General features: G+C 53.8%; 50 protein-coding genes and 1 pseudogene (1 of these 51 running past the window's edge). 13 read left to right on the forward strand and 38 right to left on the reverse strand.

Going from position 1 to position 55,626, the window contains the following annotated elements; genetic code table 11:
• Nucleotides 1-1,067, forward strand: the 3' end of a protein-coding gene (locus EVJ26_RS06510; protein ID WP_131470111.1) for an EAL domain-containing protein. Its footprint begins 1,639 nt before the window's first position; only the last 1,067 of its 2,706 coding nucleotides appear in the window; its start codon lies off the left edge, out of view; its stop codon occupies nucleotides 1,065-1,067.
• Nucleotides 1,068-1,095: 28 nt separating this feature from the next.
• Here EVJ26_RS06510 and EVJ26_RS06515 read toward each other — a convergent pair whose 3' ends face one another.
• Together EVJ26_RS06515 and EVJ26_RS06520 are read right to left on the reverse strand one after the other, a co-directional pair.
• On the reverse strand, nucleotides 1,096-1,356 hold the full coding sequence (locus tag EVJ26_RS06515) for a hypothetical protein (protein ID WP_131470112.1): 261 nt from the start codon (nucleotides 1,354-1,356) through the stop codon (nucleotides 1,096-1,098).
• Nucleotides 1,353-2,081 carry a DUF3784 domain-containing protein gene (locus EVJ26_RS06520; RefSeq protein WP_131470113.1) on the reverse strand — a complete coding sequence of 243 codons (729 nt, stop codon included), beginning with the start codon at nucleotides 2,079-2,081 and terminating at the stop codon, nucleotides 1,353-1,355. The genes EVJ26_RS06515 and EVJ26_RS06520 overlap by 4 nt, the downstream gene beginning before the upstream one ends.
• A 130-nt stretch (nucleotides 2,082-2,211) precedes the next feature.
• On the opposite strand from EVJ26_RS06520, the gene EVJ26_RS06525 reads away from it, so the two are divergent.
• Entirely contained in the window at nucleotides 2,212-2,685 is a 474-nt protein-coding gene (locus tag EVJ26_RS06525; protein ID WP_131464283.1) for a DinB family protein, read from the forward strand.
• Nucleotides 2,686-2,760: 75 nt separating this feature from the next.
• Here the strand turns inward: EVJ26_RS06525 and EVJ26_RS06530 are convergent, their stop codons facing one another.
• Nucleotides 2,761-4,002, reverse strand: coding sequence for a UDP-glucose dehydrogenase family protein (locus EVJ26_RS06530; protein WP_131456397.1), 1,242 nt, complete (start codon nucleotides 4,000-4,002; stop codon nucleotides 2,761-2,763).
• 126 nt (nucleotides 4,003-4,128) lie between these two features.
• Between EVJ26_RS06530 and EVJ26_RS06535 the strand changes: the two genes are divergently transcribed.
• Nucleotides 4,129-4,368 carry a hypothetical protein gene (locus EVJ26_RS06535; protein ID WP_070328462.1) on the forward strand — a complete coding sequence of 80 codons (240 nt, stop codon included), beginning with the start codon at nucleotides 4,129-4,131 and terminating at the stop codon, nucleotides 4,366-4,368.
• Between the two features lie 215 nt (nucleotides 4,369-4,583).
• Nucleotides 4,584-5,237 (forward strand): excalibur calcium-binding domain-containing protein, encoded by a 654-nt coding sequence (locus EVJ26_RS06540; protein WP_131470114.1) that lies wholly within the window; start codon nucleotides 4,584-4,586, stop codon nucleotides 5,235-5,237.
• Nucleotides 5,238-5,256: 19 nt separating this feature from the next.
• On the opposite strand, the gene EVJ26_RS06545 is transcribed toward EVJ26_RS06540, so the two are convergent.
• The 22 genes from EVJ26_RS06545 to EVJ26_RS06650 form a co-directional block, all read right to left on the reverse strand.
• Nucleotides 5,257-5,904: a thioredoxin domain-containing protein gene (locus tag EVJ26_RS06545; protein ID WP_161567609.1), complete on the reverse strand. Its 648-nt coding sequence runs from the start codon at nucleotides 5,902-5,904 to the stop codon at nucleotides 5,257-5,259.
• A gap of 130 nt (nucleotides 5,905-6,034) precedes the next feature.
• A complete protein-coding gene (locus EVJ26_RS06550) occupies nucleotides 6,035-6,454 on the reverse strand; it encodes a GNAT family N-acetyltransferase (RefSeq protein ID WP_131470116.1) in 420 nt (139 codons plus the stop codon).
• Complete coding sequence (locus EVJ26_RS06555; RefSeq protein ID WP_131470117.1) at nucleotides 6,451-7,392, reverse strand: glycoside hydrolase family protein; 942 nt, start codon at nucleotides 7,390-7,392, stop codon at nucleotides 6,451-6,453. The genes EVJ26_RS06550 and EVJ26_RS06555 overlap by 4 nt, the downstream gene beginning before the upstream one ends.
• Entirely contained in the window at nucleotides 7,389-8,375 is a 987-nt protein-coding gene (locus EVJ26_RS06560) for a glycoside hydrolase family protein (protein ID WP_131470118.1), read from the reverse strand. Before EVJ26_RS06560 ends, EVJ26_RS06555 begins: the two co-directional genes overlap by 4 nt.
• Nucleotides 8,376-8,381: 6 nt before the next feature.
• Nucleotides 8,382-9,431: a dTDP-glucose 4,6-dehydratase gene (gene rfbB / locus EVJ26_RS06565; RefSeq protein WP_131468736.1), complete on the reverse strand. Its 1,050-nt coding sequence runs from the start codon at nucleotides 9,429-9,431 to the stop codon at nucleotides 8,382-8,384.
• Nucleotides 9,334-10,308, reverse strand: a complete 975-nt coding sequence (gene rfbA, locus EVJ26_RS06570; protein ID WP_131470119.1) for a glucose-1-phosphate thymidylyltransferase RfbA — start codon at nucleotides 10,306-10,308, stop codon at nucleotides 9,334-9,336. Before rfbA ends, rfbB begins: the two co-directional genes overlap by 98 nt.
• Nucleotides 10,305-11,426, reverse strand: coding sequence for a DegT/DnrJ/EryC1/StrS family aminotransferase (locus EVJ26_RS06575; RefSeq protein ID WP_131456383.1), 1,122 nt, complete (start codon nucleotides 11,424-11,426; stop codon nucleotides 10,305-10,307). The genes rfbA and EVJ26_RS06575 overlap by 4 nt, the downstream gene beginning before the upstream one ends.
• 23 nt (nucleotides 11,427-11,449) lie before the next feature.
• The gene (locus EVJ26_RS06580) at nucleotides 11,450-12,148 is read right to left on the reverse strand and encodes a WbqC family protein (RefSeq protein WP_236635520.1); all 699 of its coding nucleotides are present in this window, start codon (nucleotides 12,146-12,148) and stop codon (nucleotides 11,450-11,452) included.
• A 13-nt stretch (nucleotides 12,149-12,161) separates the two neighbouring features.
• Nucleotides 12,162-13,142, reverse strand: coding sequence for a glycosyltransferase family 2 protein (locus EVJ26_RS06585; protein ID WP_131470120.1), 981 nt, complete (start codon nucleotides 13,140-13,142; stop codon nucleotides 12,162-12,164).
• 12 nt (nucleotides 13,143-13,154) lie between these two features.
• Nucleotides 13,155-14,270, reverse strand: a complete 1,116-nt coding sequence (locus EVJ26_RS06590) for a polysaccharide biosynthesis C-terminal domain-containing protein (protein WP_131470121.1) — start codon at nucleotides 14,268-14,270, stop codon at nucleotides 13,155-13,157.
• On the reverse strand, nucleotides 14,234-15,493 hold the full coding sequence (locus EVJ26_RS06595) for an ATP-grasp domain-containing protein (protein WP_131470122.1): 1,260 nt from the start codon (nucleotides 15,491-15,493) through the stop codon (nucleotides 14,234-14,236). The genes EVJ26_RS06590 and EVJ26_RS06595 overlap by 37 nt, the downstream gene beginning before the upstream one ends.
• A 20-nt stretch (nucleotides 15,494-15,513) precedes the next feature.
• A complete protein-coding gene (locus tag EVJ26_RS06600) occupies nucleotides 15,514-16,647 on the reverse strand; it encodes a glycosyltransferase family 4 protein (RefSeq protein WP_236635521.1) in 1,134 nt (377 codons plus the stop codon).
• Nucleotides 16,648-16,654: 7 nt separating this feature from the next.
• On the reverse strand, nucleotides 16,655-17,698 hold the full coding sequence (locus tag EVJ26_RS06605) for a polysaccharide biosynthesis protein (RefSeq protein WP_131438962.1): 1,044 nt from the start codon (nucleotides 17,696-17,698) through the stop codon (nucleotides 16,655-16,657).
• Between the two features lie 108 nt (nucleotides 17,699-17,806).
• The gene (locus tag EVJ26_RS06610) at nucleotides 17,807-18,448 is read right to left on the reverse strand and encodes a sugar transferase (RefSeq protein ID WP_131470123.1); all 642 of its coding nucleotides are present in this window, start codon (nucleotides 18,446-18,448) and stop codon (nucleotides 17,807-17,809) included.
• 3 nt (nucleotides 18,449-18,451) lie between these two features.
• Complete coding sequence (wecB, locus tag EVJ26_RS06615; RefSeq protein ID WP_131468721.1) at nucleotides 18,452-19,603, reverse strand: non-hydrolyzing UDP-N-acetylglucosamine 2-epimerase; 1,152 nt, start codon at nucleotides 19,601-19,603, stop codon at nucleotides 18,452-18,454.
• Nucleotides 19,604-19,614: 11 nt separating this feature from the next.
• Nucleotides 19,615-21,177: an oligosaccharide flippase family protein gene (locus tag EVJ26_RS06620; RefSeq protein WP_131470124.1), complete on the reverse strand. Its 1,563-nt coding sequence runs from the start codon at nucleotides 21,175-21,177 to the stop codon at nucleotides 19,615-19,617.
• Nucleotides 21,178-21,196: 19 nt separating this feature from the next.
• Nucleotides 21,197-22,246 carry an EpsG family protein gene (locus tag EVJ26_RS06625; protein ID WP_131470125.1) on the reverse strand — a complete coding sequence of 350 codons (1,050 nt, stop codon included), beginning with the start codon at nucleotides 22,244-22,246 and terminating at the stop codon, nucleotides 21,197-21,199.
• A 15-nt stretch (nucleotides 22,247-22,261) separates the two neighbouring features.
• Nucleotides 22,262-23,188, reverse strand: a complete 927-nt coding sequence (locus tag EVJ26_RS06630) for a glycosyltransferase family 2 protein (RefSeq protein WP_131470126.1) — start codon at nucleotides 23,186-23,188, stop codon at nucleotides 22,262-22,264.
• Nucleotides 23,185-24,402 (reverse strand): glycosyltransferase, encoded by a 1,218-nt coding sequence (locus EVJ26_RS06635; RefSeq protein ID WP_201738338.1) that lies wholly within the window; start codon nucleotides 24,400-24,402, stop codon nucleotides 23,185-23,187. The genes EVJ26_RS06630 and EVJ26_RS06635 overlap by 4 nt, the downstream gene beginning before the upstream one ends.
• 10 nt (nucleotides 24,403-24,412) lie before the next feature.
• Nucleotides 24,413-25,108: a CpsD/CapB family tyrosine-protein kinase gene (locus tag EVJ26_RS06640; protein WP_131470128.1), complete on the reverse strand. Its 696-nt coding sequence runs from the start codon at nucleotides 25,106-25,108 to the stop codon at nucleotides 24,413-24,415.
• Nucleotides 25,074-25,832 carry a YveK family protein gene (locus EVJ26_RS06645; RefSeq protein WP_131470129.1) on the reverse strand — a complete coding sequence of 253 codons (759 nt, stop codon included), beginning with the start codon at nucleotides 25,830-25,832 and terminating at the stop codon, nucleotides 25,074-25,076. The genes EVJ26_RS06640 and EVJ26_RS06645 overlap by 35 nt, the downstream gene beginning before the upstream one ends.
• Before the next feature lie 210 nt (nucleotides 25,833-26,042).
• Nucleotides 26,043-26,489, reverse strand: coding sequence for a hypothetical protein (locus tag EVJ26_RS06650; protein WP_131470130.1), 447 nt, complete (start codon nucleotides 26,487-26,489; stop codon nucleotides 26,043-26,045).
• A gap of 222 nt (nucleotides 26,490-26,711) precedes the next feature.
• Between EVJ26_RS06650 and EVJ26_RS06655 the strand changes: the two genes are divergently transcribed.
• From EVJ26_RS06655 to EVJ26_RS06695, 8 genes and pseudogenes are all read left to right on the forward strand, one after another.
• Nucleotides 26,712-28,850: an NAD-dependent epimerase/dehydratase family protein gene (locus EVJ26_RS06655; protein ID WP_131470131.1), complete on the forward strand. Its 2,139-nt coding sequence runs from the start codon at nucleotides 26,712-26,714 to the stop codon at nucleotides 28,848-28,850.
• Nucleotides 28,840-29,709, forward strand: a complete 870-nt coding sequence (locus EVJ26_RS06660; protein WP_161567610.1) for a bacterial transcriptional activator domain-containing protein — start codon at nucleotides 28,840-28,842, stop codon at nucleotides 29,707-29,709. Before EVJ26_RS06655 ends, EVJ26_RS06660 begins: the two co-directional genes overlap by 11 nt.
• A 9-nt stretch (nucleotides 29,710-29,718) precedes the next feature.
• Nucleotides 29,719-31,380: a DUF2194 domain-containing protein gene (locus tag EVJ26_RS06665; protein WP_131470133.1), complete on the forward strand. Its 1,662-nt coding sequence runs from the start codon at nucleotides 29,719-29,721 to the stop codon at nucleotides 31,378-31,380.
• The gene (gene pelF / locus EVJ26_RS06670; RefSeq protein ID WP_131470134.1) at nucleotides 31,377-32,816 is read left to right on the forward strand and encodes a GT4 family glycosyltransferase PelF; all 1,440 of its coding nucleotides are present in this window, start codon (nucleotides 31,377-31,379) and stop codon (nucleotides 32,814-32,816) included. The genes EVJ26_RS06665 and pelF overlap by 4 nt, the downstream gene beginning before the upstream one ends.
• Nucleotides 32,779-34,215 (forward strand): annotated as a pseudogene (pelG, locus tag EVJ26_RS06675) (exopolysaccharide Pel transporter PelG). The gene pelF and the pseudogene pelG overlap by 38 nt, the downstream one beginning before the upstream one ends.
• 187 nt (nucleotides 34,216-34,402) lie before the next feature.
• Nucleotides 34,403-35,956 (forward strand): CotH kinase family protein, encoded by a 1,554-nt coding sequence (locus EVJ26_RS06685; protein WP_161567611.1) that lies wholly within the window; start codon nucleotides 34,403-34,405, stop codon nucleotides 35,954-35,956.
• The gene (locus EVJ26_RS06690) at nucleotides 35,953-36,651 is read left to right on the forward strand and encodes a polyphosphate polymerase domain-containing protein (protein WP_131470138.1); all 699 of its coding nucleotides are present in this window, start codon (nucleotides 35,953-35,955) and stop codon (nucleotides 36,649-36,651) included. The genes EVJ26_RS06685 and EVJ26_RS06690 overlap by 4 nt, the downstream gene beginning before the upstream one ends.
• Nucleotides 36,652-36,664: 13 nt before the next feature.
• The gene (locus tag EVJ26_RS06695) at nucleotides 36,665-37,345 is read left to right on the forward strand and encodes a DUF4956 domain-containing protein (protein ID WP_021066325.1); all 681 of its coding nucleotides are present in this window, start codon (nucleotides 36,665-36,667) and stop codon (nucleotides 37,343-37,345) included.
• A 570-nt stretch (nucleotides 37,346-37,915) separates the two neighbouring features.
• Here the strand turns inward: EVJ26_RS06695 and EVJ26_RS06700 are convergent.
• Nucleotides 37,916-38,941: a GTPase gene (locus EVJ26_RS06700; RefSeq protein ID WP_131470139.1), complete on the reverse strand. Its 1,026-nt coding sequence runs from the start codon at nucleotides 38,939-38,941 to the stop codon at nucleotides 37,916-37,918.
• Between the two features lie 358 nt (nucleotides 38,942-39,299).
• Here EVJ26_RS06700 and EVJ26_RS06705 point away from each other — a divergent pair, with 358 nt between their 5' ends.
• Nucleotides 39,300-40,625, forward strand: coding sequence for a PDDEXK-like family protein (locus tag EVJ26_RS06705; RefSeq protein WP_131470140.1), 1,326 nt, complete (start codon nucleotides 39,300-39,302; stop codon nucleotides 40,623-40,625).
• 49 nt (nucleotides 40,626-40,674) lie between these two features.
• Here EVJ26_RS06705 and EVJ26_RS06710 read toward each other — a convergent pair whose 3' ends face one another.
• The 12 genes from EVJ26_RS06710 to EVJ26_RS06765 form a co-directional block, all read right to left on the reverse strand.
• A complete protein-coding gene (locus EVJ26_RS06710; protein ID WP_131470141.1) occupies nucleotides 40,675-41,637 on the reverse strand; it encodes an aldose epimerase family protein in 963 nt (320 codons plus the stop codon).
• Between the two features lie 22 nt (nucleotides 41,638-41,659).
• Nucleotides 41,660-43,174 (reverse strand): UDP-glucose--hexose-1-phosphate uridylyltransferase, encoded by a 1,515-nt coding sequence (locus tag EVJ26_RS06715; protein ID WP_131470142.1) that lies wholly within the window; start codon nucleotides 43,172-43,174, stop codon nucleotides 41,660-41,662.
• Entirely contained in the window at nucleotides 43,171-44,178 is a 1,008-nt protein-coding gene (gene galE, locus EVJ26_RS06720; protein WP_131470143.1) for a UDP-glucose 4-epimerase GalE, read from the reverse strand. Before galE ends, EVJ26_RS06715 begins: the two co-directional genes overlap by 4 nt.
• A complete protein-coding gene (locus tag EVJ26_RS06725; RefSeq protein WP_131470144.1) occupies nucleotides 44,175-45,359 on the reverse strand; it encodes a galactokinase in 1,185 nt (394 codons plus the stop codon). Before EVJ26_RS06725 ends, galE begins: the two co-directional genes overlap by 4 nt.
• Nucleotides 45,360-45,381: 22 nt before the next feature.
• Entirely contained in the window at nucleotides 45,382-47,448 is a 2,067-nt protein-coding gene (locus EVJ26_RS06730) for an alpha-galactosidase (RefSeq protein WP_131470145.1), read from the reverse strand.
• A complete protein-coding gene (locus EVJ26_RS06735; protein WP_131470146.1) occupies nucleotides 47,445-49,433 on the reverse strand; it encodes a beta-galactosidase in 1,989 nt (662 codons plus the stop codon). Before EVJ26_RS06735 ends, EVJ26_RS06730 begins: the two co-directional genes overlap by 4 nt.
• An 18-nt stretch (nucleotides 49,434-49,451) precedes the next feature.
• Nucleotides 49,452-50,237, reverse strand: a complete 786-nt coding sequence (locus EVJ26_RS06740; protein WP_016507830.1) for a carbohydrate ABC transporter permease — start codon at nucleotides 50,235-50,237, stop codon at nucleotides 49,452-49,454.
• 12 nt (nucleotides 50,238-50,249) lie between these two features.
• Complete coding sequence (locus tag EVJ26_RS06745; RefSeq protein ID WP_131470147.1) at nucleotides 50,250-51,203, reverse strand: carbohydrate ABC transporter permease; 954 nt, start codon at nucleotides 51,201-51,203, stop codon at nucleotides 50,250-50,252.
• 67 nt (nucleotides 51,204-51,270) lie between these two features.
• The gene (locus EVJ26_RS06750; protein ID WP_201738339.1) at nucleotides 51,271-52,572 is read right to left on the reverse strand and encodes an ABC transporter substrate-binding protein; all 1,302 of its coding nucleotides are present in this window, start codon (nucleotides 52,570-52,572) and stop codon (nucleotides 51,271-51,273) included.
• 20 nt (nucleotides 52,573-52,592) lie between these two features.
• Nucleotides 52,593-53,042: a hypothetical protein gene (locus EVJ26_RS06755; RefSeq protein WP_070328426.1), complete on the reverse strand. Its 450-nt coding sequence runs from the start codon at nucleotides 53,040-53,042 to the stop codon at nucleotides 52,593-52,595.
• A gap of 167 nt (nucleotides 53,043-53,209) precedes the next feature.
• Nucleotides 53,210-54,358, reverse strand: a complete 1,149-nt coding sequence (locus EVJ26_RS06760; protein ID WP_131470149.1) for an ROK family transcriptional regulator — start codon at nucleotides 54,356-54,358, stop codon at nucleotides 53,210-53,212.
• Between the two features lie 85 nt (nucleotides 54,359-54,443).
• On the reverse strand, nucleotides 54,444-55,304 hold the full coding sequence (locus EVJ26_RS06765) for an NAD-dependent epimerase/dehydratase family protein (RefSeq protein WP_131470150.1): 861 nt from the start codon (nucleotides 55,302-55,304) through the stop codon (nucleotides 54,444-54,446).
• Nucleotides 55,305-55,626 lie beyond the last annotated feature (322 nt).

Genomic DNA, 55,626 nt, shown 5'->3' on the forward strand with positions numbered 1-55,626 from the left:
AGGACCGGCTCGAGAAGTATGCGCATCACTTGTTCGGCCGCTATCGGGACGACACGCTCATGCTGTACGTCAGAGGGTTCAACACGCTCGACGAACATGAACTGATGGAGCTGTTCCCGACCGAACTGTTGATCAATCAAAAACGACAGACCGTCCACGTTCAAATCGGGGCGGCACACACGACGCCGAACTATACGGATTGTTTGTTCGAGGCGACGCGAGCACTCCAACACGCCAAAGAGACGCGGACGCCGTTCGTCTGGTATGACGCGAGCATCCTCGCCCAGCTGCAGTGGGCCGCCTTGATCGAACAGGCGCTCCCCGAGGCGATCGAGCAAGGACACATCACCGTCGCCTACCAGCCACAAGTCGAATTGACAACTGGACGCGTCGTCGGGGCCGAGGCGCTCGCCCGTTGGCAGCATCCGGATATCGGTCACGTCCCGCCGAACGAGTTCATCCGGATTGCCGAACGGTCAGACCAGATTTTATGGTTATCTCACTCGATCCTCGACCAAGTCATCAACCAGCTCGTCGCTTGGCGCGATACGTCATTCTCCGGCGTCTCGTTGTCGTACAACTTGTCTGCCCACTCGGTCGACCCGTCGATTGTCACGAAGCTGCGTGATTTGATCGAGACGTATCCGTGGCTGCCGGACCGCTTGAAAATCGAATTGACCGAGTCGGCCGACATCATGTCACATGCGAACGAGCTCGATCGGCTCGAGGACATCGCCGACCTCGGCTACTGCTTGTCGATCGATGACTTCGGCACCGGCTACGCCTCGTTCGAAGCGATTTGGCACTTACCGATTCAAGAAGTGAAGATTGACCGGATGTATGTCAGCGGGAAAGCGAAAGACAGCACATCATTCCTCCGTGCCGTCTCACGCTTCGCGAGCGAGCAGGCGCTCACATCCCTCGCCGAAGGCATCGAGACGAAGGAAGACCTCGAACGGATGATTGCCGAAGGGGTCGAGCTCGGACAAGGCTACTACTACGCCCCGGCGCTCAAACCTGACGCGTTCGAGGCTTGGGTGAACGAAAAAAAAGGACGCCCTGAGTGAGCGTCCCGATCGGCTGACGTCTAGCGCGTCAGCCTTTTTTTCGTCTGATCACGTTCAGCACGAGCTTTAAGGCAATCAAGCCGAAAATGATCGGCAAGATGACCGGAAGCGTGCCGCGCGGCAATAGACCGAACACGATGAACACCGTCATCCCGACCGCGAAAAACAGTTTGACGCCCCGGTCCGTCGTGAATTTGTCCCACTGCCAGACGAGCAAGAGCAGCGCGAGCGGTGGAAAAAAGAACGTCAGGAAAAAGAACGGCATGTTGCGCGCGTACCATGGACTCATCGAGTGATCACCTCCTCATATAACTGTTTCGTTGTTTCGTTCGTTTCAAGATTTAGATAGATCGGTTTTCCGCTCCAGTCGATGCGAATGGCTGCTGTGACGTCACGGTTGATGAAGAGAAGCACGTCTTCCTTATAAGTCGTTCGAAAGTGTCCTGTCAGTTGTGAGCTTGTAGCGGCCCCGTTCATTCGACGCTCGACGTCCGGGACGTTGGTCAATATGACATCAACAATCTCGTCATACGGCACGGTTTGCCCGTAACTGCCTTCGATGACGAGTGCCGTATCGGTGAGTGTCACCTCGGTCGGTTGGGAGAACCAAATCAAGATTCCCGGCACGACCGTGAGCAAGAGCACAGAGACGAGGACGATCGGGATGAGTTTCTTCTTCCCGCCCGGACGAAGCCGTCCCGTGTCGTCAAAAATATTCCCGTCATACTTTTGGGCGCGCCAAAGGATGACGACGATGAACAGGATGAGCACGATAAAGAGCGGCTCGATTGGGACGACGAGCCCGAACCAATCAATGAGGCCGACGATGAGAAAGATGAAGCCGATGCCGTAACACATGATACCGATCAACCGCGCGACCGGTTTGATGTCGACGCGTGCCTTGTCTGCTTCGTTCATCGTGTTATAGCCCGAGATGAGAAAATGCCACCCTAACTTGTGGACAGCAAAACCGAGGACAAACATGAGTAGTGCTGCAAATACAAGAATCCACATGGACGAGTCCCTCCTATCTCCTTCATTCTACGGGAAAACCGACCGAAATGTTTCACCGGATCATCAGACGTGCGTGAACGAAAGGTGCATGCGTATACTAGCGGTAGAATACGCAGGAGGAGGTTAGTTTATGTACCGTACCGCTAACGACTTCAAACAGGATTGGACAAAATCATCGACCGGCACGCTCGACGTGCTCCGCGCCATGACCGATGACACGCTCGGCCAAAAAATCGTCCCCGACCATAACTCACTCGGTTGGATCGGTTGGCACGTCACGACCGCCCTCGGCTACTTCACGAACTTGCTCGGTTTCCGTCTCTCAGCTTTGAAGAGCCTGACTCAGCCCGATCAAGCGAGCGTGATCGCCGACCAGTACGAACGATACGCGCAAGAAATCTCAAGCGCCGCTGACGGTTTTACAGATGACTATTTGCTAGAAGAAGTCGACGTCCACGGGAAGATGACGCCGCGTGGTGCCGTCCTCCGCATGATGATCGACCATCAGACGCATCACCGTGGTCAGATGACGGTACTTTTACGCCAAGCGGGACAACACGTTCCCGGTGTCATGGGCCCGACAAAAGAACAGACGAATCGCTAACCGCCGTCGCACTCAGCACTTATGTTATGGACCGCAACCAAAAAGACGAGACCTGTTGAAAGGTCTCGTCTTTGCTCATTTCGATGACGGTGTGTTCGTCTTGCCCTGCATGCGGCCGACGCCTTCGTACTCGACGTCTTCTGGGTCGCGCGCATACTTCCATGCGTTGCGTGCGTCAATCAACCGTTTCGTCCGCATCCCGGCGAACGCTTCCGGTTTCAAGTTGACGAGTTCGTCCCATTCCGTGACAAGAATCGCCACGTCGGCTCCTTTGAGCGCCTCTTCCGGTGTCAACGCTTGACGGTACTCCCACTTCGCGAGCGGATCGTAGCCGACGACTTCGACTTCACGTAACCGTAAGTGATTGGCGAGTGTGATCGACGGTGCGTCACGCATATCGTCCGTCCCTGGTTTAAAGGCGAGACCGAGGAAAGCGACGCGCAGGTTCGGGCGGTGTTCGATCTTCGATGCGACATAGGCGATCTGTTCATCGTTCGCTTGAATCGCCGCACGGATGACCGGCAAGTCGAGTTCGTTCTCGGCCGCGACGTTCAAGAGCGCGTTCATATCTTTCGGGAAACACGAGCCGCCGTAACCGAGACCAGCGTTTAAGTAAGAACGTCCGATGCGCGGGTCAAGCCCCATCCCGTCGGCAATCGTCGCGATGTCGGCGCCAGCTTTATCCGCGAGGCGTGACAAGTCGTTCATGAAACTGATTTTTGTGGCGAGAAACGCATTCGAGGCGTATTTGATCAGTTCGGCGTTGATCGGTGTCGTGCAAACAATCGGCACACCGAGACGGCCATAAATGCCGGCGAGTTCTTCGCTGATTTCAAGACTTCCGCTGCCGATGACGACGCGGTGCGGTTTAAGGACGTCGGCGAGCGCACGCCCTTCTTGTAAGAATTCTGGCATGACTGCGAACGTGTGGAATGGATACATGATGCTAAGTAAGTCGGTCGTTCCCGGTGGCACGGTGCTGCGGATGACGATTTTTTGCTTCGTGTTGATCTCAGACAAAGCGGCATCGACGAACGTCATGTCGCAGCTGCCATCTTCCTTGCTCGGCGTACCGACAGCCAAGAACAAGTAATCGACATCATTTGTGTCGGCGGTGTTATCCGTAAGTGTGATCGAGTCTGCATAGTCTTGGAGCACTTCTGCCATACCCGGCTCGTGAAACGGTGCGTGGCCGCTCATGAGGCGGCGCAGTCTCGGTTGGTCTTTCTCGACACCGATGACTTCATGTCCCGCTTTTGCAAGGCCACACAGGGTGGCTAATCCGACATACCCTAAGCCGATGATTCCAAATTTCACGCTAGTTCCTCCTTAAATAATCTATCTTCAACTGTAGCGAAAAGTCGTCTTAAAGGGAAGCCTCTAACACTCTCGCAATGTTGTCTGCTATAATTGGTCAAAATGATGCTAGAAAGGACTAACCGCATGGGCTTGCTCGCTTTCTTTTTGATCACGTTATTCATCTATTACTGGTTTCCGGTCCGGGGGGGACTGCGAACCTTGTTGCTCATCCTCGTCATGATCAGCGGATGGTTGTCCATCTTTGAAATTGTCGCGATTCTCGAAGCCCGTCCTTGGGTGGCCGCTCCGATTTTCCTCGTCCTCGGTCTTGTGATTTGGAAATGGCGGAAAAATCAACAGCTTGAAGACAAGAAGAGCGTTTGACGACAGTCGAACGCTTTTTTCTTTTTGCACTTATTCCACGAATCTGCCGAAACTCCTGCTTTTTCGATATGTATGACGCGTGAACATTCGCTGTGATAAATGTGGTTCAATATCTAGCTGTCGATTCGATTTCTTGAAAGTATGCTCGCGTTGTCGCTTCGTTTTCGAGTCGAAACAGGAATAGTCAAAGAGAGTCTAGGAAAAGAGGGGTGTCTATGACGATCATGACGTTCATCACGGCCGCATGCGTGGCGAGCACGCTCAGCCTCGTGTCCATCTGGTTCGCCGAACATCCGGTCGAGCCGATCAAACTACAAGTCTTCGCGACCGTCTTATATTTACTGTTCGTCGGCTCGAGCGTCTACTACTACAACTTGGAACAAGACAAGCTACACGTCAGCGCCGACTTAGCTGAGGTCGAGGCGAACTACGACGAATCCCTGCTCGCCCTCGAGGAACAACATGCCGACGCCCTCGCCTGGCAAGCGATTCAAATCGAGCGGGACGTGACCGAGAAACTCGAGGCACGCCTTGCCGTCCGCGAAGACACGATGAAAGACAACTTGTTTCAAAAAGTGTTCGATCTAGAAGAAGTCATCAAGACACAACGGACCGAGATTTACGCGCTCGAAGACGAATTGCGGGAAGCGCACGCCTTGAACGAACAACTCGAAAGTGAACTAGCCGCCCTCCAAGACGACGCAGTCGCCACGGCCGACGAGACGGATGCGTTCTTCGAGGTGTACGGCTCCTGCACCGATTTGAACGCGGTCTATCCGGACGGTGTCCCACTCGAACACGACGCCTATTTACTGTCGTTCGACACCGATCTTGACGGCATCGCCTGCGGACAGAGCGACACCCAGTAGACGTGAGGGTGTCGCTTGTTCATTCTTTCGGCATCTCGACTTGTTCCCCCGCCTCAATCTCACCAGACATGACCCGCTCCATCTCCTCTAAGCTGAACGCGTCGAGCAACTTGATCCCGTTCACATACACGGTCGGCACGTATTCGACGCCGAGGTCACGCGTATAGAGCCGTGCGTTTTGAATCCCCGCGTCGACTTGCGGCGCGAGCAGAGCTTCCGCGTCCACATCGAACGTTTCCGCGAGCCGTTGGACGTACGCCTCCGTACCAAAGTCCGAGACCGTCTCGGCGTCGAGCCCGATGTGGCGTTGCAACGCATAGTACCGTTCCGGCATCACTTGTTCCGCATTCGCATCGACACTAGCGAGCAGTTGCGACTGCTCATTCAACAAGACGAGCGGCTGTCCTTTGAACGTCGCCTCTCCCGTCTCGATCCACCGCGACTCGATCTCCGGCAAGACGCTCTCCATCCATTTTTTGCACCATGGGCAACTGTAGTCAAAGACGAAGACGATCTCGTGATCTCCGGTCTCGCCGAGCGCGACCTTATCTTCGAGCGGGAGCTCGTACCTCGTATATGTAAACTGCTCTCCCCGTTCATCCGACTCGCTTGTCCCGCAAGCCGCCAACATCGTCACACCTAATAGAATCAATAGTAAACGTTTCATGCTCACCCTCCGTATGTTCATTTATTCACATATGTCTGTTATACCACGCCTCCTATGAAAATTCGAGTGACGTTCTGTTGACACTCCCCGGGCCAAACAAAAAGAAGCGCTTCGATTCTATTCAGAACCTTCACGCTTCGCGCTCCATAATCACATCGTTCCCCGCTTGTCCCATCCCGACGAAGCCATGCTTTCTGTAAAATGAAATGGCGTGCTCATTCGTCTTCTCGACGTGTAGCCGGATCAACTGCTTACCTTGCTGCGCCGCTTCATCGAACAGTCTGACCAACAAATCATGCCCGCTCCCTTTCGGCGCCTCCGGCAAGACACATATATGGCTGATAAAGGTGACGTCGGTATCGAAGTAGGCCGCAAGGAGGCCGATCAACCGGTCATCGTCCCACAGTTCGAACGATGTCGCCCGGTCATGCAGCTTGCGCGCATATTCGTGCAAGTCGATCCTCTCCGACAGTGCCGTCGGGAACAAGGCATCACACGCCTCGAGGTGGGCCTCGTAGTCGGCGACCGACCCGCGGCCGAGCGTGATCATACTTCCTCCAAGACGGCGACACCGAAGCCGTCGCGTCCGAAGGCGTTGCCGTTATACAACAAATACTGCCGCCCGTTCATCTCGAACACGTGCGGGTAACATTCCATTGCTGAATCCCACCCCGAGTCGCTCCGCTCGAAACCGAGCGAGGCGTCGTCGCGCGTCCACTGCATGAGGTCGTCGGAATAAGCGTAACCGAGCCGGTAGCCGCGCGTCGGGTCGTCTCGGAAGCCGAACGTGTCACGGAAACAGAACACCATGTGATAGCGGCCACCCGCCTCGAACACGGTCGGGAGCGCCTGGCTCTCGTCTGGAATCACATCAGCGACGATGCGGCCGTGCCGGGTGAACGTGCGCCCGTCCTCGGACGTCGCGAGCGCGATCTTGTACGTCCGTTCGGCGACGCCGTCCGGGCCCGTCTTCCACGTCGTACCGTAAATGTAGTACATATACAGCTTATCTTTCGTGAAGACGAACGGGTCCCCGACGAGGAACGGCTCATCGACACTCGCCGATAGCACCGGCCCGTCACCGAGCCGCTCGAACGTATGCCCGTCGTCATGACTGACCGACAGGCCGATCCCCGTCTCGACCGACACTGACTCGCGTCGGCTCCAGCCGCTCGTATATCCGTACAGGCCCGTGTCCGTCCGCGTGACGTGGAACGGGAAGATGCCGTGCTCATCGAACGTGCCCAGTTTTCCGAGCGGGATGACCGGGTCGTGCGATACGGCGATCACTTCGAACGACGGTGTCATATCGACGTAACGGATATGGCTCTTGAACGTCCCGTCCGTATCCGGCTCCCGGGTCGAGAAGTAGATGCGGACGAAGTCGTCGAAGACGAGTGCTTGCGGTGATTGAGCGAACGCTGAATAGTCTCCGAAAAAGCCGTGCGGCTTGGGATCGAAAATATGCCCGAGTTTCCGCCACTTCATGTCGTTTCCTCCTTCCGCTCGGCGATGCCGAAACCGGCCCGTCCGACCTCGTTGCCGAGATAGAGCAGATAACGCTTCCCGCCGACGACGAACGTGTGTGGATAGGCGACCATCTCGTCGTCAAACCCGACGTCTGAGCGGGTGAAGCGCATGACGTCATCGTCGCGCGTCCAGTTCAACAAGTCCTGAGACGACGCATAGCCGAGCCGATACGTCCGTTCGGGATTCTTCCGGTAATCGGTCGCGTCGCGATAACAGAAGAACATATGGTACGACCCGTTCTCATAAAACACGTCTGGGCTCGCCTGTGCCTCGTCCGGGATGATGCTCTCGATCAAGTCGCGCTCTTGTTTCACCCAGTTCACGCCGTCGGCTGACGTGGCGAGACGGATCTTGTACACCGGTTCCGGTTTACCTTCGTGCATGAGCCACTCCCGGCCCGCGATGTAAAACAAGTACCACGTGTCTCCAAAGCGCCGGATTTTCGGCCCGCTCAAGACGAACGGTTCATCGAGCGTATACGACAAAACCGGTCCCGGCCCGATCCGCTCGAACGTCTTGCCACCGTCCCGACTCACTGCTTTGCCGATAGTGACGTTGAACGGGACCGACGTACAACGTGTCCAGCCGCCGTAGTAGGCGTGTACCTCGTCCCCGACGTCGATCGCCGAGAACGGATAGATGCCGAACTCGTCGAACGTGCCCCGCTCCCCGAGCGCAAGCGCTGGCTGTTCGCTCACGCGCAAAATCGAGAAGTCTCGTTTATCGACGTCGACGTAAGCGCTATAGCTGACGTAGCGGCCATCAATCGGTTTCGGCCGGCAACTGAAATAGATGCGCAAATACGTATCGCGCTCGAGCACGGACGGCGCCTGTGCGAATGCATCCATCCAATCGATGTCGGTATCTCGTTCCGGACTGAACAGCAAGCGCCGGTTCGTCCATTCGTACGTCGTGTTCGTCGTCTTCGTCGTCTCAGCCATTCCCCGTCACCCTTTCGCGTACATCTTGTCGTAGTAGTGTGCATAATCCCCGGAAACGATGTGGTCGACCCAGTCAGGATGCGTGACGTACCAGTCGACCGTCTCCCGCAAGCCTTGGTCGAACGTGTAGGCCGGACGCCATCCGAGCTCGGTCGTGATCTTCGTGTTGTCGATCGCGTAGCGGCGGTCATGCCCGGGACGATCGGCGACGAATGTGATCTGGGAGTCATCTTTACCGAGCAGTTCTAAAATTAAGCGGACGATCGTCACGTTCGCCTGTTCATTGTTGCCGCCGATGTTATACACGTCGCCGTCGCGTCCGCGCTCAGCGACCGTCCAAATCGCCACGCAATGGTCTTTGACGTGGAGCCAGTCACGGATCTGTTGACCGTCACCGTACACCGGGAGCGTCTCCCCGCGCTCGGCGCGTTGGATCATGAGCGGGATCAGCTTCTCAGGGAATTGGTATGGCCCGTAATTGTTGCTGCAACGCGTAATATTGACCGGGAGGCCGTACGTCTCGTGATAGGCCCGGACGATGAAGTCGGAGCTCGCTTTCGAGGCCGAGTACGGACTGTTCGGGGCGAGCGGGGTCGTCTCGGTGAAGAACCCGTCTGGCCCGAGCGTCCCGTACACCTCGTCGGTCGAGACGTGGACGAATTTGACGCCTTCCGAATAGTCACGTGAGTGTTTATCGTCAGGACGTAAATTCCAGTGCCGCTTCGCCGCGTCTAACAGTACTTGTGTCCCGAGTACGTTCGTCGTCAAGAACACGTCCGGTTCGACGATGCTCCGGTCGACGTGCGACTCGGCCGCGAAGTGGATGACGCGCGTCACGTCATACGTCGCAAACACGCGTTCGACCGTCTCGCGGTCCCGGATGTCACCTTTGACGAACACGTAACGCGGGTCGTCGATGTCTTGTAGCGTCTCGAGGTTACCGGCGTACGTGAGCGCGTCAAGGTTGACGATACGCCACTGCTCGTTTTCCAGAAGCATCTTTATGAAGTTTGATCCGATGAACCCGGCTCCGCCAGTTACGAGTAAAGTCTTCATGCTCGACACGCTCCTCTTCAAGAAGTGATAGGATATACTGCCCGTAATCCGTCATCTTTAACGTTTGGCCGATATCGCGGAGCTCGGTCGACGTGATGAACCCGCGGCGCCAGGCGATCTCCTCGAGACAGGCGATATAGTAACCTTGCCGCTCCTGCACCGTCTGGACGAACACCGACGCCTTGATCATCCCTTCCGGCGTCCCCGTATCGAGCCACGCCATCCCGCGTCGGAACAAGACGACGTTCAAATCACCGGCCTCGAGGTACATCTGGTTGATCGATGTGATCTCGAGCTCGCCGCGCGGGGACGGCTGGACTTGTTTGGCGTACTCGACGACACGGTTGTCATAGAAGTAGAGACCAGGCACGGCATAGTTCGACTTCGGCTGCGCCGGTTTCTCTTCGATCGAGATGACGCGGCGATTATCATCGAACTCGACGACACCGAACGCGCGTGGGTCCTTGACCGGATATCCGAACACGGTCGCCCCCGTCTCGCGTTGTTTCGCGTCACGTAAGAATTGCGTCAAATCCTGTCCATAAAAGACGTTATCACCGAGGATGAGGCAGACCGAGTCGTCGCCGATGAAGTCCGCACCGAGGATGAAGGCGTCGGCGAGACCGACTGGTTTGTCTTGCACTTTATACGTGATCGACAACCCGAGCTGATGTCCATCCCCGAACAACCGCTCATAGCCATCGATGTCTTTCGGTGTCGAGATGAGCAGAATGTCTTGGATCCCAGCGAGCATCAAGACCGACATCGGATAGTAGATGAGCGGCTTGTCGTAAATCGGGAGCAACTGTTTCGAGACGGCTTTCGTCATCGGATAGAGCCGTGTCCCATTACCGCCTGCTAAAATGATTCCTTTCATGTCCGGTTCCCTCCTTCAATAATCAAGTCGCAAATCCGGTCGACCATCTCGAGCGTCATGTCCGGATAGAGCGGCAGCGTCAAGATGCGGTCGGATACATATTTCGCGTTCGGCATGTGGGCGTCGAACGCGTAACAACTAAAATCGGTGACGAGCGGATAAAAGTACTTCCGGGCGAAGATGCCGTGCTCGGCGAGCCAAGCCATCATCTCGTCGCGGTGGCGCCGGTCACCTTTGAACAGCACCGGGTAGTAGGCGTAGTTCGAGACGGTGTCGTCGCCTCGGCGGTTCAAGCGAATCGTCGGGATTCCCCTGAGCCGTTCATCATAGCGTTCGACGATGGCGCGCCGTTTCATGACGTCGTGCTCGAACCGCGGCAAGTTACAGCGCCCCATCGCCGCCTGGAACTCGTTCATCTTGGCGTTGCCCCCGACCGATTCGACCGCTTCGGGTCCGGTGATGCCAAAGTTGACGGCCTGTTCGATGGCGGCGTGAAAACTCGCCTCATTGTAGGCGAGCGCACCGCCCTCGATCGTATGGAATACTTTCGTCGCATGGAAACTGAACATGCTCATGTCTCCATATGTGGCGATGCTCCGTCCTTGATACGTGACCCCGAACGCATGGGCCGCATCGTACAGCACTTTCAACCCGTGCCGTTTGGCGATGCGGTCAATCTCGTCGACGTGGCAAACGTTGCCGTACACGTGCACCGGAAGGATGGCCGACGTCTTGTCGGTGATGAGCGACTCGAGCTGCGAGACGTCTAGCGTATAGTCGAGCGGATTGATGTCACAAAAGACCGGTGTCAGTCCTTTTCGGACGAGCGCATGCGTCGTCGAGGCGAACGTGAACGGTGTCGTGATGACCTCGCCCGAGAGGCCGAGGACGTCGATCGCCGTCTCGAGCGCCAAATGTCCGTTCGTCAGGAGCGAGACGTGCTCTGTACCGAGCACTTCCGTCAATTCTTCTTCGAGTGCGCGGACGTGTTCGCCGCGATTGCTGAGCCAGCGGCTGTCCCAGAGCGGCCGGATCATCTCGACGTACGCCTCGAACTCAGGCATCGCCGGACGTGTCACGGGGATCGGCGGCGACAGATCGTGTTTCGGTAAGTTCATCTAGTCCCTCTCCTTCTATTAAGTCAAGTTAGCGTGTAGGCGTTCAGCAGCTCGCGGACTTTCGGTTTCGAGTTGAACATGAGCACATCGATGATCGACAAGTTCGGTGTGAACGGTTCATTGAATTGCCGGTATGTGACCGGGTCCATCTTAATGAAGTCGAGCTCGACCCCGGCTTCGGCGAACATCGCTTTATCGTATAAGGCCGTGCCCCCGATCGCGTTGATGTAATGGTCCGCATCTAAATGTTCACAGATGGATAAAACGAGATGCTCACATTTCGCATTTTTGTTGTTCGTGAGCTCCGACGAATAGAGGATTGATGTGTCGAGTCCGACATAGTCACGCACCTCACTCAAGAGACGCCCTAAGTACGCGGCGACGTTCCGCTCCTCGTCTTTCATGATCCGCTCGACCATCGGCATGACGTCCGCAAAGTGTGGCGCGTGCTGATAGGCGTGACGGATGAGACGTAACTGGGAGTGCCGCTGCTTCGAATCAAGCACACGGTCATGCTCATTGATCAAACGCAATTGGGACATGTGCTCGACCGGCATTAAAATCGGCTTCGTTTTACCCTCGAGCAGGATCGTGTTGCGATGGATCCAGCCCCCTTTAATGAACTGGACATCGTCAAGGATGACGAACGTGTCGACCGCGGCCATGAGTTGGAAGTAGCCGAGGTATGGAAAATAGTAAGGTTGCATGATTGCCAGTTTCAAGTTTACGACCCCCTTATATCAGTTGCCGCGACCGAAGCCGAATCAACAGTTCGGTGACGATCGGATGCCGCACCATCAAGTAAGGACGAATCCGCTCTTTCCCGACGAAACGGTCAAGGTAGCGATCGTATCGTGGTGACTTTAAAGCGGCATAGTCTCGTCTCAGCCGGTGCAGCCCGACCTCGAACGAGATGCGGGAAAGTTCCATCTCCTGATGATACTGTCCGTTTGAATACGCATCGAACGTATCGATGAAGCGGATGAACGCCTCGTGACGCGCGATATCCCGCTCGAGGTCCCCTTCGTTCCAGATCGTCGTCGCCGATCCTGCGACGCCATATCGGTAGACGCTCATCACCTCGGGCATATAGTAAGCGTAGCCATGACTCGCGACGTACAGTTTCATCGCCCCGTCTTTTGCCGGCGCATCGCTCAACCAGTCCGGCCCGCCCATGATCAGCCTGTTTCGGTACAACATCGACATCGTCGGGATGAACCCGAGCAGTTGCAGCTCACCGGCGTTGTACGTCCGTGCTTCAAACGACGCATACTTCCGGTTCTCAGGCATCCATGGAATGACGCGCCAATCCGTATGCAACGTGTCGTCCGTCTCAACGTAGGCGTCGTGGAAGCAAAGCGTGCAGTCGGGATTTGCTTCCATGTAGTCGACTTGCTTTTGCAGCTTGTGCGGGTCGATCCAGTAGTCGTCACCGTCACAGAGGGCGACGTATTTGCCGCGGGCCCGCTCTTCGTTCAACAAGTTGACGAACACGCCTTTTGAGTACTGATTCTCCGTCTGATAAATGACCCGGATCTTGTCGGGGTGAAGACGTTCGTAACTTCGGACGATCTCGGCCGTCCGGTCCGTCGACGCATCCTCATGGATCAGGATCTCGAAGTCGAAATCCGTCTCCTGCATGAGGAATCCTTCGATCGTCTGACCGATATACGCCTCATGGTTATAGGTGATGCAGTTGATACTGACCATGATCATCGCGTTTCCTCCTCACAGCACTTCGGTTTCAGCTCGGGCGACGGTATCGGCGTACGTGTCGGGCTGGCCCGGGTCGAACGGTTCGTTCACCCACATGATGGTGACGAGGTCGGTCGTGCCGACGTTCTCGATATTGTGGACGTATCCAGGCGGGATCTCGACGACTTCGAGCGTTTCCCCGCTCACATGGAACGTCATGACTTCCGTGTCGTCGACCAACCGGAGCCGGATGACACCTTCTCCGCTGACGACGAGGAATTGCTCATGCTTCGTATCGTGCCAATGTTCCCCTTTTTTGATGCCGGGCTTGGCGACGTTGACGGACACTTGCCCCCGGTCCGGCGTCTTCAAGAACTCGGTGAACGAGCCGCGCGCGTCGCGGTGCATCAGGAGCGGAGTCACCATCCGCTCTCTCGGCAAGTAACTCGTGTACGTGCTATACAGCTGTTTCGTGAACGCGTCCGACAAGTCCGGTACGCTGTGCGCCGCCCGCATCGTCTCGAACGCCTCGAGCGTCCGGACGACGTCGAGCAGGGAGATCTCATGCGACGGAACCGTCGGATAGAGCGCGACGTCCGTCGTCAACGTGTCAAGAAACGAGGCGACGACATCATCGACGTGGGCGAGCGTGAGCAACCGCTCAGGGTCGTTCACCGTGACCGTCTCGCCGCGCGAGATCTGATGACAGAACGTCGTGACGGCGCTGTTATAAAACGGGCGCCCCCACTTCCCGAACACGTTCGGCAAGCGGAACAAGTGGACCCGTGTCCCAGAGCGTTCGCTGTAGACGACGAGCACGTTTTCCGCGTCACGCTTGCTGCGGCCGTAGTCGTTGTCTTGCGTCGCCTGGATCGACGAGGCGAACACAATCGGGACCGGGTTGTATGACAACAGCTCCGTCGCGATGACCTCGGTCAAATCGACGTTACCGGTGATGAATTCGTGCGGGTCTTCCGGCCGGTTGACGCCGGCGAGATGGAAGACGAAGTCGGCCGCTCGGAGCATCCGGCTGCGTTCAGCGAAGTGTGTCTCCTGCGTGACCTTAAGGACGTTGTGCCCTTCCTGTTCAAGTGCGTGCGTGAGGTGTTTTCCTAAAAAGCCGCTTGCTCCGGTGACGACGATATCCATGACAATCCCTCCTTTCGTTGAGTAGACGGCGTGACGTGAAGCGTCACCCATTTGTCCGGATGATCGAGCAGCCGGAGCATCGTCGGCACGTCTTCAAACCGAAGGATGAGACTGCCGAGTGCTTTGTTCGCCCCTTCGAAGCGCGGGATATCCGCACCGATCGCGTAGGCCAAATTCGATTTGACGATCGTGTACCCTTTGGATGCGAACGTGAGTCCGATAAAACGGCCTGATACTTGGCTGCCGAGCATGAAGTAACTCGACGGCGTCGTGACACGTTTCATTTCCAGTTCGACCGGTCGTCCGAGCGCGAGGTCGATCGTCGCGCTCACCATGTCGACGCCGGTCGCCTGTTCGATGATCTGCGGGATATAGTTGCCGCCGTTACGGGGGCCGATGTCCATCAAGTAGACGTCACCTTTACTGACGAAAATGTCGAAGTTGAGCGGACCGTTCTTCAGCCCGACTTTCGTGATCATGCATTGAAGCGTGGCGTGGACTTTCGCTTGGACGCGGTCCGGTTGGACGCTCGGGAAGCTCGCAGCGATGGGCGCGAACGGGTTGACGCCTTTCACGTTGAAATGGCTGTTACCGAAACAACGAAAGACGAGTTTCCCGTCGACGACGAACCCGTCTCCGGCGACTTGATAGCCGTCACGTTTGACGAACTGTTCGACGACGATTTCCCCGCCCGGTGACACCTCGAAGGCGGCGGCTAGCTTTTCGCGAATCCTCCTGGGCGTATCCGACGAGGTGATGCGGCTAATCCCTTTGCTCCCCGACGAGTCGGCTGGTTTGACGACGTACGTCCCACGCAGCGTCGACAGTGCCAAAACGGCCGTTTCGAATTCGGTGAAGGCGTATGCCTCAGGTGTCGGGAAGCCGTTCGCTTTCAAGAAGGCGCGGAACTTGACTTTATTCGTCAACGTCTCGACCGTCTGGAACGGGTTCGTGACGAGTCCGAGCGCTTCGCCGACGTAAGCCGCCGTGCGAGCGGCCGGGTCTGACGCGTAAGCGATGATCCCGTCAATCTGTTCCTCGCGTGCCACTTCGAGCACGCGTTCGCGGTCGAGTGTACTGACGCAGTAATAACGGTCAGCGACGTTTCGCCCCGGATTGTCCGGCAAGAAATCGCACAGGATCGTGAAGATCCCTTTCTCTTTCGCCTTTAAAATGACGGGCGTTTGATGCATCGCTCCTCCTAACAGCATGAGCTTCACCATGTCGTTGGTCTCCTTTGGCGTCAAATGATGTTTGCTTGCGTGAACAGTTGGCGATACGTCGCCGCGGTCGCACGGTTGCGACGATTCTCGACGCTTTGTTTTGACAGGGCGCCATGCGTCGCGAGCCGTTCCGGTGCTTCCAGGTAGTTCCGGAGTGACGCCTCGAGCGACGTAGCGGTCGGCTCACATTTGAAACAGTTCTCCCCTTCCGTCAAATGCCCCGAGACGTTGTCGACTTGACGGCTGACGATGACGCCCATCCCGGACGCGCACGCCTCGATGATCGTCAAGTTGCCGTTCGAATAGGTCGCCGGCAAGACTAAGATGTCCGAGTCACGATAGACGAGATGCATATTGTCCCAGGCGTCGATTTCATCCAAGAACGTCACACCTTCGAGGTCATGCTCCTTGATGTAGTCACGACACGCCTCGTACAAGTGTCCGTCCCGGTTCAGCGCGAGCGACAGGTTCGGATAGTCTCGTTTCAAGGCCCGGTACGCTTCTAGGGCGACAAGCGGTTGGTAGCGGTCGATGAGCCGGTTCGCGAACAAGATCCGGACCGGGTCACCTCGGCGCTTCACGCGGAGCGGATGGTCGAAATAGGCGTCGATATCGATCGGGTACGGGGCGTTGACGACTTGTTCTTCCATGAATCCGAACTCGCGGACGAATTGGTCGCGGGCGACTTGTCCCATTCCGAAGATCAGGTCGGCGTCACGGAACATCGTGTGGATGATCCGCGTCTTCCACTTCGCGTTCGCTTGTTCGAGCAGCTTGTCCGAGGCGTTATCCTCACCCGACACGTCGCGGATCGGCTCGCTCAAGACGACGACTTTGCTGCCTTTCCGTTTCGCGAGCTTCAAGATGAGCGAGTGCAGCGGTGTGAAGCCGGCGACGAGAATGATGTCCGGTTTGAAGCGGGCAAGTTCTTGGAACACTTGGAGTGACACATAGTTCAATGGTCCGGCGAAGTAGTTGCTTTTGAGCACTTTACAGCGGTCGCCGAGCGGGACTTTCCACCAGTCGGGACGTCGGGCGGTCAATTGGTCATAAAACCAAAACTCGGTATCGAAATGTTCTTGGAGCGCGTAGCAGAACTTGACTTGATACGGGGCGGCGATGTTCGTGATGAAGACGAGTCGTTGTTTCATCATATTCACCTCACCCGATCCGCTTCGTCGAGCTCGGCACGTGCCAAGCTGCGAGTTCTGCTTGAATGTAGGGCAGCGTCAACAGCAGCCGTTTCACGTCTTCGACGCCGAGCTGTTCGGTGTTGTTCGAGTTGTACTCGCCTTGGACCGTCAGCTCCCTGCTGCCTTCACTGAAATATTTATCGTAGTTGAGGTCACGGTTGTCAGCCGGGACGCGGAAGAAACCACCCATATCTTCGGCGAGGACGTGTTCTTCACGTGTCATGAGCGTCTCGAACGTCTTCTCGCCATGCCGGGTACCGATGACTTTGACCGGATTGTCGACTTGGAACAATTGTTTGAGCGCCTCGGCGAGGTCACCAATCGTCGAAGCCGGTGACTTTTGGACCATGATGTCGCCCGCGTGCGCATAATTGAAGGCGAACACGACGAGCTCGACCGCGTCACTGAGACTCATCAAGAACCGGGTCATGAGCGGGTCGGTCACGGTGAGCGGTTCCCCGTTTTTGATTTGTTCGACGAAGAGCGGGATGACCGAGCCGCGTGACGCCATGACGTTACCGTAACGGGTGCCGCAGATGAGCGTCTTGTCCGGACCGACGGCGCGTGCCTTGGCGACGAACACTTTTTCCATCATCGCTTTCGAGATGCCCATCGCGTTGATCGGATAGGCCGCCTTGTCGGTCGACAGGCAGATCACTTTCGCGACACCGGCATCGACGGCAGCGTTCAAGACGTTCTCGGTGCCGAGGATGTTCGTCTTGACGGCTTCGATCGGGAAAAATTCGCACGATGGGACTTGTTTGAGCGCCGCGGCGTGGAACACGTAATCGACGCCGTACATCGCGTTCTTGACGCTATTCGAATCGCGCACGTCACCGATGTAAAATTTCAGTTTGTCATCGTTGTAGCGTTTGCGGATGTCTTCTTGTTTTTTCTCGTCACGTGAGAAGATACGGATCTCTTTAATGTCCGTATGGAGAAACCGTTCCATGACGGCGTTGCCGAACGAGCCGGTCCCGCCGGTGATGAGCAAAGTCTTATTCGAAAACATGATCGAGTCTCCTTTCTGAGGTGCATTGTCTGAGAGGTCAGGAGGTTGTGTATGAAGTCTTTTACCCGCCAAATTTGAAATGAATTGGTAATAGAAGGGAAACTCCTATCATTTTTTCGCAACATGTGTCATCTCTTTTTCTTTCAACGGGACGGTCGGCGGTGCGACCTGCCCTTCGATGATGCCTTTACGCAGGAGGACGTTTCGGACCGTCAACAAGATACAGACGAGGTCGAGACGGTGACCCATGTGCCGGACGTAATCCCCGTCAAACTTCGCCTTCACCTCGATCGGGAGCTCATCGCGTCCTTTCACTTGCGCCCAACCGGTCAGGCCTGGTTTGACCGGGGCGACGCCTTCCGCGCGTCTCGCCTCGATCAAGTCGGTCTGATTCCACAGCGCCGGCCGCGGACCGACGAGCGCCATGTCGCCTTTTAAAATGTTGACGAGTTGCGGAAGTTCGTCGAGGCTCGTCTTCCTGAGGACGCTACCGATCGGCGTGATGTGTTTCGTCGGGTCGGCGAACATGTGGGTCGGCACGTCTTTCGGCGTGTCGTCCCGCATCGTCCGGAACTTATAGATCCAAAACAACGTCTCGTCCTGACCGACGCGCTGCTGTTTGAACAGGACCGGTCCTTTCGAGTCGAGTTTGATCAAAATCGCGAGCAACACGAGCAACGGTGCGAGCAAAAATAGTGCGAGCGAACTCAAGACGATGTCGAGTTTCCGCTTTTGATTCAAATAGCGCATCCCTCACACCTCCCTCTTGAGCGGACTCCCCGGCGTCTGTTTCCACACTTCACGCATCACATAATCCGTGTACGACAACAAGATGCGGAGCACTTTATCGGACACGTTCGGCATCGCATAGTCGGAAACGAGTCGCATCGGTGTATCCGTCTCCTCTAACACGCGGAGCGCCTGGAGGACGCGGTCGCGTTTCAAGCCGACCATCATCGCCGCCCCTTCTTCCATCGCCTCGGGCCGCTCGTGTGCTTGGCGGATGTTTAAGCCTTTCAGCCCGAGAATCGAGCTCTCCTCGCTGATCGTCCCGCTGTCACTGAGCACCGCTTTCGCATGAAGTTGCAAGTGGACGTAATCGCTGAACCCGAGCGGCTTGAGCGTGCGGATATTCGGGTGCAGCGTCACCCCGGTCTCGCGAATCCGGTTGGCGGTGCGCGGGTGCGTGCTGATGATGAGCGGGAGGTCGTACGTCTCGGCGATCGCATTCAACGTGTCGACGAGATCGAAGAAGTTCTCATCCGCACTAATGTTCTCGTCCCGATGCGCGGAGACGACGAAGTAGCCGCCTGCCGTCAGACCGAGCCGGTCGAGCACGTCCGAGCGGTCGATTTTGTCTCGCTGGCGCGTGAGCACCTCGAACATCGGACTGCCCGTCTTGATGACGCGGTCGGACGGGAGCCCTTCTTTTAGAAGATACTCGCGGGCGATGTCGCTGTACGTCAAATTGACATCGGCGATATGGTCGACGATGCGGCGGTTCGTCTCTTCCGGCACCCGTTCGTCAAAACAGCGGTTCCCTGCCTCCATGTGGAAGATTGGGATTTTATGGCGTTTGACGGCGATGGCGGCGAGGCAGCTGTTCGTATCGCCGAGAATGAGCACGGCGTCCGGTCGTTCAGCCTTGAGCACCGGATCGACCGCGATCAAGATGTTGCCGATCGTCGCCATCGGCCCGTCAGCGGAGGCGTCGAGAATGTAGTCGGGCGTGCGCAGACCGAAGTCTTCGAAAAAGATCTCGTTCAACTCGTAGTCGTAGTTTTGTCCGGTGTGGACGAGGATGTGTTCGATCGCCTCCGACGCCTCGAGCTTGGCGATGACGGCCGAGAGACGGATGATTTCCGGGCGCGTGCCGACGATGGTCATCACTTTGAGTCGATTCATAACGTTCCCTCCTAAGAAGTATGGTGGATGGATAGGATGCGGATCTTCACTTGGGCGAACACTTGATGGACGAGTGCTTTCTCGCTGTCATCAAACGCGAGGAACCACATGATGATGCCATAGAGGACGACGAGCACGCCCCCTTTCAAGGCGAAGGCGAACAGGTTCGACGCCGGGAACAGCTGTTGGATGCCCCAGCCGATGACCGTATAGAGCGCGAGCGCCGGAAGAATCCTCACGTGGCATGACCGGAAAAATAGCCCGATGTCGAGTTTGAGGATGCGGCTGTAGACGAAGTTCATATAGAAGACGAGCCCGACGATATTGCCGATACAGATGGCGACAGCCGCCCCGATCGGCCCGTAAATCGGGATGAGGAGCGGAGATAACGTGATGCTGATACAGGCGACGATGAGTGCGCCATACGCCCGATACTTCACTTTGTTCTCGGCGATGAGCGTCGTGTTGCCGATGTCTTGTGTCAATGTGATGAGGCTCGGGGCGATGAGGAGGAGCGCGACGTAATACGAATCGTGAAACGCCTCGCCGACCCAGAGCCGCATGAACTCTTGCCCGAGGACGAAGAATGACAGGACGATCAATCCGACGATATAGAGCTGGATGCGGCCGATCCGGACGAACAAGACGGCGATTCCTCCCCTGTCGTCACGCGTGAGCATCCGGCTCACTTTCGGCAAGAACAAGAAACCGAGCGCCGACGCGATCGTCCAGACGTACCCTTCGATGACCATCCCGACTGAGAACAAGGCGATCGAGGCACTGCCGGCGAGCATCCCGAGCAGGCTCGGCGTGATGTTGAGGATGAAGCGCTGGGCGACGAGCGTGACCGTGCTCCATGTCATGAAGCCGAAGATGTCTTTATAAATTCCTTTGTCGCGTTCACGGAAGTTCGCGCGGACCGTCGTCTTCCGGTGGATAAAGATGTATTCGATGATGAGCACGAGCGTGCCGACGAACGCGGTGACGAGGACGAGCGCATACAGCCCGTAGCCGAGGATGAGCGCCGTCACCATGAGGACGACGGTCGCGATCTTTTCTGTTAACTGGAGCGCGCTCGAGAACAAGAAGTACTCATGTGAGACAAGGATGCCCGTGAACGGTTTCGCCGGGAATGACATGACGATGAACAGACCGGCGACGACGTACAGGACTTTCAACTTGTCGAGCTCGGCCGCGGTCAGCCCCGCGTATACCGAGTCGAGAAAGAAATAGACGACCGCGAGGATGACGAACAAGACGAAGCCGATGACGGTGAACAGTTTATAGGCGACGCCGAGGAAGCGTGCCGCCTTATCCTCGTCCCCTTCGGCCATGTATTTGCTCATGAACCGGGATACGGCCGCGTCGAGCCCGAAGTCCATCGCGAACATGCTGATCAGCGAGATGGTGAGCATGTAGAGCCCGTAGTTCGCTTGACCGATCTCCTGGATCATCCACGGCGTATAGATCAATCCGGACAAGATGCCGAAAAAGATTTGCGTATACGACATCGCTGCCCCGTATTTGATTTTGCGTGTACTCGCGGCCTCATCGGGCTCGACGCGTGTCGACATGTGTTTCCACCTCTCTTCCTTACTGCCAGAAGAACGTATACACCGGTGCGTCCTGCAGGAACAACAAGACTAAAAGCGTCACCGCCGCGTAATAGACGAGCAATCGTTCGCGCCGCTCGAACGTCTTGAGGATCTCCGGGATCATCAGAATCAAGAACAGCGTGAAGTACTGGACAAGCCGCATCATCGACGGGTTGATGAACGTGAGCGGCAAGAAGCATGCCGCGAGGAACAACGCGTTAAAGTAATGCGTCGCCGACGGGTTGTTCGCCAAGATCTCATCGCGCCGCCATAAGGCGACGAGCAGGACGAACAGGAGCATGGCGCTGAAGTTGATCGCACCCGCCCCATTCATGTAGTCATACGTGTCGTAGCCAGATAACGTCACCAACATCTCAAAGAACGGGCCCCGAAACGCGAACAAGGCGGCGATGAAGCCGAGCATGCCGAGAATGTACGCTTTCGTCAGTTGCCGGTTGGCCAAGAAATAAAACGGCAAGAACACGAGCGCCGACTTATGGATCGTCATGGCGACGAGCACGAGGATGAGAAACATCAGGAGCTTGCGGGCCCGGACGAAGTGATAACCGATGAGGACGACGAGCGCCGTCGCCATCGTCTGGCGTAACCCCGTCACGGCGAAAAATTCATAAAACAAGACCGAGAAGATCAAAAAGCTGATGAGCGGCTCGCTCGAATATTTATAGATGAAGTAACCGAGCGGCACCATGAAGATGACGGCGATCAAGACGAGATACAGTTGATAGTCCGAGATGACGAACTGGGTGAGCCGTTGGAACAAATAATAGCCCGGGTCCTCGCTCTCGGTGAAGACGAGGGTAAAGAAGTCCCGCGTCAGCGCTTCGAGCGGCAACGGCTTCGTCGCAAGGAAAAGCGCTCCGTATTGCGCCGTGTCGTCCCCGACCGAGATGTGACGAAATCCCGACAAGACGATCCACTGGACGGTTGCGAACGTCACGAACCAACCGCGCCTGTAAGTCGTGTCAGAACGCATGAGCAGCATCGCCCAGAGGACGAGCAGTGCGATGTTGACGAGATAGATGGTCATGAGGTCGCCTCTTTTCTAACGATAGATGAGGTTCGTGACGCCGCGATAGAGCGACAGCAAGTTCGAGATCAACAGTCCGTTGAACCGCAGACGCCCATGTTCGAACGGACTGAAATAGTCACGCACGTCCCGGGTCGCGAGATACGCTTCACGCACCGCCGCCGCATCTTCTTTGAACGTATGGCGCAAGATAATCGGGATGAGCGTACCCGCGTCCGGACGGCGCTCGACGTCAAGGAGTAACTGGCTGAGGTAGCGGTCCGATTCGATTTCGGCACGGTGGACAATCTTTTTCGTCTGTTGGGCCCCGTGAATCCGAGACAGAACGAGCGGCTCATCCGTCAAATAGTAGTCAAACCCGTCAAGCGCGAACCCGATCCAACACATCCAATCTTGGATGAACCGGTCCTCCTGCGAGAAGCGCCGCGTTGCGAACGCCGCGCGTGGGATAAGGAGCGCACAACCGTTCAGGCTCGACGTCAGCATCAAGTGACGGAACATATCACCCGCTCGATATAGCCCGGTGAACTTGCGCTGGTAACGTCGGATCGGGGCCCCGTGTTCGTCGATGAAGCGGGTGCCGGTGACGAGGATCGTCCGTGACGGGTCGAGTCTTTCCCGCTCGAGCGTCTCGAGCTGCGCCTCGATTTTTCGCGGGGCGTACAAGTCGTCGTGGCTGAGCCAAGAGAAGAAGTCACCGCGCATCTCGTCGATCCCACGGTTGAGCGCGCTCGAGACGCCGCCGTTCACTTGCTCGATGTAACGGATCCGGTCACCGTAGGTTTTGGCGACGGCGGCCGTCTTCCCTCCGTCGGTCGAGCCGTCGTTGACGACGATGATTTCGATGTGCGTATACGTCTGGGCCAAGGCGCTGTCGATACATTCGGCCAAATAGTTGCTCCCGTTATACACCGGGATGATGATCGAGACGAGTGGTTTCATAGAATATTCCTCACTTTCTCGTGTCGGAGCGCCGCATAGACGTCCAAGTAGTCGATGGCGCGGTCACGGAGCGCAAAATTCGTCCGGGCATGGGTGACGCACGCGTCTTTGTACGACCGTTTGCCACGGGCAAAGATGCGCTCGATCCCGTAATTCAAATCGGTGAGTCCCCGTGTCGCGACGACGACACCCGTATCGTCGGTGACGAGTTCCGGGCTCGCGGTCGCGTCCAAGACGAGCACCGGCGTCCCGCACGCCATCGCCTCGACCGTGACGTTGCCGAACGACTCCTGTTCCGATAAGTTGAGGAACACGTCGGCGAGCGCGTAGTAGCGGGCGAGCTCACGGGCGTCGTTCGTCTCGTTGACGTGGATGACGTTGTCCGGGAGCTCTGTGTCGTCAAGCCGGCCGATCAAGAGAAAGGCGTCGTTCGGACGTGCCGCCGCGAGGTCGAGGAAGGCACCGAGCCCTTTCGCCTCACTCCACGTGCTCGCGACACCGAGCAGCACCATCTTGTCGGCCAACTGAAGCCGCACCCGGAGCTCGGTCGCGTCGACCGGACGAAACACGTCGAGGTCGACCCAGTTATGAATCCGGCGCAATACGGCAGCGTGTCGGAGGAACGAAAAGCGCGCCTCGGTCGTGATCCAGTCGGATACCCCGACGACGGCGAGGCGTGGAATCGCCGTCAACCAGCGACGTTTGTCGTCGAGCATCTCACTCGTCCGGTCGAACAGCCAGCTCGGGATATCGTCCCGAAGTTGCGGGCAATCGCCGCAACCGTGTTGCCACTTGTTGCACCCGGCCGTCGTGTAATGCGTGCATTTGCCGGTGAAGAACCAGCAGTCATGGAGCGTCAACACGGTCGGGATGTCGCGTGCGGCCAAGTATTCGAACAACGTCCTGAGATGAACGTAGTTGGCATGCAAGTTATGGAGATGGACGACGTCCGGAGCGTAGCGCTCGATGTCACGGACCAAATTCTCCGTCGCAAATCGTGAGGCGTAGCCTTGCCGTCCGGTGATGCGAGCGTGCAGCGCGTGCAGCTTCACGTCTACGGGATCGCCGATGACGTAACTCGCCTCGGTGACCGGTCCCGTCGAGTGGGCGACACGCGTCTCGTGTCCGCAGTCGTGATGGACAGATGCGAGTTCTTTACAGATTCGTCCAGTGCTCTTCACGTCGTTGATCGCGTTAATATGGAGAATCTTCATCGTCGCCACCTCACTCGTACGCGTAATACTTATGCCGTCCGCTCTTCCGCTTGTTCAAGACGAGGCCGAGCATATGCGTCCCGGTCCGCTCGAGCTGTTCTTTCGCTTTCACGACGAGTTGGCGCTCCGAATTTTCGCAGCCGATGACAAGGATTGTGCCGTCGGCGATTTTTGCGAGCAGACGGGCGTCCGCCACTTGCATCATCGGCGGCGCGTCGAGGATGACGATATCGTATTGCCGGCGCACCTCGTCGAGCAGTTCGACCATCTGGTCAGAAGCGATGAGCTCGGTCGGATTCGGCGGAATCGGTCCTGCGGTTAGGAGCGACAATCGCTCGACGCCCGTCTTTTGAATGGCCCGCTCGAGCAAGATCCGTCCGACGAGAATCGTCGATAGCCCGGCTTGGGACGAGAGGTTGAACGTGAACTGCGCCGTCGGTTTACGAAGGTCACAGTCGATGAGGAGGACGCGCTTTCCGAGCTGCGCATAGACGACGGCGAGGTTCGCCGCGGTCGTCGACTTCCCTTCCCCGGTCGAGGCCGATGTGACGTTGATCATCTGTAGCTTCTGACCGATCGACGTGAACTCGAGGTTCGTCCGGATCGTCCGATACTGCTCCGAGATCGGCGACTTCGGGTTGGCGAGCGTGATCAAATCACGCTGCCCGTAATCAGGAAGATTGTCGTTCTTTTTTCTCAGAAACATGAGGGACCTCTCCTTTCCCTTTAGGGGTGTTCGTTTTTATTTTTTTCGGTTTCATGTCACGCCGTTCGATGACCGGCACCGACCCGATGACGGGAAGGTCTAACAGCCGTTCCGCCTCTTGTTCGTTTTGGATCCGTTTGTCGAACACGTAGCGTAAGAGACCGATCAGCCCGCCGAAGAACAAGCCGACGAACATACCGATTATTGTATTGACGAGGATGTTCGGTGAGATCGGGGTGAGCGGCACTTCAGCCGGCGACAAGATGCGGACGTTGTCGATGTTCATCAAGTCCGGGATCTCGTCCGCGAACACTTCGCTGATGACGTTCGCCGTCTCGGCCGCCACCGCCGCGTCCGTATGGGTGATGACGACGCTGATGACTTGCGACTCTTCCTCACTCTCGACCGTGAGCACGTCACTGATCGGGTCTGGCGCGTTCGGGACGCGCTCTGTCACTTCGTTCAAGATGGCCGGGCTCTTCATAATGACCCTGTACGTATTGACGAGCGAGAGCGACGAGAGCACTTCCGAGCTGTCGACGCGGTCGCCTTCTTGTTCGGTCACTAAGAGCACTTGCGTCGAGGCCTCGTACGTCGGTTGGATGAACGCCGTGCTCACATAATAAGCAGCGAGCCCGCCGAGCAGGATGAACGGTACGAGTAGCCACTTGCTTTTCTTAAGTACCTCGACGAGATCACCGACGATCGTCGTTTGCTGATTCATAAATGTTTCCCTCCCTACAGACAGAATGGACGACAGAAATAAGGCATGAGCCTACCGTAATACGTTCTTTCCCTGTTCATCTTGACAATCGGAGGGAATCATTTATCATTTTTTCGCAACATCATGTCATGTTGCCGTTCCGTTTCGTTCTTTGTCTTTTTAGGAACTTGGACCTAAAAAAAAAAGACCGCCTCGCGAGGAGACGGTCGGTCAGTTCAGTTCGCGATGCAGTTCGCGGTCGGTGATATAGTCGGGTTCGAGTTTTAAGATGACGCGGTCGAAGGCGCGTTGAAGGCCGAACATGCCAAGCAACAGGACACCGAGCGCTAGAAAGAACGACGTCCCCGGCGAGCCGGTTTCAAACCACCCAAGCAACGCGTACAAGACAAGGAGGCCAAACAGCGTCAGCCAGCGGATGAGCCGTTGATACGTCGCGTCATCGTTGAACGTACTCCGGATTGTCCCGAGTTTCCATTCACGCACGAGCAGCGGGACGACGCCGAGAAACCCGAGTCCAATGAGGAGCGGTTGTGAGAGGTCGACCGTTCGCAGGAACGTGCTCGTCAGGAAGATGGAACCGGCTCCGATCATAATCGCTTTTGCTTTGCCTTGCCGTGCGTAGTCGACGAGGCGGCGGATATGTTGTTCGCGTTTCATAAGTCAGCGCTCCTTTGATTAATTGATACATAACATACGAGCAGAATATAGAATACGTTTCAATCTAAAGTTGAAGAATCTGAAAATGCAATTTAAATTCTACATTTCCCGACTTTTTCGGAGAACACATTGTCCTTTCTTTGATTTTAGGTAAATGCAACATCCGTCAATTATAATATTGTTTACGTATTTCTTATTTTCAAATTATGAAGGGGCTAGAAGATGAACATATTAATTACAGGCGGTTATGGATTTATCGGCAGTACCCTAGCTGAACGTTTTTTCAAAGAAGGTCATCACATACATATTCTTGATAATCTATCTACTGGAACGAAAGCAAACATCGACTTCAAACATCGATACTTGATTGCAAATACGTCCGATTCGAAGTGCGAAACATTTTTTAAAACGTACTCCTTCGATGTCGTGATTCATTGTGCTACGTCAAATCAACATTCACATCCAATTCACCCTGTTCAATCGAACGTGAATGGTCTCCTTAATATATTGACACTTTCAAAAAAGTATCAGGTGAAACAATTCATTTACTGTTCGACCTCAGAGGTATATGGAAATCAGAGTGAGATACCCGTCATAGAGGCTGCAATCCCGGCTCCAAACTCACCATTCGCACTCGACCAACTTCACGGTGAAGCTTACTGTCAACAGTGGTCCGAATTATATGGTCTTTCGACACTTGTGTTTCGAATTGCCTGCGTTTACGGACCAAAACAACATACTAGTCAAGACAGCACACTCATCACCAGTTTAACCACTTCCATTTCAAACGGTACAAATGTCAACGTAAACGGGAGTCCTGAATGGGCCCATGACTTCATTTTTTCAGGTGATGTGGCCGATGCTATGTATCGAGGTGTCATGAGTCAACTAACCGGTATTTACAACTTATCATCTAATACTCAAACCTCCCTGTACCATTTATGTGAACTTGTCGGTCTGAGTGAAGTGACATACAGCCATCCCCCCAAGGCTCACACGCTTCAGCTTGAAAATCGTAAACTCAAAACAGATTTGGATTGGGTTCCAAAGTACACTATTGAAGAAGGCATAAATACAACCCTTTCCTACTATGAAAAACATGATGTAATACCCCCTGTCACAATTGATAAAAAATCGACAGTATTCGGTACCCTCTTCTCGCACCCATTCATTCAAATTGCCGAAAACCTGACCCTGTTTTTAATCTTTTTTATGTTTTCTTTCATTATGACACCTGTGGTAGACACCCCAGATTACTGGTTTATTTATATTTTATTGGCAGCCTTACTGTTTGGAAAAACACAGTCTCTCGTCGCTTCTATTTTAGCGGTAGGTGTCCAATTTTATGACCATGCTGCGACTGGCCGAAATATTCTTTCTTTGTTCGTCGACAACTCGATTCTCGCGGTATTTACGATTTACCTATTAGTTGGACTGATTGTGAGTTATGTCATGGAACGTCGAAAAATTGAAATCCAGTTCTTAAAAGACGAGTTAGCCGCAACGAGTGAACGGCACCACTTCTTAAATGAGATTTATGAAGAGACACTCGATATCAAAAATCAATTGCACCAACAAATCATTCATTCAGAAGATAGTATCGGAAGTGTTTACGAAGCGACACGCGCACTTGACAGCTTAGAACCCGAAGGATTGTTTGTCGGATCGATCTCGGTACTTGAAAAAACATTGAAGGCTGAACATTTCGCCATCTATTTAGTGAATCAATCTGCTTTTGCGCGATTAGCCGCCAAATCGGCCGATCCTGCATTTTCACCTAAAAACTCACTGGACCTTGAAGAACATTCTCTAGTGAACGAAGTCATGCAATCAAAAGAGATTGTCTTTAATAAAGCTCTCTCGCCAGAAGACGCTATGTTCGGTGCACCGTTGCTCCGTCAAGGTGAAATCTTCGCAGTGGTTTTATGCTATCAGGTCCCGTTCCAAAACTTGACGTTGTCGTATCGAAACTTGATTGATGTTATGACACGCTTGATCAATTCATCGCTTGATCGTTCATTTGGCTATATTGATGCCGTCCAGCTTGATCGGTATGTCAGAAATACGAACGCATTGAAGCAAGATTATTTCGAACGGATCGTCATTCAAAAAGAGCAGGGCAAAATCGAGTTAAATATCCCATACACGTTACTTCACATTCGCAACTCTATAACTGATAATGTCATTCATTCAGTAGACTCAACCTTACGAACGACCGACTATTTAGGGTATCGTGATGACAATGAGCTGTATGCCCTATTATCAAATGCTACAGCGGATGAATCACAAATCGTAATCGAACGTCTGGCTCAGAAATCAATTCATGCAGATGTCGTAGAGGACGTGTCGTATGTTGAGTAACGCATTAATCTTCCACTACGTTTTTACAGTAATCGTCCTTATCATCGTCTTCCTCAAACAGCGAAAAGACTTTATTCCAATGGCGTTCACTCTTATCGCCTTACCCTTTGTCAGCTGGGGAATCCTCTACTACTTGCAACGTTCGAAACACGAGGCGGCAGAACTTCCGGATTGGCTTTTACGCAAAGAAGCTTACGAAGATGTAAGTTTAAGTCTCCCGGATAAATCAAGTGAGACAAATATGATTTCACTACAAGATGCTTTGATTTTAAATACGAATCAAATCAAGCGAAAAACATTGATGAATATCTTGAAAAATGATTTCCTCCAACAAGCACCGATGCTTGCAGCTGCTTTGAAGAGCGAAGACAATGAGACGTCACATTACGCCGCAACCGCGCTTCAACAAGCTAAGACACATCTCTCCAAGCAACTACGTCATTTAGAACGTGAACTCGAAGAGCGACACGAGGACCCACAAGTCATCAAATCATATTTACAAATTTTAAAACAAATTATGGACATGGAATTTTTGGACAGGCGCACCCAAACAAAGTACGCTTACACCTATCTCCATGCACTATCCAATTTGATTGACGTAGATGACCGTACTGAAATTATTTATCATGTGGAACGCATCCAAATGGCTCTTTCGCTTGGTGAATATGCCCATGCGCTTCAAGCGAGTGATTTATTTTTACATCAACATCCTACGAACGAAATTGCCTATTTTGAAGCAATGGCCGTTCACTATGCAATGAAAAATGTAAGTCGAGTCCACGAAATGATTCATCGGCTCCGCTCCTCTGAGATACGTTTATCACCAGATGGACTCAATCAACTACGATTTTGGATATAGGTGAAACCAGTGAAACATGTGTTCAAACTTGAAAAAGGATTATATATTATTGGCAGCTTTATCGCCGTGTTAGGCATTCTATTCGTCTTGATTCGATCAGACTATGTGTTGAAGCTACCCTTGTTTACCGAGTCGTCTGTTAGTGCGATTCGCACCCACTCGATTGACCCTACTAAAGACGGGGCAATCGATTCGTTTTTGATTATCGATAGTAAAAAAGAAACGCGTCTCAGCGCCTCTCTTCAAACACGACTTGAAGGCATCGGCAAACGTGTGACCGTGTCCTCGATTGAAAAGCTGACCAGTCTAACAGAAGCCACGGCCGTCATCATTGCGACAGAGCGGCTCGACTTGTTACGTGACCGAGACATCATCTTGAATTACGTAGCCCAAGGGGGGACTGTCTTTTTTGCGACGAGACCTTCTCCAAGTCCCCGCTTCATGGAGATGTACCGCCATGTCGGTTTGATTGAGGTCGGTAATTTCGTCGAGACAACTGGGATTGAATTAATGAATCCGTTTTTCGGCGCCTCGGACTATCAAACGTTCGATGCCGAAGAGCTCATTAATTCTTCCTTATCCGTTCGCCTTGATCCAAGCGCAACACTGCTTGCACGTTCGAGCCAAGACGTTCCACTGCTGTGGCAAACTGATTATGAAGCAGGTCGTTTTGTCTTCTTCAATGGGACAATGATGGAAGACCCTTCGGAGCACGCTTTGTTCTTCGTCGGTCTGACTGAAACAGACCCGATGCTACGCCCCGTCTTGAATTCGAAGATTACGACATTACACGGCTTCCCGTTCCATAGTTCGGACGAAAAAAACATCTCGTCATCCATGACAGATCGCGACTATTATCGGAATATCTTTTGGGCAGAATTACAACGGATTGAAGCCAAATATGATTTGAACTATGTGATGGCTACAGCGAGCCCTTCTTTGAATCCACAACTTGAGACGTCCGCTTATTCCGAGGATTTGGCACTCTATGGACGTGAGACGTTACGTTCTGGTGGTGAGGTCGCCATCATCTCGGTTCCAGAAAAACAACAAAAAAACTGGTACAAGGCAAACCGTCAACAACTGCAGTATGCGCTTCCAGGCCTCACTGTCAAAACCGTTCTCGTTTCTTCACCGCTCGACGAGACACCACTCAACAAATCATTTTCAGATGTGACTGTCACTCTAGGGGGCACCCGATTTCCTACTGGCCAAACGAATCGATTACGACTCCCCTCTTCTCCAAGTGACTTTACAAACATTGACTTGACGAAGTGGTATGAGTTTAATGAGCTCGTTTCGAGCGGTCTCGTGTCCACCCAAGTAACGCCTCAAACCGTCACGTCAGAAGAAGACGGCGAACGATTCCTGTCTTCTTTTAAAAAAAGTCAGGAGATGCAACAACGTGAAGTACCGTGGCTTCGCACCATGAAAGCGTCAGATACTGTAGAAAATCACCATTTCTTTAATGGATCGATTTATACGAAACAGACGGGTGATACGTACACGTTCACGCTTGATGAGAGCTCAGGCGACACATTCTTTTATTTCACGACACCAACCCCTGTCGCCGATTACGAAGATTGTCAGCTCGAATCGATTGGTCCAGGTCTATACCTCGTGAAGTCTGAGTCGTTATCGTTCACGATTCAATTGGAGGAAACTATATGAAAATCTGTCTGATTTCAGAAGGGGCATATCCACACGTCACAGGTGGTGTATCAAGCTGGATTCAATCCATCATTACGGAAATGCCCGAACACGAATTCATCGTTTATTCGATTTCCGCCAAAGAACTAAAAGGCGTGAAACCCAAATATACGCTACCATCAAATTTGATTGAACTGAGAGAGATTCACCTTGGAGATTATTTAGATCAAACCATCGTGACAGGAAAGCGGTACAAGTTGACCGAGACCGAACGGTTGGCCTTCCTCTCGCTCATGTCCAATCGTCAGACCGATTGGGACGTATTATTTAACTTCTTTACGAGTGGTCGAATCGACTCGGTTATGAACTTTTTAGGAAGCAAAGATTTTTATGATATCGCCACCATTCTGTGTGAAAAACGTTTCATGCAAGTTCCATTCACGGACATGTTTTGGGCGCTACGTTCGATGTTGTTGCCGCTCTTCGTCTGCATCGATCAAAAAGTGCCAGTTGCCGACGTCTATCATAGCGTGTCGACAGGGTACGCCGGCGTCTTAGGGGCACTTGCGAAGTATCAGTATGGAAAACCGTTGATTCTCACGGAACATGGGATTTATACACGTGAACGTGAAGAGGAAATCATCAAGTCCTCATGGATCAAAGGGTATTTCAAGGATGTTTGGATTGATTACTTCTATAGTTTATCTAACTGCGCCTATCAATACGCCGATGACATCAGTACATTGTTCGAAGGGAATCGCGAGATCCAATTGGAACTCGGTTGCCCCCAAAACAAGACGTTCCTCATTCCAAACGGCATCGATGTCACACGATTTTCACCAGAGCTCCGAACGAAGCGACCCGGGATTCACATTGGGGCGATCGTACGTGTCGTCCCAATCAAAGACATTAAAACGATGTTACAGGCGTTCGCGATCGTACAGGAGACGTTCCCTGACTCCAATTTTTATATTATCGGCCCCCTGGACGAGGATGAAGATTACTATGACGAGTGCCTCGACTTAATCGACACACTTGATTTACAAAACGTACATTTCACTGGACCTGTCAACGTCACGGACTACTTGACATTCATGGACATTCTTGTCCTCTCAAGCATTAGCGAAGGACAACCTCTTGTGATTTTAGAGGGGCTTGCTATGGAGATTCCATTTGTCTCGACTGACGTCGGAGGTTGCCGTGAACTGTTAGAAGGACCTGAAGATCACTACGGTCCAGCCGGCGTAATTGTCCCTGTCATGCATTTCCATCTGCTGGCGTTAGAAATCATAAAGTTAGTCGAGCGCCCGGAATTGAGGATGACGTATGGACAAAATGGACGGGGGCGCGTCGTCAATCGTTACACTCTTCACATGATGATTGACCGTTATAAGTCTTATTACGAGAAAGGAGAACGTCATGGCCGGAATCGGATTTCAACTGAAGCGTCTGTATGACCAATCTAGTTTTTTCGGCCAACTCCGTGCCTATGGATATTCCTCGATCACTGCGGTCGGTCCCATGTTTTTATCCATTCTATTAATCACAGCATCACGCGAGTGGCTCCTATTTTTAGACGTCGCCGCCACAGAGATTAACATCTATATGGCAGCGGTCCAATATACGTTCATCTTCTCTCAATTGTTGACCGGCGGCTTTTTGTTCACGATTTCTCGGTTCGTAGCCGATCAGACGTTTTTAGAAAAAGAAGAGCACGTATTATCGTCTTTATATGGACTCATCAGTCTGGTCGTCTTAATCGGGTTTGTGATGACGATTGTGTTCTATGCTGGGTCCCCGCTACCTTTCAGCTATAAGCTCGTGACGTATTTATATTTCACTCAGCTTTCTGTTATTTGGATTTTATCGATGTATGTATCCGCTCTAAAAGACTATAAAAAAATCGTCAAGAGCTATTTACTCGGAACGATTATCTCGGCATTTTTCATTTGGCTATTAACGGGACCACTCGATTCGCCGACGTCGACCTCGGTCTTCATCGGACTGAACATCGGCTTTTTTATCATATTGATTCGGTTATTCCGGGATGTCCATAATTACTTTCAAGTGAACGACCGTAATTACTTTTACTTCCTCGTCTATCTCGAGAAGTACCCGCTCCTGTTTTTGATTGGTGTCGCGTATTACTTCGGTTTATACGGACATAACTTGGCTACTTGGTTTGGAGACCGGGCCATCGTTGTCGGGGAAACCTTCTTAATGGCGCCTTATTATGACACCCCGGTGTTTTATGCCTATTTGAGCGTCTTGCCTTCTCTCGTGTTATTTATGGTGACACTCGAGACGACTTTTTATACGACGTATAAAAAGTACTACGGTCGGATTTTGAACGGATATCCGTTCAAAGACATTCAGAATGCAAAATGAGAGATGTATCGAACACTCGGTTCCGAGCTCTTGTTTATGGCTCAAGTCCAAATGTTAATTACGTTCATTTTCTTATTTTTAGGTGTGCGCCTCCTTCCTTTCCTAGGAATGACGCAAAATCAAATCGATATTTATATTATCGTGGTACTCGGTAGTTGGTTCCTCAGTATGATCATCACGTTCTTCTTGATTTTGCTCTACTTTGATGAACGTCGCGCTGCCATCAGTCTGACTGGATTTTATGCGATAGCGAGTTTCATGGCTACCCTGTTGTTTGTACTCGGTTTCGATATGTACGGAGTCGGGATGTTCCTTTCCTCCGTTCTCGGGTTTCTATGGGGCGGCCGTCTGCTCGTCCGAAGCTTAAATGACATCGACTACACCACGTTCTGTTCCCAGCCGATTGTTTATCAAGAAATCACGACGAAAACCGAACGATTCTTACGACGAATCGGCAGCCTGTCATGAAAGAAGGAGTTAATTAATGAAACGGGTGCCTTATCCTAAAACGATACTCAGTATCATATGTTTATTTTTTGTTTTGCTTGGACTTCAAGCCATTCTAAAGTCTCCTTCAACGTCGACATCAGCTTCATCGACTATCGCATCCCCCGAGACGAAATCGTCCGAGACGTCGTTTGCTGAAGACAAACGGGTGTATGCCAGCCATGATGGTAACCGGCTTGAACATGTGTACGTCACTGTGTTCGACCAAAAGACGGTACCGGAAAATGACATCACGCTGTATGATTTAAATGAATCTTATAAACAATACAGCAACCTCGAGAGCGGTCCGAAGCTGTTCGTCCATTTTGAGACAGGCGATGCTGAGGGGCCCGATTCGATCAACTTGTTCGATGATGCGACCGTAAATGCCACCATCGAGCTACGAGGTCGATCAAGCCGTTTAGAGCCACAAAAGTCGTATAAAATTCGACTCCAAGACAGCGCCGGACTTTGGTACGGTCAAAGTGTGCTGAATTTAAATAAGCACGCGGACGACCGAACGCGGGTTCGCAATCGCTTGGCATTCGCCTATTATGAACAACTCTTTGACATCTCGAGTTTACGTACTAATTTCGTTCAGTTGCATGTCCGTGATATGACGGATTCGAGCCAGGCTGACGAATTTGTCAGTTACGGTCTCTACACGCACGTGGAACAACTGAATGAAGAAGCGCTCTCTGCGCGCGGATTGAACCCAGATGGTCACTTATATAAGGCAGAGAACTTTGAGTTTCATCGCTATCCGGATGCATTAAAAACGAAAGACGACCCGACTTATGACAAAAACGCATTCGAGTTGGTTCTCAAAATTAACGGTTCAGATAATCATGAAGAATTGTTGACCATGCTCGATGACTTGAACGATCTATCCAAACCGTTCGACGAAGTGTTCGATACCTATTTTGATGAGGAAAATTACTTAACGTGGCTTGGAACGAACATTTTGTTTGGAAACTATGACACGATGTCGACGAACTATTATTTATACAGTCCCCTCAACTCAGAAAAATGGTATTTCATGCCATGGGACTTCGATAAAGCACTCGGTCGTGATACCGAACGGACGGACGTCATGCCAAGTTGGCAACAAGGTGTTCAACGCTACTGGGGAACCGTCCTTCATCGTCGTTATTTGAAAGACCCGGATCATGTCGAAGCACTGAAGAAAAAAATAGAGGAATTGACGCGCGTCATCAATGCGGACAACACGAAACGATTGATTGATGGGTTCTATCCGGTTGTCGCTCCACTTGTCACGAGTGAACCAGACCTTCGCTTCTTAAGCGTCGAAGCGAGTGATTACGCGACAAGTTATCGTTCACTCGAAAACATCACTTCGAAATATCAGAAAGATTTTATTCGCTCTCTCGAAAATCCAATGCCTATTTTCCTTAACTACGCTCGTGAAGGTAAGCAAGATGTCTTTCGGTGGGATGCTTCTTACGACATCCAAAACGATGAGTTACGTTATCACTTTGAATTGAGTAAATCTCCTGATTTTTCAACGCACGTCACCGAAAAGCAAAATATGACAACGTTCTCTCACTCGATTCCGATCCTTGACCCCGGTCGTTATTATTGGCGCGTCACGGTCACAGACGCGGAAGGAAATTCACAAATCCCATTTGACTATTACCGAGATAATGACCGGGTAATGCATTGGGGTGTCCAACAAATTGTAATACCAGGAGCAAAACCATGAAGCGATTTCGGCACGAACTCAAGTACTTTATTAATGAAAAAGACTATGCGACCCTTCGAGATAAAATCAATCTTGTCCTGACCCAAGACCAACACTCTGTCAGTCGGGACGGCTACTTGATTCGCAGTCTTTATTTCGACAACGTGTATGATCATGATTTGATTCAAAAGAATAGCGGTATCTTCCGACGTAAGAAGTTCCGGATTCGAACGTACAACTACTCAGAAGACGTTATTAAACTTGAAAAAAAGAGTCGGCAAGGCGAATATATTTTGAAATCCTCTGTCCCGATTACGCGTGAAGAATATGAACAGATTTTAGATTGGAACTATGATTTCTTGTTGAAAAAGCCAGAACCGCTGTATCAAGAGTTTTACTACTATTTGACGAGTTCTCAGATGCGTCCCCGTGTCATCGTCGACTACGTCCGCGAGGCGTACGTCGGGACACTCGGCAACGTCCGAGTCACATTTGACAAGGAACTTAGCTTTGTCACAAATAGTATCGATTTGTTCGAGAAACATCCCGTTTCAGAAGAAGTACTCGATTATCCGAAAACGATTTTGGAAGTGAAGTACGATGAATTTTTACCGGAGTATATACGTCAACTACTACAACTAGAGTCACACCAACGATCTGCTATTTCGAAGTATGTTCACTGTCGGATGGCAAGTATTCGTTATCATGGATTATGAAAGAGTGGAATCAATGGATACGACAATTAATTTTAATGATGTCATTAAAAACAGTTTTTTAAACGAGTTTACCTTCGGGAATTTATCCATCATCGATGTGATGCTAGGGCTGTTGACCGCTTTTATCGCCGGCGGTTTCATCTACTTCATCTACAAAATGACGTACCGAGGTGTCCTTTACAGCCCGAGTTTCAATGCTACTTTACTTGTCATGACGATGATTACCTGTCTCGTCATTATGACCATTTCGACGAACGTCGTCTTATCACTCGGCATGGTAGGCGCACTCAGTATCGTTCGTTTTCGGACAGCCATCAAAGATCCGTTCGATGTCGTCTTTATGTTTTGGGCGATTGCAGCTGGTATCTCAAGTGGTGCCGGACTCTACTTTTTGACGCTATTCGGGGCAGTCGTCGTCGGGGCAGTCATCTTCATGCTATCTCGTAAAAAGCACACCGATACGCTTTATCTCCTCGTGATCCATTACTATGAAGATGGGAACGATGAAGTACGACGTGAACTGCAACAACTCGATTACACGCTCAAGTCAAAAATTGTTCGGAAAGATGTGGTCGAATTGACGGCTGAATTACGGTTGAAAATCGACAATACTGCTTTCATGAATCGATTGAACGACATCGAGGAAGTACGTGACGTTTCACTAGTCCAATACAACGGAGACTATGCCGTATAGCCTGTCAAATGGACTCGCCCACACCATGGTGAGTCCATTTTTTATCCAAAAGAAGAAATCTGAACACTTGTAAATGTAAGCGTCGATATTTCGTTTTAGCGCGTTCTACACTTCAAGTATCAAATAACAATTGAATGGTTCCCTGCGAAGGAATGTTACCTTCAGTGGGCATAACCTGGCTTGAGTCAAATCCGCCTTACGTCTGTTATGGAAAGCGACAACCTCGAGCTGTTAAAATAATATGCGGTCGACTATATCGATTTCAGCTATTACGCGAGCCGTACGATGTGCACGGACCCGGAGATCAACAAAGCGATCTAAGGCAACATCTTTAGTTCGCTCGAGAGCCCGTTTATCGAGAAGTCAAAATGAGGCTCTCGACGTTCGAAGAAGAAAAGCTTCGATTGGTATAAGCAGGCCATCGTGACAAACGGGGAGGAAATAACGCAAATATAAAGAAGCAGCTTTGGCCGTGAGGCTAAGGCTGCTTCTTTTGTCCGGTGACCTCTAAATTAAAAAATTACAGACGTGTCTAAATGAAGAGTGTCCAGTCTAGACTTAACCCGATTATTATTTACTCTTTTCTTTATTCAAAAACATGTTGTACACAAACTTCAATTGCTCAGCTGTAAGTTCAATATTGTGCTCATGCATATATTTGACGGCATATCCCAATGCGATTGTCGCGGCACTTGCTACGCCAGCCCCAACTGCCCAACCAGCGCCAGGCACTAATTTGACCAATTGACGAAATGCTGTCTTTCCTGCATTTCCGACAATCGTCGCAATCAGTAACTCTTTCGCACTCTCTTTCGACACTGGTTTATCATATAGAAGAGACAGTTTGATGATTAGACCAACTTGAATGCCTGTTAGCGGGATAATATCAGATCCAGGGATTGGAGATGCTCCAATTGCGGCTGATGCAAGCCCTGCGCTGTTGATCCAACGATTCGCCGTTGTTGATTTGTCCTTTAGCTCACGAGCCATCAAAATATCTTTTTGCTTCTCCTCTAAAATTTTTAAGAGCTCTTTTTGTAGCATCTCGATATTCTCACCTGTTCGTGATGAGATTGGAGTGACCGGATAAACATAGTTTGTCGCCTGTTGGATGTATTGAACGAGTCCACCGATATCTTCAGCTGCATCAATCTTGTTCAGGACGATGATGATGTTTTTGTTCGTCTTCTCAATCTCTTTTAAGTTCTTCAACTCATTCTCGGATAACACGGTACCAGCCGCATTCGTGAAGAACAAAATAACGTCTGATTTCTTATAATAATCTAGCGTCACTTGCGAATTCTCTTTGTTGATATCATCGAGACCTGGGGTATCAACAAATACAATTTTATCCGTGTATTGAATTTCTTTAATCTCGACCGTCTCTCCAGGTTTTGCCCCAGTCGATACAATCTCACCATCCATCAACTTGTTAATGGTAGACGATTTTCCACAGTTTACATCCCCAACGAGCGCAATCAGAATATTGCTTTCAAGCTGGTCATTCGCTTGCTTGAATTGGTCATCATAGTTTTGATCAAACTCTTGTTCAAACACTTCTTCATCTACTTCATTAAAATTGAATGTTTTGTCCATTCTAGTCCCTCCGGATTCATAGTTTTCACGATAAATTCTCGCTTACCTCAAGACGCTCCATTGTTGATGTTACAAAATAGGAAGCTAAAATACTTCTTCTTTTATAATAAAAGGTAGATGATATTCCGCCCACTACTCCAAAATCGTTCGACACCTATTCGACAAAGTAGATAAAAAACTTTTTATTATCTTGTTATGCATCATCGATCGGAGCCAATCGCAATATCATCCGTCTCATAATATTACCTTTTAATCCTTTATCGCCCTGTAACTATTTCTAACCACGTCCAATATTTATTCATCTTCCTTAGTATTTTTGTAGTTTACTAATCTTATCAACTCTTCTTAGGAGGCTCTCATGCCATACTCACTCGACACCATCTTGCAATTAGAAAATTCCACCGATTTTAACCGGCTCCATCAACAGTTCCATCAATTTAATCCGCTCAAAGTACTTCGCGTCGATCAATACGAGATTCGTCATTCGAACGTCCTTGCTTGGTTATTTGACCCGAACGAAAATCATCGATTGGGAGGTTTCTTCTTGCGGAAAGTACTGATGAACTTGATCACGAAACCGGAAAATGAAGAGAAGATTGCAGGCATTGACTATCTACCGTTCCTTTACGCCCCGCTCTCAGATGTGACGGTGCACCGGGAATGGTGGACCGGGAACGGGGCCATCGACTTGTTGATTGATATCCCCTCGCTGAATTTGATACTTCTCATCGAAAACAAGTTCCATTCGAGTGAATCTGCCGGGCAGCTGAGTCATTACTTCGACCATGTCCATGAGACGTTTCCGACTCGAAACATTTTGCCGGTCTATTTGACACTTTCGAGCGATGCCCCTTCACACGACGACTATTGGTTCCTCGACTATGATGATGTCCGCTTGATGATCACGCAAGAGCTCGAGCTGAACCGGACGACAATTGCCGACAACATTTATGACTTTTTGTCTTACTACATCGCGCTGCTTGAAGAGAGACTCGTCGATGATGAAGATACGATGAATATAGCGCTTCAGCTATATCAAGACTATGCGTCCGCGATTCACTTGCTTTACGCGAATGCCAATCCGGCGAAGCAAAAACAAATCGAACTTCGGCCAGCAGTCCGAACACTCGAGACACTTGATGCAGAGACGAAACGCCATTTACTTCTTATCTACAATCGAAAGCGCCAAACGATTGACTACATCTTCAAGACTGGTGGCAATATTGTCCACCAAGCCTTCCTTGAATTCGTAAAAGAGCAAGGAGTTACCACTTACTCGGCGCATACTCGTGTTCCTAATTTTGTCTTGGACGACTGGTTGCCAAATTTAGAACGGATGGATTGCTTAAATCGCTATTGGCTCAACTATGGATTGATTATTTGGTTCGAACGAAAAGGCAGCAAGCGTCTCAAACTCTATGTCGAAGTCGGCCCCATCGATTTCGCGGAACGTCTCCCGCTCCTTGAGACGCTCGAAGCGAAGAACATCTCGTTTTGGAAGTCCGGAAAACAAGAAGGGAAAAAGTTCACCCGTATCTACACGGAGGCGACTGACGTTTCCGATTGGACGAACGCAACTGTCGTAAAAGACGCCATGACGTCGCTCGTCGATGCTCCTGCGTTTCATTCATTTAGTGCGACGGTGACCGACGTGTTGAATGAGCTATATACTGTAAAAGCGTAACGCAAAAGACCATCGTCCTTGTCTACGACAGGTCCAATGGTCTTCCATTTTATTCAACACTAAACTTATACACCGTCCTCGAATGATACAACTCACCCGGTTTCAGTTCGATCGATGTGGCGATGTCTGGATAGTGCGGCGCGTCTGGAAGCGCCTGGGCTTCTAAACAGATGGCGCTATGCTTCTGCCGTCCCTCGAGCGTGACCGGTGTCTCTTCACTGAGGAAGTTGGCCGTATAGACGACCATGACCGGTTGGTTCGTCTCGACGTCAAGCACGCGTCCGCTCATCGGGTCGTGCAACCGCGCCACCCCATCCTTCAAGATGAACGGATGATCGAGCCCGCCCGCTTTCGCGATGGCTTCATCGTCTGACGTGATCGCCTCGCCGACTCGTTTCCCGTCGCGGAAGTCGAACGGTGTCGCATCGACAGGCTGCAGTTCCCCGGTCGGGAGCGACTCATCATCGAGCCGGGCGACGTGGTCGGCCGGCAGCGTCAGCACATGATCGTGGATCGTCGGCCGGCCGCCGAGGTTGAAATAGTTGTGATGGTTCAAGTTGACCCACGTCAGTTTATCCGTATCAGCCGTCATCGTGACGACGAGTTCATTGTCGTCCGTCAGTTCATAGATGACTTTGAAGCGGACGTTCCCCGGGTAGCCTTCTTCCCCGTCCGGACTTAAGTATATGAATTGAATCGCCTGTCCGTCGACGTCCATGTCCCAATATCGCGACGTGATACCGTCCGTTCCGCCGTGGATATGATGCGGGTCCTCGCTTGGGGTCAAGGCCACGCCATCAATCTCGGCGTTACGGATTCTTCCGGCGATGCGGCCGACGACCGAGCCCAAATAGACCGGGTTCTCGAGGTATTGATCCAAGTCGCCATATTTCAAAATGACAGAGTCCATGTTGCCGTCACGGTCCGGTGCCGTCAGTTCGGTCATGGCACAACCATACTCGATCGCCGACAGCCGCATGCCGTTCTTGTTTTCAATCGTTGCTTCTCTCACTGGCTCACCTACTTCGACTAGTTTACCTGTTCATTCCCGAAGACGACGCGCCGTACTCCACTTTATCGACGTGACTCAAAAATGAGCCCATGAACGCCGTGAAGCGCTCCTGCCCCTCGACCGTCTGTTTGAACACACCCGCGTCCTCTAATCCTTTAACGAACTTGTCGACGACGGCCTGGTCGACGATCATCCGAGCGTCACCTGACTTCGTCTTCAACTCCTCGGCCCACGCCTTGTGCATGTCCGCGACCTCGACGTCCTCGCCTTCGATGAAACGGACGACTTGTTCGAGCTCGGTCTTGAGTCGGGCCGGCAACACGGCGAGCCCCATCACTTCGATCAAGCCGATGTTCTCGCGCTTGATGTGATGGACGTCGGCGTGCGGATGGAAGATGCCGTCCGGATGCGCCTCGCTCGTCCGGTTGTTGCGAAGGACGAGGTCGAGCTCGTAGCGGCCATCGCGGCGCCGGGCGATCGGCGTCACCGTATTGTGGCGGACGTCGCCCGTATACGGCACGATGTCACCGTCCTCGTAGTTTTGCCAGTGGCCGAGCAGTTGGTTCGCCAACATAGCGAGCTGCTCACGCTGCGTCGAACGGAGCCGGACGACCGAGAGCGGCCATTCGAGCGTCTCGATGTCGACTTGGTCGTAACGGTCCGAGCGATACGTCGCGACGACGTCGGCATCGTCCATCGCAAACCGGTAGCGGCCGGCTTGGTAATGGTCGTGCGTCAAGATCGAGCCGCCGACGATCGGCAGGTCCGCGTTCGACCCGGCGAAGTAATGCGGGAACTGACCGACGAAGTCGAGCAGACGCTCGAACGCCGACCGGTCGATGACCATGTCGCGCACTTCGTTCGACAGTAAAATCGAGTGTTCGTTGTAATACAAGTACGGCGAGTATTGGAACGACCACTCTTCCCCGCCGAGCGTGAGCGGGATGATGCGGTGGTTGGCCCGGGCCGGATGTTTCAAGTGTCCGCCGTAACCTTCGTTCTCGATCGCGAGCAACCCCGTCGGATAGTTCGTCTCTGGCGCCGGTTGCAGTCGGGCCCGCGCGATCTCGCGCGGGTCTTTCTCCGGCTTCGACAAGTTGATCGTGATGTCGAGCGTGCCGTAGCGGGTCGGTGCCTTGTACGTGATGTTGTTTGCGATCCGTTTCGTCTGAATATAGTTCGACGCCTGACTCATCTTATAGAAGAAACTCGTCGCGGCCTCGACGTCAACTGCCCGGAGCGCGTTGAACGTGCGCGTCACCTCGGACGGTTTCGAGACGAACACGTCCATGACCTCGGCCATGAACCGATCCTTCTCCTCTAATAAATTCTCGACGAGCCCAGCCTCGACCGCGTATTCGGTCAACGTCTCGAGCAAGTTCGGGATCGAGTCGCGCGGCACGAACGTCGGCTTGTCAAAGTCGAGCTTGTTCAATCGTGCGAGCACACGGTTCCGCGAGTAGATGCGGTCTTGCCCCGTGATCAGTTCCTCGCGGATCGCCGCCTCGACGAGCGCTTCAATCGTTGCATCGATCATCGTCTCGCCCCCTCTACGTGTTTGTAGCCTTCAGGATGTGACTCGTGCCAGTTCCAGGCGTCTGTGAGAATCATATCGACCGTCGAGCGCTCTGGTGTCCAACCGAGAACGCGTTTCGCCTTGTCCGGTGACGCGATCAGCATCGCCGGATCGCCGGCACGGCGCACACCAGTTTTGACCGGGATGGCGTGTCCCGTCACACGGTGGGCCGCCTCGATGATCTCGAGCACCGACAGTCCCGTCTCCGTACCGAGATTGAACACGTCGCTGTCTCCGCCTCGTTTCAAGTAGTCGAGCGCGCGCACGTGGGCGTCGACGAGGTCTTGGACGTGGATGTAGTCGCGGATGCATGTGCCGTCAGGCGTTGGATAATCGTCGCCGAACACGGTGATCGCCTCACGCTGCCCGTTCGCCACTTCGAGGACGAGTGGGATGAGGTGTGTCTCCGGTGTGTGGTCTTCGCCGATTTCACCCGACGGATCGGCCCCGGCGACGTTGAAGTAGCGGAGCGCGACGAAACGGATGCCGAAGGCGCGGTCACACCACTTCATCATCGTCTCCATGGCGAGCTTCGTCGCCCCGTACGTGTTCGTCGGGTTCGTTTCAGCCGTCTCCCGGATCGGCATCTCGTCCTGATCGCCGTATGTCGCGGCCGTCGAGGAGAAGACGATCCGTGCGACGCCGTGTTTGCGCATCGTCTCGAGCAACACTTGTGTCCCGAAGACGTTGTTATCGTAATACGCGAGCGGCTCCTCCATCGACTCGCCGACGAGCGAGTTGGCGGCGAAATGAAGCACTTCCGTGACGTCTTCGTTCGCGAACGTCTCGTCCATGAACACACGGTCACGGATGTCGCCGTCATAGAAGCGGACTTGTTTCGGGACCGACTCGATATGCCCGGTCTGAAGGTTGTCGATCACGATCACGTCTTCCCCGCGCGCGAGCAAGGCGCGGACTGCATGGGAGCCGATATAACCGGCCCCGCCGACGACGAGTACACTCATTTGACTTCCTCCTCTACGAGTTCACGCGCGCCGTCCCCGACGGACGCGATATAAAATGTCGGCGCGTAGCCGATCGTTGTTTCGTATACGGTCGACACGGTCTGGATGACGGCTTCTGTCGACGTCTTGTCGACGATGGCGATGGCGCAGCCACCGAAACCGGCACCGGTCATGCGGGCGCCGATGACGCCGTCGCAATCTTGTGCTGCCTGGACGAGCGTGTCGAGCTCGATACCGGTCACTTCGTAATCGTCACGAAGCGACGCGTGCGAGTCGTTCAGCAGTTGCCCGAACACGTCGAGCTTTTCGTCTTGAAGGGCGGTGAAGGCGAGCTTCGTCCGCTCGTTTTCCGAGATGGCGTGGCGGGCCCGTTTCCGGAGCGTCTCCGGGAGTTCTGATGCAACCGTCTCGAACGTCTCGACCGACAGCTGCCCGAGCGAGGCGACGTCGAACCGCTCTTGGAGCAGGCCGAGTGCCGTGTCGCATTCGGTCCGGCGCTCGTTGTATTTCGAGTCGGCCAGTTCGCGGCGCTTGTTCGTGTTCATGATCAAAATGTCGTAACCGTCGAGCTTGATCGGCGCATAGTCGTGATGGAGCGTGTCGCAATCGAGCAGGATGGCGTGGTCGGCCTTGCCCATCCCGATCGCGAACTGGTCCATGATGCCTGAGTTGACGCCGATGAAGTCGTTCTCGACACGTTGACCGAGATGGACGAGGTCGAGCCGCTCGAGCCCGAGGCCGTACACGTCATTGATCATGAGCGCCGTCACGAGTTCGAGCGAGGCCGACGACGACAGTCCGGCGCCGTTCGGGATGTTGCCGGCGAGGAAGAAGTCGAATCCTCCGACGTCGTGTCCGTCTTGTCGCAGGAGCGCGACGACCCCTTTGACGTAGTTGGCCCAGTCGTGACCGGCGTCATACGTCCCGTCCGTCACCGGGAACGTGACGACGCCGACGTCCTCGAAGTTGAGCGAGTAGACGCGAATGATTCCGTCCTCGCGCTTCCGGACGATCCCGTACGTGCCGAACGTGATGGCACAGGGGAAGACGTGACCTCCGTTGTAATCCGTGTGTTCGCCGATCAAGTTGATGCGGCCCGGCGCGAAGAAGGTCCGCTCAGGCCCCGCCAAAAACACGGTCTCGAACTGTTCGTTCAGGTGTGCTAAATCAAATGCAAGCATACGACTCCATCCCTTCCATCGCTCACGCCGGGTGGATGACCAGGCAGTAAGCGTCATAATCGATTTGTTGTGTCAGTGTGATCCCTTGTTGCATCAAGTAGCGGCCGCTCAAACGTCTTCCTTCATATAAATAGACGCGGTCCGGGTCGAGCCCGGCGAGTTTGAGGCGCAACTTGTTGTTGCTGTAATGACGGCGGTCTGCGTTGACGAGGGCGACGTAGTCCTCCCCGTCCGTATAGCCCATCGCGTGGAATCCTTCTTTCTTGAGTGAACCGAGACGATAGCTCGTCCCGTGCTGCACGAGCGGGCGGATCGACTTGTACGTCTCGATCCAACGCTTCGACGCGGCTAGGTCTTCCGTGCTCCATTCGAGCAAGTTGCCGCCGATGCCGAGCGTGCCCTGCATCGCGCTGACGAAGCGATAGTTGAGCGGGAGTGCGCGGGCGTTCAGCCAGTTCGGCGCATCCGTCACCCAGCAGCTCATCATCTTGGCGTTATAGGCGTAGGAGAACCCTTCCTGGATCTCGAGCCGGTCGAGCGCGTCGGTGTTGTCGCTCGTCCAGACCTGTTCGACGCGCGAGAGCACGCCGAGGTCGATCCGGCCGCCGCCGCCGGCACAAGACTCGAAGGCGACGTCCGGGTGTCTGTCCCGGAGCGTGTCGAGAATGCGGTAGACCGCTTCCGTGTGACGGAGCCACAACTCTTTCGCATCACCTAAATGCGGGCTGTCCGGTTCAGAGAAGGCGCGGTTCATGTCCCATTTGATGTAGCGGATCGCATGGTTCTCGAGCAGATCGTCCAACAGATGCGTCACGTGCGCCTCGACTTCCGGCAGCGCCAAGTTCAACACGAACTGGTTACGCGACGTCGTCGACGGGCGTCCATTCGTGTGGTAGATCCAGTCGGGATGCGACCGGTAGAGATCTGAATCCGGGTTGACCATCTCCGGCTCGACCCAGAGGCCGAACTGGAGGCCTTTGTCCTCGACGTAGCGGATGAGCGGCTCTAGCCCGTTCGGGAACTTCGTCTTGTTGACGTGCCAATCGCCGAGACCGGCGGCGTCCGAGTTCCGTTCGCCGAACCAGCCATCGTCGACGACGAACAGCTCGCAACCGATCGCAGCGGCCTCATCGACGAGCCGTTTCTGCCCGTCCTCGCTGACGTCGAAATACGTCGCCTCCCATGAATTGTAGAGCACGGGACGCAGCGTCTCGCGCGTCCGTTCCGGCATGATGACGTCGCGCTCGAAATCGTGCGCGTTCCGGCTCATCGCCCCGAAACCAAGTTGTGTGTAGCCGATATAGGCCGCTGGCGTCGTGAACACGTCACCTGAAGCCAGCCGTTTCGCGAAGTCGAACGTGTTGAGCCCGCCCGTCACTTGCGTGAAGCCGAACTGGTCGCGCTCGAAATGGATGGCCCAGTTGCCGGAATGGCCGAGGAAGCCGTAGATGACCTCACCGTGCTGTTCCGTCGCCGCATCGTCGAGCGCGAACCACGGATTGCTTTGATGGCTCGTCAAACCACGGCGGCTCTCGATCGTCTTCTTACCTGGGAGTAACTCGCCTTGTTGGAGTTGGAACTCGCCCGTCCACGCCCCTGAAAAATGACTGAGGCGCAGATTGCGCTCGGTCAACCCGAGGCTGAACGACTGCGCACTCTCGAGCGTGACGTCCGTCCCGGCTTGAACCGTCATCTTCCGTTCAATGATGTCGTACGCCGGATACACGGTGAAGTGGAGCGTGACCGTCAACTGTTGGATCGAGTCGACCAAGTCGAGCTCGAGCGTGTCGTGACCGATCCGTGCGTCTTGGAACGTGAAGGCGTGCAGCCGTTCAGTCGCCGTATGGCTTTTGAGCGTCGGCTCGGTGTAGACGAGGTCGCCGAACGAGACGAACTCGTACGCGGCGACGCCTTCTGGTGTCTCGAACGACGAGTGCAATACCCGACGATCTGGTAGCTCGGTGTAATCCGTTTCATGGAGTCGATCGCCGAGGTATTGATGGACGAGCCGGCCCCGGTCGTCGACGTCGAACACGTAGGCAATCTGCTTCCCTTCGATGACAAACCGGTTGTCGAAGCGATAGATCATGCCCCCACCTCCCGTTTCAACATAATGACGTCGAGCGGTTTGAGCTCGAGTGTCCCCGAGACCGCGTCCCCGTCGAGCGTTTGCCACTCGTCACCGATCTCGACCGTCGACGTGACGTCCGTCGAATGGTTCATATAGAAGCGGATGACGTGACCGTCGCCGTGACGATCGACTTTCTCGACGTCGTCCGGAAGACGCGTTGCGTCGATGCCGGCGCGCGTGAGCGCCTCGTTGTAGATCACATCAAGCATCGTATCGTCGACCGATGAGCCGATGTACGTCACGTCGCCTTTATACGTGTGACGCGTGACGGCGGCCGTCCCTTTGTAGAACGCCTGCTCATACGTCGCGAGCACGTCGGCACCTTTTGGCGTGATCAAGTCACACCAAATGTTCGCCTCAGACACGTAGTCGCCTAGGCGAACCTGGTTCGACTGGACGGCCTGCAGGCTCTCATACTCGTCGATCTCGATGCCGGCGTATGTCGCGAACTTGCCCGGGAGCGTGTCTGCGTGACAGCGGTTGATCGGGTCTTTGACGCCGGTCCGGTACGTGAAGATAACGTGGCCGCCGTTCTCGATGTAGTCGATGAGCGATTTGTCGAACGTGTCATTGCCGAGGAAATAAAGCGGCACGACGACGAGTTTATACGTGTCGAGCGCGTCACCCGGGAAGACGATGTCGGTGTTGACGCCTTGGCGCACGGCCGCGCCGTAGAAGCGAACGAACTCTTGCTTGAAGTTGAACGCATCCGAATGAGGCTGGTGCGTCCACGCCCATAAGTTCTCTTGGTCGTAATAGACGGCGACGTCGGCCTTATATTCGGCCGCGTTGATCATGTCACCGTGCGTCGAAAGTTCACGCATGACACCTTGTACTTCATCGAACTTGCGTTTCGGCTTGCCGTCGTGGTCGATGATGCCGTGGCAGAACTCCTCGGTACCGAAGTGCGCGGCCCGGAAGCGGAAGTAGACGATCGCCTCGGCGCCACGGGCGACGGCTTGATGTGTCCAGAGACGGATGTGGCCCGGTCGTGGCAAGTAGCCGATCCGGCTCCAGCCTTGGGCGCCACTCAACTGCTCCATCACCCAGAAGCCTTTGCCTTGTTTCGACGAGCGGCACAGATCGTGATCGTGCGCCGTCTTCTCGAACCGGTTCGGCTCCGGTAGCCCGCCCCAGACCGGATAGTTGTCGAACGAGACGTAGTCGAGGTCTTGGGCCATCTGTTGCTGGTTGATCGCCATGTCGCTATAGACGAGGTTGTGCGTGATGAACGCGTCGTCGTGGATGAGCGGACGGAGCGTGTCGACTTGGAGCTTGTTGAACGAACGGTACGCGTCCGAGCAGAAGCGGTCGAAGTCGACGAGGAGCGACGGGTTGTGCTCTTGGAACACGGTGCGAGGGACCGGAATCTGGCTCCATGCCGAGTATGTATGGCTCCAGAAGACGGTCCCCCAGGCCGCATTCAACGCGTCGAGCGTCTCGTAGCGGTCTTGTAGCCATGCTTGGAACGCGACTTGGTCGACGTCGCCGTACGAGCGGTCCGATTTCTCGTGGCCGTACTCGTTGTCGGTCTGCCAGCCGATGACGCGCGGATGCTTGCCGTAGCGCTCGGCCATCTTGCGGGTGATGCGCTCGCAGTACTCGCGGTACACCGGGCTGTTGACCGTGTAGTGGCGTCTCGCCCCGAAACTGATCTTGACCCCGTCGGCCGTCACCGGCAAGATGTCCGGATAATTCTCGATCAGCCAGGCGGGCGGTGTCGCCGTCGGCGTGCCGAGGATGATGTCGAAGTCTTGGCCGAACTTGGCGACGACCTCGTCCCAAAACGCGAAGTCGAACTCGCCGTCGGCCGGCTCCATCATCGTCCACGCGAACTCGGCCATCCGGATCACGTTGACACCTAACTCTTTCATCAAGCGGACGTCCGTGTCCCACAGGGCACGGTCCGTCTGTTCTGGGTAATAGTCTACTCCTACATACATGTTAGTCACCTCAATCGATTATTTGACCGCTCCCGAAGTCATTCCTTTTTGTAAGAAGCGTTGGAAGAAGATATAGAACACCATCGTCGGCAAGCTGATCAAGACGAGCGAGGCGTATAGTTTACCCGGGTCCCCGCCGAGCGCTTCCGTGAAGAACGTCGGCGCGAGCGTCACTGTCTGCTTGGCCGGGTCCGTCATGAACGTGAGCACCATCAAGTACTCGTTCCACGAGTTGAGGAACGCGTAGATCGTCGCTGTCGCGAGCGCCGGTTTGGCGAGCGGCATCATGATCTTATAGAAGATTTGGAACGTCGACGCCCCGTCGATATGGGCCGCTTCCATCAACTCGTTCGGCAGCTCGTCGAAGTAGCTCTTGATGAGCATGAGTCCGAACGGGAGGAAGAACGCCACCTCAGCGCCGATCAAGCCCCAATAACTGTTCAGCCCGTCGAGCGTCCGCAACGTGAAGAAGAGCGGGACGATGAGCGAGGCGACCGGCAACATGAGCCCGGCCAAGACGAGGTTGAACAACAAGCGTTTCCCAGCGAACTCGAGCTTCGAGAAGCCGAACGCCGCGAAGGCGAGAAACGAGATCGAGATGATGATCATGAAGAAGGCGACGATGAAGCTGTTGAAGACGAACTGGGGAAAGTTCGGGTTCTGTAACGTTGCGATATAGTTACTGAAGCCGTTGACCCGTAAACTCTCTTTGAACATGACGAAGATCGGGAACAACCATATGACCGCCATAAGTGACAGGCCGACATTGGTGAGCCATCTTCCTTTTTTCGTTTGAATTTCCATGGGTACCCCTCCTCAGTCCATTTTCTTCTGCACACGCGTCTGGAAGTACGTGATGCCGAGCGCGATGATCAACAAGATGACGGCGACGGCACTGGCGTAGCCGACCTCTTGGTGCAGCATCGACTTGCGGAACAAGTACGTCGAGATGACCTCGGTCGAGTTACCCGGTCCGCCTTGCGTCGAAATCCAGACGATGTCGAACGTCTTCAGTCCACCGATGACCCCGAGGATCGTCAGCGTGAACGTCGTCCCTTTCAAGTTTGGGAACACGACGCTCCACAGCGTGCGCCAGAAGCCGGCGCCGTCGATGTTGGCCGCCTCGAACACTTCCCGTTCGATCGCGAGCATCGCCATGTAGTACATGATCATCGACGAGCCCGTCCATTGGAAGATGTTGATCAAGATGATCGAGTAGAGCGCGACGTCTTGGTCACCGAGCCAGTTCTGCTCGAACGCGCCTAAGCCAATCATGCGTAAGAATTCGTTGATGTAGCCGAACTGGAAGTCGAAGATCTGCGAGAACGCGGCGCCGAGGACGACCGGGCTCAGGACGACCGGGAAGAAGAACACCGATTTGAAGAACGTCCGGCCGACTCCTTTCGTGTGGAGCAAGTACGCCAAGACGAGCCCGAACCCGGCTTGGATCGTCACGGTCAGGACGGTGAAGATGCCCGTGTTCTTGAGCGCGTTATAAAATTCAGGGTCGCTGAACATGCGGCCGAAGTTCTCGAGCCCGATGTACGTCTTCTCGAACGAGATGCCGTCCCATGAGAACACCGAGTGATACGCGTTATAGAAGATACCGTAATAGATGAAGGCGATGACGAACAGGACGGTCGGGGCGACGAACGCCCAGCCGATCAAGTTCTTTTTCAGCTGCGCTTTCTTCTTCACCGGGTCCGGCCGTTTCGGCGGCACCGCGGACAGCTTTGGTTCCTGTTCCGTTAAGTCGGTTGCGTGTTGCATAGTGTTCCCTCACTTTCCGCTAAAAAAATCGAGCACCAGTCAGGCTGGCCACTGGCGCTCGTGTCGATTATTTACCTTGGTCGGCGATCGCTTGGATGCGTGCGAGTGCTTCTTTCGCATCTTGTCCGCCCGCGATGTTCTGGAGTTCTTTGCCGAGCGTGTCGTACACTTTCGGGTCACGGATGCCGCGGCCCGCGACGGCGTTCTTCACCGTCTCGTTCAAGATCTCGTACGATTCGCGCTCGACGTCAGACGTGAACTTGTCCTCGTACGCGACTTCGATGTCCTTGACGGCTGGCGCCATCTCGAACTTCTCCATGTAGAGCGCTTGGCCTTCGCCTTGCGTCATGTAGGCGATGAAAGCGGCTGCGCCGTCTTGCTGCTCTGACTCTTTGTTGACGCCGAGCGCCATGTCGATCGAGGCGATGACCGGTTGCTCGGTGCCACCCGCGAGGTTCGGGAGCGGGACGAAGCCGATCTCGTCTTCGAAGTTGTTCCACTTGTCACGCTTCTCGACCGTCGTCATCGAGTGGGCTTCCCATGAGCCGATGACCCACATCGCCGCCTTCTTGTCGAAGAAGTTGTTCATGCCGTCCATGTATGTCGCGAGGCCGAGCGCACCTTCTTGGAACACTTTGTCTTCGAACAGTTGCTGCCAAAGTTCGGCCGTCTCGACCATCTCTTTGTCCGTCCATTTCGCTTCGCCTGCAAGTACTTTTTGGATGTAGCCTGGTGCGACCTGATGGCTCAAGACGTTGAACACGTCCGTGCCGACCCAGGCGTCTTTCGCGCCGAGCTGCATCGGGATGACCGCGTCGCCCGAGGCGTTGATCGTCTCGATCGCTTTGACCGTCTCGTCATACGTCTTCGGTGGCGTCACGCCGTATTTGTCGAGCATCGTCTTGTTGTACATGAGATAGGCCTGACCTGTGAAGCCGACCGGCACCGCCATCTGTTCGCCGTCGACCGTCGTCTGTTCGACGCCGAGCTCGATCAACTTTTCTTTCCAGCCCGCGCCGGCCGCTTTGTCCATGTAGTCTTTCGCCGGGACGAGACGGTCCTTGTATTGCGGGATCATCGGTTCCTTGAGGCCGATGACGTCCGGGCCGTCGCCGCCGAGCATGGCGACTTGGAGCTGTTGCTCATAGTCCTCGAGACGCTTGAACTTGACGACGTAGTCGTCTTGCGACTCGTTGAACGATTTGGCGAGTGCCTCGCCGACTTCCGGTTGCGGCGCCCAGCCCCACCAGTTGATGACCGGCTTGCCGTCTTCCGTCGTCGCGGCCGCCTCTTCTTTCCCGCCGCAAGCTGCGAGCAATGATGACAAGACGAGTACCGATGATGCGAGTGCGATTGTCGATTTTTTCATGTCCAATTCTCCTTTGAATGTTATGCGACCAACTTGAGGCAAAGCTCCCGAATCAAGTGGTCTGGCATCGGTTGATCCCCGAGCCGGGTGAGCGTGTACGCGATCAGTTCCAAATCAAACTGCCAATGGTCGTCTATGTACGAGCCGACGACGTACAGGTCCGCCCCGAACGGCAGCGCGTCCTGTTGCTTCAAGCGCCAGAGCAGCATCTCGAACAGTTCGTCGAAGCTGTTCGCCCGCTCGGCCTGGTTCAAGTCCGAGACGCGGAACAGGCGGATGTCGCGTGCCTCCTCGTCATATAGCCGGAAGATGCCGTCCCGCCGTGAGCGGGTGACGACGACGCCGTCCGCTTTTGTGAACGCTTCCAATTCATCGAACGTCGAACCGTCCCTTGTGAATAGTCGCGTCGCCCCGTAGCGACCGAATATATCGTGAAACTTGTCTTTCAGCAATGGTGTCTCTATGTCCATGTCTACCCCTCCACTTTCCCGTTTGAGAGTGTCACCCCTTACTTAGTAAATTAAATTTATTATCTAACTACAAACAGACTATACCATATGGTTTTTAGATTTGTAAACGGTTTCATTTAAATTATTTTTCGACACAAAAAAATCGCCCTCGTGTGAGAGCGATTGAGTCATTGGATTTCGCCGAACAGCTGGTTCGTGATGAGTGCGGCCGCACCGAGCGCGCCGTGGTTGGCGTTCCATGGGACGACGCGGATGTCGGTCTGGCGCGCGTCCATCGTCAACGCCGTCTGGGCGACGCGTTCCTGGATGTTCGTGACGACGTGTGGCGCGTAGTTGAACAGCGGCCCCCCGAGCAAGATCCGGCTCGGGTTCAATAGATGAATCATATTGAGCGTCGCGATGCCGACGTATTCCCCGGCCCGCTCGTAAAGCTTTTTGACGTCCGGGTTCGTCCCGACCGCGTCGCGCATGCCGTCGAGCGTCAAGTCATAGAGCTCTCGCGCCTCGTTCAAGATGGCCCGTTCGCCGGCGACGGCTTCTAGGCAGCCGCGGTTGCCGCACGAGCAGATCGGCCCGTCGAGCATGATGCGCATATGGCCGATCTCACCGGCGATATGGTGTTCGCCGTCGATCAGCTCGCCGCCGTGGACGTAGGCGCCACCGATACCATAGCCGGCGTAGACGTAGAAGAACTCGTCGATGCCGATCGCCTCGCCGAAGTAGAGCTCCCCGAGCGCGAGCGTCCGGACATCGTTCTCGACGAAGACGTGCTGTTTCAGGCGCGCCTCGAGCTCCCGCTTCAGCGGGATGTCGTGCAAGTGGAAGCGCGGCGCGAACAAGACCATCCCCGCTCCGGCCTCGACCATCCCGTGGACGGACACCCCAAGTCCGATCACGTCCCCTGAAGTCTTACCGGTAAGTTGTATGTATAGCGTCACGATGGCGTTGATGAACTCCTCGTTCGTATCGAACCGCTCGTCGTGCCATGCCTCGTCAAGCAGCTCCCCATGGATGTTCGTCACGACGCCGTGCAATTTTCGTTGCGTCGCATCGATGCCGATGACGAAGCGGTCGCTCGCCGCGAGCTCGAGCATGATCGGGCGCCGTCCCCCGCTCGAGACGCCGAGCTCACGCTCGTTGACCAGCCCTTCTTCCTTTAATTCATTGACGATGTTCGAGATCGTCGGCTTCGTCAAATTCGTCGCCTTGGCGAGCTCGACCCGGGACACCGGCTGATGGAGCCGGATGAGCCGGAGGATGAGCGAGCGGTTATACGTCCGCATCCATTTCGAGTTCCGTGGTGTCGTCTTCCCCATAACTAGTCCACCCATTTCTGTGCTTTTTTCTTAGTATAGCATGTCGGAGAAACCGGTCATGGGTTGACTGAAAAAATCCGGCAAATCATTTCCTTTCGGTGGCGACGATGCTGTCAAAGAAATCGCGCACGTGATAGTCCTGCGGATACGCCGACAGTTCTTTCGCATACGCAAAATCCCCGAACAGCTTGTTCATCGTGACGTTTCGGTCGACGAGTTTTCCGATGACGCCGTTGAATAGACCTAAGCGCCGGACGCGGTTGCCGTGGACGGCCCCGATCATCGAGACGAGGTCGGACGTGCACACGTAGTCCGCGTTCTGGGGATGGAACGTACCGCTGTCTCCGTTCAAGACGATGAGCGCTAACAACTCGGACAAGTTGTCGATATGGATCATGCTGCGTTTATTCTGATAGCTCGGGAAGAACGGGACTTTTTGAGCAAGGCCCGCCAGTTTCACGTAATTGCCTTTCGAGCCCTTCCCGTAAATCATCGGCGACCGGACGTTCGCGACCACGAACGTTTCGTCTGCCAACTCTGCAAGCTTGTTCTCGGCTTGGAGCTTGCTGTCGCCGTAAAAGTTGGTCGGGTTTGGCACCGTGTCGCGCGTGATCAATTTCGCGTTCGTCGCGTCCCCGTAGACGATCATGCTGCTGAGGAAGATGAACTGCTTGACGCCAGACTGTTTCGCTTTGGCTGCGACTTCCGCTGTCAGCTCCGTGTTCACCTTGTAGTAGAGGTCTTCCATACTTTTATCCGTCGACACATGGGCGATCCCGGCCACGTGCAAGATTGCATCGTAGCCTTCAAACGAACGTTGTCTCCATGCACCATCACGCATCCCGACCGTATCGACGTGAATCTGCTCCTTGTAGTGCTCCTCGATCCAACGCTTGCATGAATCGCCGACAAAACTCGTTTCCCCGGTAATCAACACTCGCTTCACGGTATCGCCTCCTATGTATGGTTTAATCGCCCTTTCCACTTTCTCTACAATTCTTCCCGTATTTGTCGATAGGCACACATAAAAAAGAACGCTCATTTACGGAGCGTCCAACTTCTAAATTGCTTGATCAAACGAAGCCAACTTACGGTTAATTCGGATGGCATCCCTCATCGAATCCCCTATTTTTGACCAAGCTGTGTAGTGCAAAATAGGAGTGCAGAAGTGTGCAACGGAAACGTACACAACTCTGCACTCCTATTTTAGAAAAGAAAAAGGACTTGCCAGCAACCACAATCTCACCCTAACGTTTAAGTTGCGACAC

Origin of the sequence: Exiguobacterium sp. SH3S1 (genome assembly GCF_004337105.1) — a bacterium.
In the GTDB taxonomy this organism is placed as follows: Bacteria; Bacillota; Bacilli; order Exiguobacteriales; family Exiguobacteriaceae; genus Exiguobacterium; species Exiguobacterium aurantiacum_A.

Excerpts from the sequence above, each read along its gene's own strand:
- EVJ26_RS06515 (WP_131470112.1), bottom strand. The coding sequence starts at position 1,356 with ATGAGTCCATGGTACGCGCGCAACATGCCGTTCTTTTTCCTGACGTTC.
- EVJ26_RS06520 (WP_131470113.1), bottom strand. The coding sequence starts at position 2,081 with ATGTGGATTCTTGTATTTGCAGCACTACTCATGTTTGTCCTCGGTTTT.
- EVJ26_RS06525 (WP_131464283.1), top strand. The coding sequence starts at position 2,212 with ATGTACCGTACCGCTAACGACTTCAAACAGGATTGGACAAAATCATCG.
- EVJ26_RS06535 (WP_070328462.1), top strand. The coding sequence starts at position 4,129 with ATGGGCTTGCTCGCTTTCTTTTTGATCACGTTATTCATCTATTACTGG.
- EVJ26_RS06540 (WP_131470114.1), top strand. The coding sequence starts at position 4,584 with ATGACGATCATGACGTTCATCACGGCCGCATGCGTGGCGAGCACGCTC.
- EVJ26_RS06545 (WP_161567609.1), bottom strand. The coding sequence starts at position 5,904 with ATGAAACGTTTACTATTGATTCTATTAGGTGTGACGATGTTGGCGGCT.
- EVJ26_RS06550 (WP_131470116.1), bottom strand. The coding sequence starts at position 6,454 with ATGATCACGCTCGGCCGCGGGTCGGTCGCCGACTACGAGGCCCACCTC.
- EVJ26_RS06555 (WP_131470117.1), bottom strand. The coding sequence starts at position 7,392 with ATGAAGTGGCGGAAACTCGGGCATATTTTCGATCCCAAGCCGCACGGC.
- EVJ26_RS06560 (WP_131470118.1), bottom strand. The coding sequence starts at position 8,375 with ATGGCTGAGACGACGAAGACGACGAACACGACGTACGAATGGACGAAC.
- rfbB (WP_131468736.1), bottom strand. The coding sequence starts at position 9,431 with ATGAAGACTTTACTCGTAACTGGCGGAGCCGGGTTCATCGGATCAAAC.
- rfbA (WP_131470119.1), bottom strand. The coding sequence starts at position 10,308 with ATGAAAGGAATCATTTTAGCAGGCGGTAATGGGACACGGCTCTATCCG.
- EVJ26_RS06575 (WP_131456383.1), bottom strand. The coding sequence starts at position 11,426 with ATGAACTTACCGAAACACGATCTGTCGCCGCCGATCCCCGTGACACGT.
- EVJ26_RS06585 (WP_131470120.1), bottom strand. The coding sequence starts at position 13,142 with ATGATCATGGTCAGTATCAACTGCATCACCTATAACCATGAGGCGTAT.
- EVJ26_RS06590 (WP_131470121.1), bottom strand. The coding sequence starts at position 14,270 with ATGGATATCGTCGTCACCGGAGCAAGCGGCTTTTTAGGAAAACACCTC.
- EVJ26_RS06595 (WP_131470122.1), bottom strand. The coding sequence starts at position 15,493 with ATGGTGAAGCTCATGCTGTTAGGAGGAGCGATGCATCAAACGCCCGTC.
- EVJ26_RS06600 (WP_236635521.1), bottom strand. The coding sequence starts at position 16,647 with ATGATGAAACAACGACTCGTCTTCATCACGAACATCGCCGCCCCGTAT.
- EVJ26_RS06605 (WP_131438962.1), bottom strand. The coding sequence starts at position 17,698 with ATGTTTTCGAATAAGACTTTGCTCATCACCGGCGGGACCGGCTCGTTC.
- EVJ26_RS06610 (WP_131470123.1), bottom strand. The coding sequence starts at position 18,448 with ATGCGCTATTTGAATCAAAAGCGGAAACTCGACATCGTCTTGAGTTCG.
- wecB (WP_131468721.1), bottom strand. The coding sequence starts at position 19,603 with ATGAATCGACTCAAAGTGATGACCATCGTCGGCACGCGCCCGGAAATC.
- EVJ26_RS06620 (WP_131470124.1), bottom strand. The coding sequence starts at position 21,177 with ATGTCGACACGCGTCGAGCCCGATGAGGCCGCGAGTACACGCAAAATC.
- EVJ26_RS06625 (WP_131470125.1), bottom strand. The coding sequence starts at position 22,246 with ATGACCATCTATCTCGTCAACATCGCACTGCTCGTCCTCTGGGCGATG.
- EVJ26_RS06630 (WP_131470126.1), bottom strand. The coding sequence starts at position 23,188 with ATGAAACCACTCGTCTCGATCATCATCCCGGTGTATAACGGGAGCAAC.
- EVJ26_RS06635 (WP_201738338.1), bottom strand. The coding sequence starts at position 24,402 with ATGAAGATTCTCCATATTAACGCGATCAACGACGTGAAGAGCACTGGA.
- EVJ26_RS06640 (WP_131470128.1), bottom strand. The coding sequence starts at position 25,108 with ATGTTTCTGAGAAAAAAGAACGACAATCTTCCTGATTACGGGCAGCGT.
- EVJ26_RS06645 (WP_131470129.1), bottom strand. The coding sequence starts at position 25,832 with ATGAATCAGCAAACGACGATCGTCGGTGATCTCGTCGAGGTACTTAAG.
- EVJ26_RS06650 (WP_131470130.1), bottom strand. The coding sequence starts at position 26,489 with ATGAAACGCGAACAACATATCCGCCGCCTCGTCGACTACGCACGGCAA.
- EVJ26_RS06655 (WP_131470131.1), top strand. The coding sequence starts at position 26,712 with ATGAACATATTAATTACAGGCGGTTATGGATTTATCGGCAGTACCCTA.
- EVJ26_RS06660 (WP_161567610.1), top strand. The coding sequence starts at position 28,840 with ATGTTGAGTAACGCATTAATCTTCCACTACGTTTTTACAGTAATCGTC.
- pelF (WP_131470134.1), top strand. The coding sequence starts at position 31,377 with ATGAAAATCTGTCTGATTTCAGAAGGGGCATATCCACACGTCACAGGT.
- EVJ26_RS06690 (WP_131470138.1), top strand. The coding sequence starts at position 35,953 with ATGAAGCGATTTCGGCACGAACTCAAGTACTTTATTAATGAAAAAGAC.
- EVJ26_RS06695 (WP_021066325.1), top strand. The coding sequence starts at position 36,665 with ATGGATACGACAATTAATTTTAATGATGTCATTAAAAACAGTTTTTTA.
- EVJ26_RS06700 (WP_131470139.1), bottom strand. The coding sequence starts at position 38,941 with ATGGACAAAACATTCAATTTTAATGAAGTAGATGAAGAAGTGTTTGAA.
- EVJ26_RS06705 (WP_131470140.1), top strand. The coding sequence starts at position 39,300 with ATGCCATACTCACTCGACACCATCTTGCAATTAGAAAATTCCACCGAT.
- EVJ26_RS06715 (WP_131470142.1), bottom strand. The coding sequence starts at position 43,174 with ATGATCGATGCAACGATTGAAGCGCTCGTCGAGGCGGCGATCCGCGAG.
- galE (WP_131470143.1), bottom strand. The coding sequence starts at position 44,178 with ATGAGTGTACTCGTCGTCGGCGGGGCCGGTTATATCGGCTCCCATGCA.
- EVJ26_RS06725 (WP_131470144.1), bottom strand. The coding sequence starts at position 45,359 with ATGCTTGCATTTGATTTAGCACACCTGAACGAACAGTTCGAGACCGTG.
- EVJ26_RS06730 (WP_131470145.1), bottom strand. The coding sequence starts at position 47,448 with ATGATCTATCGCTTCGACAACCGGTTTGTCATCGAAGGGAAGCAGATT.
- EVJ26_RS06735 (WP_131470146.1), bottom strand. The coding sequence starts at position 49,433 with ATGTATGTAGGAGTAGACTATTACCCAGAACAGACGGACCGTGCCCTG.
- EVJ26_RS06740 (WP_016507830.1), bottom strand. The coding sequence starts at position 50,237 with ATGGAAATTCAAACGAAAAAAGGAAGATGGCTCACCAATGTCGGCCTG.
- EVJ26_RS06745 (WP_131470147.1), bottom strand. The coding sequence starts at position 51,203 with ATGCAACACGCAACCGACTTAACGGAACAGGAACCAAAGCTGTCCGCG.
- EVJ26_RS06750 (WP_201738339.1), bottom strand. The coding sequence starts at position 52,572 with ATGAAAAAATCGACAATCGCACTCGCATCATCGGTACTCGTCTTGTCA.
- EVJ26_RS06755 (WP_070328426.1), bottom strand. The coding sequence starts at position 53,042 with ATGGACATAGAGACACCATTGCTGAAAGACAAGTTTCACGATATATTC.
- EVJ26_RS06760 (WP_131470149.1), bottom strand. The coding sequence starts at position 54,358 with ATGGGGAAGACGACACCACGGAACTCGAAATGGATGCGGACGTATAAC.